We start from the raw sequence: 57,671 nt of genomic DNA, 5'->3' as shown, positions 1-57,671 counted from the left end.
GACTGCCGATGGTGGAGTTCGACGGGACGGTCGAGGTCGTCGGAGCGGACGGCCCGGTCCCGTTCCTCACTCTCTTCCAGGACCGCGACGAACTCGTCGTCTACCAGCACATGTGGTACGACGGCGCCCCGCACCAGGGGCAGTGCGAGGGCTGCACCACCACGGCCTGGCACCTGCAGGACGCCGCCTACCTCAACGCCCGCGGCGCCTCGTTCGCCGTCCTGACCACGGGCCCGTGGGACGAGGTGGCCCCCTACGTCGAGTTCATGGGCTACACCCAGCCCTGGTACTCGGTCCGCGACGTGGACGCACCGGTCGGCGGCGAGATGGGCTACCTCACCTGTTTCCTGCGCGACGGCGACCGCGTCTTCCTCACCTACTCCACGACGGGCCGCGGCAACGAGCGGGTCAACGGCTCCCTCGGCCTGCTCGACATGACGCCCTACGGCCGCGGCGAGGCATGGGAGGACAACCCCGAGGGCTGGCCCGAGGGACGGAACCCGTGCTGGTCCTGGCGCTCGGACGCGGACGGTAACGCTACGTGGGGCCCGACCAGCCGCCCCGTACCCCAGTGGACCCGTCCCGGCGCGACGCCTGTGGAGACCCTTGGCCGGCACGGCCATCACCACTGATGGCTCTAGAGATGCCGAAATCAACCCTTGACCTCAATGGCCCCGGCCACTATTTTGCGGTAGACGTCGACCCATAACCACCGAAAGGAGGCGACCAGCAGATGAACACCAGCTCTGATCTTGGTCGCCTCGCCCAGCGCACGGTCTGGGTTCCGGGTCGGATCGCGCACGGCTGCTGAGTAAGCCGTTCTGATGTGCCCGTCTGTGGCACATTCCGGGTTTCCCGTCACCATTTTCCGGCACGTCGCTGTTGCGTGCCATTTTGCGCCCGCTCCGTTCACGTGGTGCGTCTGAACACAGAAAGCTGCCTGAAATTGGCGAACATCATGAATCGACCGATCACGCACGGAAACGAAGGCCTGTCATGACAGAGGCGCGGATCACGGTCAACGGGAAAGAAACACCGATTTCACCGGCTGCGCCCCACACCACCGTGCTGGACTTTCTGCGCGAGCGTGGCCTCACCGGTACCAAGGAGGGCTGCGCCGAGGGTGAATGCGGTGCCTGTTCGGTCCTGGTGGCACGTCCCGGGGTGAACAAGCCCACCGACTGGGTGGCGGTCAACGCCTGCCTGGTCCCGGCCGCGGCGCTCGACGGTCAGGAGGTCATCACCTCCGAGGGGCTCGCCACCGTCGGCGAACCCGGCACGCCGCCCACCCTGCACCCGGTGCAGGAGGAGATGGCGGTCCGCGGCGGCTCCCAGTGCGGCTACTGCACACCGGGATTCATCTGCAGCATGGCCTCCGAGTACTACCGGCCCGACCGCTGCGCGCATTCGGACTCGGACTCGGACCTGGACTCGCACTCGGACTCCGACGCGGCCGCCAGCACCGACCACGAGCACGGTCCGAACGGTTTCGACCTGCACGCGCTGAGCGGGAACCTGTGTCGCTGTACCGGTTACCGCCCGATTCGCGATGCCGCGTTCGCCGTCGGTGAGCCCACGGACGAGGACCCGCTGGCGCAGCGTCGCGAGCAGGACCCGCCCGCACCGGTCGCCACCGAATACGCCCAGGACGACAGCACGTTCCTGCGGAAGAACACCCTGGCCGAAACGCTGCAGGTGCTGCGCGAGCGGCCCGACGCGGTGGTGGTCGCCGGCTCCACCGACTACGGCGTCGAGGTGAACATCCGCTCCCGCCGCGAGGGTTGTGTGGTCGCCATCGACCGGCTGCCCGAACTGAGGGAGCTGCGCGTCGAGTCCGACCACATCGAGATCGGGGCGGCGCTGACGCTCACCGAGATCGAGCGCCGCCTCGACGGCGATGTCCCGCTCCTCGCCGAGCTGTTCCCGCAGTTCGCCTCCCGGCTCATCCGCAACAGCGGGACCCTCGGCGGCAACCTGGGTACCGGCTCGCCCATCGGTGACAGCCCGCCGGTGCTGCTCGCCCTGGAGGCGTCGCTGGTGCTCGCCGACGCCGACGGTGAGCGCGTGGTCCCGCTGGCGGAGTACTTCACCGGCTACCGGCAGAGCGTGCGCCGTCCCGGCGAGCTGATCCGCGCGGTGCGCATCCCGCTGCCGCTGACGCCGGTCGCGGCCTTCCACAAGATCGCCAAGCGGCGCTTCGACGACATCTCCAGCGTGGCGGTCGCCTTCGCGCTGGACATCGAGGACGGGATCGTCCGCAAGGCGCGCATCGGACTGGGCGGCGTGGCCGCCACCCCGATCCGCGCCCTCGCCACCGAGGCCGCCCTGGAAGGCAGGCCCTGGTCGGCGGAGACTGTAGAGGCCGCGGCCCGCGTGCTGCGCGGTGAGGGCACGCCGATGGACGACCATCGCGCCAGCTCCCTCTACCGTTCCGCGATGCTCGGCCAGAGCCTCAAGAAGCTGCACGCACAGACCACCGAGGCGGTGTCGTCATGAGTCACCTGTCCGAGCGCCCCGAGAAGCCGGTCGTCGGCGTCTCCCTGCCGCACGAGAGTGCCTTCCAGCACGTCACCGGCGCCGCGCTCTACACCGACGACCTGGTCCAGCGCACCAAGGACGTGCTGCACGCCTACCCGGTGCAGGTCATGAAGGCCCATGGCCGGATCACCGCACTGCGCACCGAGCCCGCGCTCGCCGTGCCCGGCGTGGTCCGCGTACTGACCGGCGCCGACGTGCCCGGCGTCAACGACGCCGGCATGAAGCACGACGAGCCGCTCTTCCCCGACGAGGTCATGTTCCACGGCCACGCGGTCGCCTGGGTGCTCGGCGAGACCCTGGAGGCGGCCCGGCTCGGTGCGGCGGCCGTCGAGGTGGAGCTCGATGAGCTGCCCTCCGTGATCACGCTGCAGGACGCGATCGAGGCCGAGAGCTTCCACGGCGCGCGGCCGCTCATGGTGCACGGCGACATCGACGCCGGCTTCGCCGACTCCGCGCACGTGATCACCGGCGAGTTCCAGTTCTCCGGTCAGGAGCACTTCTACCTGGAGACGCACGCGGCCCTCGCCCTGGTCGACGAGAACGGGCAGCTGTTCATCCAGAGCAGCACCCAGCACCCGTCGGAGACCCAGGAAATCGTCTCCCACGTACTCGGCGTGCCCGCCCACGAGGTGACCGTGCAGTGCCTGCGGATGGGTGGCGGCTTCGGCGGCAAGGAGATGCAGCCGCACGGGTTCGCGGCCATCGCCGCGCTCGGGGCCAAGCTGACCGGCCGGCCGGTCAGGTTCCGGTTCAACCGGACCCAGGACCTGACCATGTCCGGCAAGCGGCACGGGTTCAACGCCACCTGGAAGATCGGCTTCGACGCAGAGGGCCGTATCCAGGCCCTGGACGCCACCTTGACCGCGGACGGCGGCTGGAGCCTGGACCTGTCCGAGCCGGTCCTCGCCCGCGCGCTGTGCCACATCGACAACACCTACTGGATCCCCAACGCGCGCGTCGCCGGACGCATCGCCAAGACCAACACGGTCTCCAACACCGCCTTCCGAGGCTTCGGCGGACCGCAGGGCATGCTGGTGATCGAGGACATCCTGGGCCGCTGCGCGCCGCAGCTCGGCCTGGACCCCATGGAGCTGCGGGAGCGCAACTTCTACCAGCCGGGCCAGGGCCAGACGACGCCGTACGGCCAACTGGTCACCCAGGCCGAGCGGATCTCCACCGTCTGGCAGCAGGTGCGGGACGACGCCGGCATCGCCGACCGGGGGCGCGAGATCGCGGCCTTCAACGCCGCGCACCCGCACACCAAGCGGGCGCTCGCGATCACCGGCATCAAGTTCGGTATCTCGTTCAACCTCACCGCCTTCAACCAGGGCGGGGCGCTGGTGCTGATCTACAAGGACGGCTCCGTCCTGATCAACCACGGCGGCACCGAGATGGGCCAGGGCCTGCACACCAAGATGATGCAGGTGGCCGCGACCACGCTGGGCATCCCGCTGCACAAGGTGCGCCTCGCCCCGACGCGGACCGACAAGGTGCCCAACACCTCGGCCACCGCCGCCAGTTCGGGTGCGGACCTCAACGGCGGGGCGATCAAGAACGCCTGTGAACAGCTGCGCGACCGGCTGCTGCAGGTCGCCGGCACCCAGCTCGGGGCGAACGCCTCCGACGTACGCATCGTCGAGGGTGTCGCGCGCGCCCTGGGCAGCGACAAGGAGCTGGCCTGGGACGACCTGGTGCACACCGCGTACTTCCAGCGGGTGCAGCTGTCGGCGGCCGGCTTCTACCGGACCGAGGGGCTGCACTGGGACGTGAAGTCGTTCCGCGGTACCCCGTTCAAGTACTTCGCCTACGGCGCCGCGGCGACCGAGGTGGAGGTCGACGGCTTCACCGGCGCGTACCGGATCCGGCGCGTGGACATCGTGCACGACGTCGGCGAGAGCCTCTCCCCGATGATCGACATCGGTCAGGTCGAGGGCGGTTTCGTGCAGGGCGCGGGCTGGCTGACGCTGGAGGACCTGCGCTGGGACACCAGTGACGGCCCGAACCGAGGCCGGCTCCTGACCCAGGCGGCGAGCACCTACAAGCTGCCGAGCTTCTCGGAGATGCCCGAGGAGTTCAACGTCAGGCTGCTGGAGAACGCCACCGAGGAGGGCGCGGTCTACGGCTCCAAGGCGGTGGGTGAGCCTCCGCTGATGCTGGCGTTCTCGGTGCGCGAGGCGCTGCGGCAGGCCGCCGCCGCGTTCGGGCCGAGCGGGGTCAGCGTCGATCTGGCCTCGCCCGCGACGCCGGAGGCGGTGTACTGGGCGATCCAGGAGGCTCGACAGGGCGGCGACGCCTCGCGGCTCGGGCATGCCGTCAACGAGCACGCTGTGAACGGGAACGCCGTCAACGGGAACGCCGCCAACGGCAAGGTCCGCGCCGACGCAGAAGCGCTGAGCGGTGCCTGACATGACGTGGATCGCCGCGGTCGCACGGTTGCGAGCACGCCGGGAGCCCGGTGTGCTGGTGACCGTCGCGACCGTGCGCGGTCATGCCCCGCGTGACGCCGGTGCGAAGCTGGTCGTGGGGCGGACTGAGACGTGGGGCTCGATCGGCGGTGGCAACGTGGAGGCCGTCGCGATCGATCGGGCCCGCGAGATGATCGCAGCGTCCAAGCCGGAGCCCGAGCTGATGGATTTCGCGCTGAACGACAAGGTGACCAACCAGCACGGCGTGCAGTGCTGTGGCGGCACGGTCCAGGTGCTGCTCGAACCGCTACCGGTGGTACGGGCGGTGGCGATCTTCGGAGTCGGGCACGTCGGTCTCGAACTGGCGCGCATCCTGGCACGTCAGGACCTCGACCTCCATCTGATCGACACCCGCTCCGACATCCTCACCAAGGAGCGGCTCGACGTGTTGGCGGACGCGGTGGCGCAGGTGCACACGCATCACACGCCGCTACTGCCCGAGGAGGTGCTGGAGGAGCTGCCGCGCGGCACCCGCATCCTGATCATGACCCATGATCACGCCGAGGACGCGGCTCTGTGCGACGCCGCCCTGCGCACCACCCATCTCGGCTCCATCGGGCTGATCGGGTCGGCGGCCAAGTGGGTGCGGTTCCGTAAACGCCTCGCCACGGAGGGTGGCTTCGATGACGCCGCCATCGATCGGATCAAGACCCCGATCGGGCTGGCCGACATCACCGGCAAGGAACCCGCGACCATCGCCGTGAGCGTCGCGGCCGATCTGCTGCGCACTTTCGAGAGCGAGGAGCACTGACCCACCCACGGCTCTTCGATCCTGTTTCGGGCGGAAGGCGCTGAGGTTACCGACTCCTGCCCTTCATGCGAATCTACAAGAGGGGCCTGCCGACCAGCCAACTCCTTCATGGTTTCGGTGACTGACCCTCGACGGGGCCCGACGGGTGTACTTGCGCTGTTCCGCACAAACAGCAACGGGGAGTTCCCGCCGTCTGCAAAAAGGAGTAACCGTGACCGCGCACATCCAAGAAGCGAGCATCCAGGACGTCGAGCGCGCCTGGATGGACGAGGCCATCGGCCTTGCCACCAACAGCGTGAAGAACGGCGGCGGTCCGTTCGGCGCACTGATCGCCAAGGATGGCGAGATTGTTGCGATCGGCAACAACAAGGTCACTTCGAACCTGGACCCGACGGCGCATGGCGAGGTGAGCGCGATCCGTGCCGCCTGCCAGAAGCTCGGCACCTTCTCACTTGAGGGCTGTGTCCTGGTCACCTCGTGTGAGCCGTGCCCGATGTGCCTTTCCTCCGCGCTGTGGGCGCGAGTCGACCGGATCATCTTCGCCGCTGATCGCGATGACGCCGCGGTGGCCGGTTTCGATGATCGCAAGTTCTACGACCTGTTCGAGAAGAGGCCCGCGGAGCTGTGGCCGATGGAGATCGAGCGAGTTGACATGCCGAACCGTACGGCACCGTTCGACGCGTGGCTGGCGAAGTCCGACCGTATCGACTACTGAAACCCGGTTCACTGCGAAATTGAACGAGGCCCCTGGGCCGCTGTGTTGAGATATCAGGAATCTCAACACGGCAGCCTGGGGGCCTCGTTCAATTTCTGCCTGTCTGCCTGTCTGCCTGTCTGCCTGTCTGCCTGTCTGCCTTTCTGTCTTTGTGTACTTGGCACTGCCCGCCTGAGCTGCAGTTCCATAGAAACGCACAAACTGCGGATCCCAGGCCGATCAAGGTTTCATGCTTTCAACGCCTGTCTGAAACAGGCCAGTTGGCGATGGACTCCTCGGACAAGCCAAACCAACGAACGGGGAAAGCCTTGTCCGAGAAGCTGCCTGGCCGTCAGATCGAGATCTCCTGGCCCGACCTCGGCATCACGGTCACCGCCGACCTTGACGACCGCAACCCGGCACTCGCCGACGCCCTGTGGGAGTCCTTGCCGTACCGGAGCCTCCAGGGACACGCCCTCATCGCGGGCGAGCACCTCTACCACGTAGCGCCGATTCCCACGCTGCTGCACACCCCCCACGCGACCCGTATCCCCGACCGGCGCGAGGCCCCCGACGGCACCGTGTTCTGCTCGGGCCTGCAGCACCTGGGCATCAAGTACGGCACCCTGACCGAGCCGATGCCCGCCACCCCCGTCGGCCGGATTCGTGAGGCGGACATGCCCGCCCTGCTGGAAGCCGGGGCCGCGATCTGGGACGCCGTCTACTCCACGAAGAAGCAGATCCTCGCCGAAGTCCGCCGCGCGGGCGAGCCGGGCGGCCACCGCATCCCGATGCTCCACGCCACCAACACGGCCGCCAGCCACCTGATCGCCGACATCGTCGCCGAGACCGAGAAGATCTGGCTCGCACCGCCGGCCGAGCTGGACGACCTCCACCAGGGCGTCATCCCCTCCCAGGCGGGCAACTTCGGCACCGTCCTGCCCACCCTGCTGTTCGTCAACGGCGAGACCCGGCCCCTGGGGTACGCCGCCTACGGCGGACTCGTCCGCGCCGCGGTCCAGGGCATGCCCATGGACTCCCTCGTCCACATGACCCGCCTTATGGTCGGCGTCCCCGCCGAGTTCCTGGGCTACTGCGGTCTGGAGAAGCTGTGGGCGTTCACCCAGCGCTTCCTCGGCGTCCTCGACCGCCTCGACCGTGACGACTTCTACGCCGTCACCAGCCAGATGGCCCTCTACATCAACTGCCTCGGCGGCTGGAACCTCCAGCTGTACCCGTGGGAGACCGGGGACCACCTGCGCCAGCAGGCCGCCACGGTCGGCGCGTAGCGATGCCCGGAGCGACCTTGAGCGCCCTGCCTGCCCGCGCTGACGCCGTCGTCATCGGCGGGGGAGTGATCGGAACCTCCGCCGCCTACCACCTCGCCGAAGCCGGCGTGAACACCGTGCTGCTGGAACGCGGAAGCCTCGGGGGCGGGGCATCCGCGCACACGGCGGGCATGATCCGCACCTACTTCCCCGGCGACCCCCACACCGGGCGGATGGCCGTACGCAGCCTGAACGCCTATCAGGACTTCGCCCGCCACACCGAGGCCCCCCTCGCCCTGAAGCGGCTCGGGTTCATGGCGCTGTTCACCGACGAACAGCAGATCGCCGATTTCGAGGCCGGCCATCAGGCCCAGCGGGCCGCCGGCGTCCAAGTCGGCCTGATCAGTGCCCGGGAAGCGGCCGGACTCAACCCGCTGCTCAACGAGCGCGCCGTCCTGGCCGCCGCCTGGTCGCCCGAGGCGTACCACGTGGACGGCCTCGACATCGTCCGCGGCTACGCCGCCGCCGCCCGCAACCACGGCGCCCGCCTGTTCACCCACACCCCCGTCACCCGCATCGACGACGACAACACCGTCCACACCGCGCAGGGCGGCATCAAGGCGGACAGCATCGTGTGTACGGCCGGGCCCTGGTCCGGCGAGGTGGCGTCCATGGCGTCGGTCGACCTGCCGATGCGGCCCCGCACGATGGAGATGCTGTTCACCGACGTACCGCCCTCCCCGCACCCCGATCTGCCCATGACGATGCACGCCGCATCCGGCCTGCGGATCCGCTCATGGAAGGACCGCATCCTCCTCGCCATGGGCGCACCCAAAGCGGGCGAGACACGCGAGGCCTGGCTCGGCCGTATCGCCGGCCATCTCGGCACCCTGTTCCCCGCCCTGGACGGCATCGGCCTGCACCGCGCGTGGAGCGGCGATTTCGACGCGAGCCCCACCAACACCGCCTTCATCGGCGAACACCCCACCCGCCGCTTCCTGTACGCGGCCGGATTCACCGGCGCGGGCCTGTGCCAGGCACCCGCGGCAGGGGAGCAGCTACGCGACCTGTTGATCGCCAAATAGCCGCCAGTAGCCGCCCAGTAGCCGCCAAGCAGCCCTAGACCAGGAAAGATTGCCGTGATTGTTCTCGGATGTAATGGCTTCAGCCGGGTGTCGGAGTTCTTCTCCGAACGCTTCGGCGCGACCGGCATCAACAAGCACTACCTCTTGGGCCACGACGCCGCCGCCGCGCTCCTGATCGACGGCCGCCTGGTTGCCGCGGTGGAGGAAGAACGCCTCAACCGGGAGAAGAAGACCACCGACTTCCCCGTGAACGCGATCGACTGGTGCCTGAAGGAAGCCGGGATCACGTTCGACGACGTAGACCTGTTCGCCTTCCCCTGGAACTGGTCCGCCCAGGTCCTGGACGAGACCCTGGACGCCATCCGCGCCTCGTCGGCGCCGGAGGACACGAAGACCGGCCTCATGGGCAACATGGCCGACCTGTTCGAGCAGGTCGTCAGCCACGAGGCGATCCTCGCGGACTTCGAGGCCCGCACCGGACACCGCCCCGACCCGGCCAAGGTCCGCTTCGTCCCGCACCACTTGGCCCACGCCACGACCGGCTACTACCTCGCCGGCATGCAGGACGCGGCGTTCCTCGTCAGCGACGGCCGCGCCGAACGCTTCTCGACCCTGACGGGCGAGATCCGCGACGGCCGGATCACCGTCTTCGACGACACCGTCACCGGCGCCCAGTACTCCATGGGCACCCTGTTCTCCGCCATCACCCGCTTCCTCGGCTTCGTCCCCAACAACGACGAGTACAAGGTGATGGGCCTGGCCGGATACGCCGACCCCCCAACCCCGAACCCCTTCATCGACAACCTCCTACGGCTGCACGACGACGGCCGCTACACCTTCACCCAGCCCCTTCAGACCGACAACCTGCACAGCCACGACGCCCTGTTCGAGGAGTACTTCGGCCCCTTCGAGGACACCCTCGCGTACACGTCCCGCGTCGCGGCCGCCGCGCAGGAGATGCTGAACGTCGCCACCGCCCACCAGGTCCGCCACCTGGAGAAGCGGACGGACCTCGACCGGCTGCTGTTCGAGGGCGGCGTCGCCCTGAACTGCCTGAACAACACCCCGCTGTTCGAAGGCTCCCGCTTCGAGGACATGCAGGTCAGCTTCGGCGCCTCGGACACCGGCATCACCATCGGAGCGGCAGCCCACGCCTGGCTGAACCACCCCGACACCGCCCCCGCGGACATCCGCGCCGCCACCTCCGCACCGGTCACCCCCTATCTGGGCCCGTCCTACGACGAGTCCGCGATCGAGGAGGCCCTTCAGGCCTTCACCGGCCGCGTCGTCGTCTCACACCTGGACGACGACGAGGTCATCGAGCAGGTGGCGAAGCTGCTGACGAAGAAGGTCGTCATCGGCTGGTTCGAAGGCCGCGTCGAGCACGGGCCACGCGCGCTGGGGCATCGCAGCATCCTCGCCAACCCCGGCTTCACCGACATCAAGGACATCATCAACACCCGGGTCAAGCACCGCGAACCCTTCCGCCCGTTCGCTCCCCTCGTCCTCGAGGAGCAGGCACCGAAGATCTTCGACATGGGCCGCAAGACGAGCTCGCCGTACATGACGTTCGTCTTCCCGGTCCGCGACGAGTACAAGGACCGCATCCCAGGCGCCGTACACGTGGACGGCTCCTCCCGCATCCAGACCCTGACCGACGAGGGAACGCCACGGCTCACGGCGCTGCTGCGGAGGTTCACCGAACTCACCGGCACCCCGTGCCTGATCAACACCTCGTTCAACGTCGCCGGCGAACCCATCGTCTGCACGCCCACCGACGCCCTGAACTGCTTCATGGGCACCGAGATCGACTACCTGATCCTCGGCAACCACGTCATCGCCAAGAAGCACAAGAAATAGAAGAAGGAGCACGCCGTGCCGACGATCCAGCGCAAGCACACCATGTACCACTCCACCATCCTCGACGCCGACCCGGACACCGTGTGGGCGACCGTCCGCGACGCCATGCAGATCCTGGACATCGTGTCCCCGGGCGACCTGGACATCCACCGGGACGTCAGCTGGGTGGAGGGCGGCTCGGTCGACACCGTCCCGGCCCGCTACGACTTCAAGCTCACGCTCAACGGCCGTCTCGTCCAGCAGGAGATCGCCGCCCGCGACGAGATCAACAAGACCCAGTCCTACCGGGCCGTCGCCCCCACCAGCGGTGTCGCCAAGTACGAGGCCACCATCCGCGTATTCCCCATCACCAACGACCCGGCCCGCAGCTTCTTCGACTGGTCGCGGACCCTGGACATCGCCGAGGACGCCGACCTGAACGTGGTCGAGGCCATCATCGACGTCATGGAGAAGCAGACCGACGCCGTACGGGACCACTTCGCGAAGACCGCGAGGTGAGTGACGCGACGACGCTCGTACTGCTGCGGCACGGCGAAACCCTGCTCACCCCGCAGCGGCGGCTCTCCGGCAGCGGAGGATCCAACCCGGGACTCTCACCGGCCGGACGCCGCCAGGCCGAAGCGGCGGCAGAGGCTCTCGCCCACCGCGGCGGCATCGCGGCGGTCGTCACGTCACCGATGCGGCGCTGCCAGGAGACCGCTCAGGCCGTGGCCGCGCGCCTCGGCCTGAGCGTCCAGATCGACCGGGACCTGCGGGAAGCGGACTTCGGCGTCTGGGAAGGCCTCACCTTCACCGAGGTCCGCACACGCTACCCGGACGACCTGAGCGCCTGGTTCGCCTCGCCGGAGAGTCCCCCCACGGGCGCGGGCGAGACCATGCACCAGGTCACGCGCCGGGTCGCCGCCGTACGAGACGGCCTCGTGTCCCAGTACGCCGGCGCCACGGTTCTGGTCGTCTCCCACGTCGGCCCCCTCAGAACCCTGCTCCGCCTCGCTCTCCAAGCCCCACCACACAGTTTGTTCCGCATGGAAGTCGCAGCGGCCTCCCTGTCGACGGTGACGTACGACGAGGACGGCACCGCCATGGTGCGGGCCCTCAATGACACCCACCACTTGAATTGACCCCGCAACGTCGAAGGGCCCCACCGCGAACGGTGGGGCCCTTCGACATCGTGCCCGGTGAGGCACTGGCGGAGGATACGAGATTCGAACTCGTGAGGGGTTGCCCCCAACACGCTTTCCAAGCGTGCGCCCTAGGCCTCTAGGCGAATCCTCCGCCGGAAACATTACATGACGCTGGAGGGTGCTAGCGAACTCGTTCGGGCACCCGGCGATCAGGTAGGCTGGGGCTCAGCCCCTCACGCGGCGCTATCTGACTGAACTCCCCCAGGGCCGGAAGGCAGCAAGGGTAGGTTGGCTCTGGCGGGTGCGTGGGGGGTCTTGCGTTCCCCGGATGCCGCCCCCCGTTCGAAGAGCGGGCGCGCGTTGGGGATCTTGCAGTACGCGGCCAGGTACGAGGCCACGCGCGCGTGCAGCTCCTTTCGCCCCGTGTCGCCCCGTGTCGCCCCGTGGGCATCCCCACATCCGGGCGGTCCGCGTTGTCAGTGGGCGCCTATAACCTCGTATGCGTGTCGTCTCTCGCGCTGTACCGCCGCTATCGCCCGGAGTCGTTCGCCGAGGTCATCGGGCAGGAGCATGTAACCGACCCGCTGCAGCAGGCGCTGCGCAACAACCGGGTCAATCACGCGTACCTGTTCAGCGGTCCGCGCGGATGCGGCAAGACGACCAGCGCGCGGATCCTCGCGCGGTGTCTGAACTGCGAGCAGGGGCCCACGCCGACCCCGTGCGGGGAGTGCCAGTCCTGCCAGGACCTGGCGCGCAACGGGCCCGGTTCCATCGACGTCATCGAGATCGACGCGGCATCTCACGGTGGTGTGGACGACGCCCGTGAGCTGCGCGAGAAGGCCTTCTTCGGCCCCGCCGGCAGCCGGTACAAGATCTACATCATCGACGAGGCCCACATGGTCACGTCGGCCGGCTTCAACGCGCTGCTGAAGGTCGTCGAGGAGCCGCCCGAGCACCTGAAGTTCATCTTCGCCACGACCGAGCCCGAGAAGGTCATCGGGACCATCCGGTCGCGGACCCATCACTACCCCTTCCGGCTCGTCCCGCCGGGCACCTTGCGGGACTACCTCGGCGACGTCTGCGGTCGCGAGAACATCCCCGTCGAGGAGGGCGTCCTGCCGCTCGTCGTGCGCGCGGGCGCGGGATCCGTGCGTGACTCCATGTCCGTCATGGACCAGCTGCTGGCTGGAGCGCGGGAGGAGGGTGTGACGTATGCCATGGCCACCTCCCTGCTGGGGTACACCGACGGCTCGCTGCTCGACTCCGTCGTGGAGGCCTTCGCGACCGGTGACGGAACCGCCGCCTTCGAGGTCGTGGACCGTGTCATCGAGGGCGGCAACGACCCGCGTCGCTTTGTCGCCGACCTGCTGGAGCGGCTGCGGGACCTGGTGATCCTGGCCGCCGTGCCGGACGCGGTCGAGAAGGGGCTCATCGACGCCCCGGCCGACGTCCTGGAACGCATGCAGGCCCAGGCCGGCACCTTCGGCGCCGCCGAGCTGAGCCGCGCCGCCGACCTCGTCAACGAGGGGCTGACCGAGATGCGGGGGGCCACCTCGCCGCGGCTCCAGCTGGAACTGATCTGCGCGCGCGTGCTGCTCCCGGCGGCCTACGGGGACGAGCGTTCCGTAATGGCCCGGCTCGACCGGCTGGAGCGGGGCGTCAACTTCTCCGCGGGCGGCACCGGCATGCCCGCCATGGGATACGTGCCCGGTCCCGACGCCCATGGCGGGATGGCCGCGGCGCCCGTCCCGCCGGGTGGCGGCGCTGCCGCGGCCCGCGCGGCCGTACGGGCTTCGGGGGCACCCGGCGCCGGACCGGGCACCGGTGCGCCGACCGCCGGCATGGGCGGCCCGGGTGGCCCGGGCGGTGACGGTACGACCGCTGCCGCTGCCGCCGGTGCGGCTCCCGCAGGCCAGGGCGCCCCCATGGGCACGCCCCCCTCCGCGCCCCCCGCGCCCCAGAGCGGCCAGCAGCCGCAGCCGCCCCAGGCACCGCCCACCCCGGAGCCCGCTCCCGCCCCCGCACCCCCCTCGGCTCCCCCCGCTTCCGGCTCCGCCCCCGGCGCCTGGCCCACCGCCGCCCCCGCAGGCAGCGGCCGACGCCCCGGCGGCTGGCCCACGGCAACCCCGGCAGGCGGCGGCGCCCAGCCCTCGACGCCCCCCGCGACCGGCGGCCCCGCGCCGACACCGCCGCCCGCGGCACCCACGCCCGCTCCCCCTGCGGGCGCGGCACCCGTCTACGCACCACCCCCCGGCGGCGGCCCCGACCCCCGCACGCTCTGGCCGAACATCCTGGAGGCGGTCAAGAACCGTCGCCGCTTCACCTGGATCCTGCTCAGCCAGAACGCCCATGTGGCCGGCTTCGACGGCACCACCCTTCAGATCGGCTTCGTCAACGCCGGCGCGCGCGACAACTTCGCGAGCAGCGGCAGCGAGGACGTGCTGAAGCAGTCGCTGGCCGAGCAGTTCAACGTCCAGTGGAAGATCGAGGCGGTCATCGACCCGTCGGGCGGAGGCTCGGCGCCTCCTCCGAGCGGCGGCTCCTCCGGCTTCGGCGGGGGCGGAGGCGGCGCCGGAGGTTACGGCGGTGGCGGCAACAGTGGCTACGGCGGTGGCGGCGGTACGACCGCCCAGCGCCCGGCCCCTGCCCAGCCGGCGCCCACGGCACCCACCCCGCCTCCGACGGCCTCGGCGACCCCGGCCCCGACGGCTGCCCGCCCCCCGGCCCCCCAGCCTTCCGCCGCCCCCGAGCCGCCGGTCCATGTCGCCCCCGAGGACGACATCCCGGAGGACGACGACCCCGACCTCAACGAGTCGGCGCTGTCCGGCCACGACCTGATCGTGCGGGAGCTGGGGGCGACGGTGGTGGAGGAGATCATTAACGAGTAGCGGGACCGAGCGAGTAGCGGGACCGAGCGAGCAGTGGGGCCCATCGAGTAGCGGGACCTGCGGCCACCAACTTGGAGGAACGCACAGGTCGCCAACCCCCCACCCCTCATCGTCCCGCACAAAAATCCCGTTAGGCTGACCCCCGTGAAGGTCCTCGTCATCGGTAGCGGCGCCCGCGAACACGCCCTGTGCCACTCCCTGTCCCTCGACCCCGACGTCAGCGCGCTGCACTGCGCCCCCGGCAACGCCGGCATCGCCGAGGTCGCCGAGCTGCACCAGGTCGACGCCCTGGACGGCAAGGCCGTCACCGCGCTGGCCACTCGGCTCGACGCCGACCTCGTGGTCGTAGGGCCGGAGGCACCACTCGTCGCCGGGGTCGCCGACGCCGTGCGCGAGGCGGGTATCCCGGTCTTCGGCCCCTCCGGGGAGGCCGCGCAGATCGAGGGCTCCAAGGCTTTCGCCAAGGACGTGATGGCGGCGGCCGGCGTCCCCACGGCCCGCTCCTACGTCTGCACCACGCCCGCCGAGGTCGACGAGGCCCTCGACGCCTTCGGCGCCCCGTACGTCGTCAAGGACGACGGCCTCGCCGCCGGCAAGGGCGTCGTCGTGACCGCCGACATCGAGGCGGCCAGGGCGCATGCCAACTCCTGCGAGCGCGTCGTCATCGAGGAGTTCCTCGACGGCCCCGAGGTCTCCCTGTTCGCCATCACCGACGGCGAGACGGTCGTCCCGCTGCAGCCCGCCCAGGACTTCAAGCGGGCGCTCGACGGCGACGAGGGCCCGAACACCGGCGGCATGGGCGCGTACTCCCCGCTCCCGTGGGCCGACCCGAAGCTGGTCGCGGAGGTCATGGAGACCGTCCTCCAGCCGACCGTCGACGAGATGCACCGCCGCGGCACGCCCTTCTCCGGCCTTCTCTACGCCGGTCTCGCGATCACCTCCCGCGGCGTACGGGTCATCGAGTTCAACGCCCGTTTCGGTGACCCCGAGACCCAGGTCGTCCTGGCCCGACTGAAGACCCCGCTGGCCGGTGTCCTGCTGGCCGCCGCCAAGGGCGACCTCGCCGACCTGGCGCCGCTGCGCTGGAGCGAGGACGCCGCGGTCACCGTGGTCGTCGCCTCCCACAACTACCCCGGCACCCCGCGCACCGGCGACCCGATCACCGGCCTCGACGAGGTGGCCGCCGAGGACGCCCCGCACGCCTATGTCCTGCACGCGGGCACCAAGTACGACGGCGACGCGGTGGTGAGCGCCGGCGGTCGTGTCCTGTCCGTCACGGCGACCGGCAAGGACCTCGCCAAGGCCCGCGACCGCGCGTACAAGGCCGTGGCCCGCATCAAGCTCGACGGCTCCCAGCACCGTTCGGACATCGCGGCCAAGGCGGCAGGAGCGTAAGTACGCGCCCCCCACGCTCCCTCGAACCCCCCGCGAACCCCCACCTCCGATAAACCCCGCAGGCCCCGAATCCGTCTCAGGATTCGGGGCCTGATCATCGCTGTCCGTCATCCACCTTTCCCCAAAGCCATTCCATCGAGTGACCGATGCCCCATCCGGCTGACGTGGGTCGACGCCCCAACTAGGGTGCGGCGCAAGCGTTCCGGCACTTGGCCCACCGGCATTGCGATGTCAGTGGTGGGTGCCACAGTGGGGGAGTGAGCAAAGCCAGGACAGTTCGGACAGCCAGGGCACCACGGAGGGGGTGAGGTCCGGCCGTGACCGGTATCGGTGTGGAGATGGGTGCGCAGGCAGCTCGTGCTCGTGCCCTCGCCGTGCTGCGCATCCGCAGCCGCGCGCTCGCCGTGGCCCTGTTGCCCGCGGCGTTCGCCGTGGTGCTGTTCGCCGGCGCCTCCACCAACCACCTCGTCGGCCCGGGCTGGCACGTCGCCCGGTGGGTCGTGACCCCCGTCGCCGTCCTCGTCCTGCTCGCCGCCGCCGTCATCGCCCTGGTCGTCGCCCGCTCCCGCCCCGCCGTCAGCCCGACGGTCGCGATAGCCGAGGAGCAGGCCCCGGACCTGTACCGGATGGTGCGCGACCTCGCCGACCGCCTCGACGTCCCGGCCCCGTCCGCGATAGCGCTCACCCCGGACTGCGACAGCTGGCTGGAGGACCGCACCCACCCGTCCCACGGCCCGCCACCGACCGAGGACCGTGACGAGAGCGGGCTCAACGGCCTGCGCGGCGGCGCGTCGCGCGGCGCCCACCGCCGTACGCCCGTCGCCCCTGTCCTCGTCATCGGCTCCCCGTTCCTGTGGTGGATGCGCGTCGGTGAACTGCGCGCGGTCCTCGCCCCGGTCGTTGCCGGTACGGGACCTTCGGCCCACCCGGACATAGCCCAGGCACGGCGCTTCGTCCGCGGCCTGGACGCCGCCGTGGCCGTCGCCTCGACGCGCGGCCGCTGCCCGGGATCCCGGGCGGTGTGCGCGGGCCTCGGCTGGGTCGCGCGGCTGCTGCTGCGCAGTTGCCGGGACCACGCCACCGAGATGGAGCGGGGTGTGGCCGCCGCAGCCGCCGAGCGTGCACAGGCTGTGGATTACGGACTGCGGATCGTCGCCCAGGAACAGGTCGGGCTGGCGTACGCGGGCTGGGACCGGCTGCTCACCCGGGTCGCGCTGCCCGCCTGGCGGATGGGCCGCTGGCCGTCCCGGCTGGACGCGGGCGTCGTCGCCGCGCTCACCGAGCTGTCCCGCCGGGACCGACTGGCCGAGGGCTTCGCCTCCCGGCTGGGCGAGCGCCCCGCCTGTGACCTGCTGGAAGAGCCCGGCGCGGTCGACGAGGCCGCCTCACTCCTCGCTGCCCGCCTCTTCCACGGCGGACCCGCCGAGCCCGGCCCGGACTGGTCTCCGGTGGACTGGCAGGAGTACCCGGAGGAGGTCGTCGACCGCAAATGGCGTACGGACGCGGCCCGCCTCCACCGCGTCCTCGACGCCCTCGGCGTCCGCCGCACCACCGACGGCACACCCCCGTCGACGGACGGCCCGACCCTGGCCCGCGTCCTGGACCACCTCTCGTCCCCACCGGCCCCCACAGCCGCCGCCGAGGGCATCCACGCCATCCACGGCACCGAGGACACCCCCGTCCAGTCCTCAGAAACCGCAGAGGCCCCGGACGCCGCCAATACCCCCAGCGCCCCCAGGCCCCCCTACGAGTCCATGGCCGAGGACGTCTCCCTCGACGACGACCTTCACTACGGCGATGACGCTCACGACGACGAAGACCAGGAAACCGAACGAAGCTCCGCCCTCGCCGCAAGCCTGACCGCCGAACTGGCCCGCGAGGAGGCCGCAGCCCCCGCCGAGCAGCAGGCATCCCCCGCCCCCGACACCACCTTCCTGGACCTGGGCGCGCTCCCCCTCTTCCCGCTCCAACCACCGCGCACCGCCCGCGAGTTGCTCACCGACCACGTGACGGCGATGGTGTGCTGCGCCGCGATGGACACCGCCGGTGCGACCCCCGGCCTGGACTGGCTCGACGGCCCCACCCTCCTCATCGACGGCGAGCGAACGGCCGATCTCACCCCGAGGGTCCTCAGCCTCATCAAGGACGGCGACCCGGCACCCCTGCGCGCCTGGCTGGTGGACTCGGGGATACGCCCGGAGAAGCCGGTACGCCTCGTCTGACAGCCCTCCGACCGTCGTCCGACAGCCGAAGCGGGTCGGAGCCCCCGGTTCCACTTTCGGCCAATTCGCAACGAATAGTGACAGGATGCGTGCGCAATGTGATGTGCTGGGATCGATAGCGCATATGGCAAGGGCTTACGACATACGACAGACACACCAACGCCCACGCCACGCGGCAGAAACCGCAAGCGCACGCACCACCCGCACCACACACGCAACGCTCAAGGCAGCACCACGGGGGCACGAGGGAGGGGTACGGCCATGGGATCCGAGCAGATCCGCCGCTGGGAGTCGGGAGCACTCGCGCACGCCGTGACGGACCCCTTCGGTCAGGGCCCCGTCCCCTGGCTGCGCGGCAACGTGACGTACTTCGACGACACCGGCCAGGTCGTCCCCTGGTACGTCGACGGCCAGGCCCACCCTCCGACCTCGGGCACCCCCAGGGTCCCGGCCCCCCGAAGCGCCGGCCCGCGCTCCGCCGACGACGTCCACCGCCAGATCAAGGGCTTCACCTCGACCGGCGCGGTAGCCCCCGGCGAGGCCGTCGACTTCCACATCACCGTCGACCCGCCCCAGGAATTCGCCGTCGACATCTACCGCATCGGCCACTACGGCGGTGACGGCGCCGCCAAGATCACCACCAGCCCCCGCCTCTCCGGCATCGTCCAGCCCCCGCCGCTCACCGCGGACCGCACGGTCTCCTGCCACCACTGGTGGCTGTCCTGGCGCCTGCAGGTCCCGAGCTACTGGAGCATCGGCGCGTACGTGGCCGTCCTCACCACCGCCGACGGCTACCGCTCCCACATCCCCTTCACCGTCCGCGACAAGCACCCCGCGGATCTGCTGCTGCTCCTCCCCGACGTCACCTGGCAGGCCTACAACCTCTACCCGGAGGACGGCCACACCGGCGCCAGCCTCTACCACGCCTGGGACGAGGACGGTCGTCTGCTGGGCGAGGCCGACGCCGCCACCACCGTCTCCTTCGACCGCCCGTACGCGGGCGCGGGCCTCCCCCTGCACGTCGGCCACGCCTACGACTTCATCCGCTGGGCCGAGCGCTACGGCTACGACATCGCCTACGCCGACGCCCGTGACCTGCACGGCGGCCACGTCGACCCCACTCGCTACCGCGGACTGGTCTTCCCGGGCCACGACGAGTACTGGTCGACGAACATGCGCCGCACCGTCGAGCTGGCCCGCGAGAACGGCACGTCCCTCGTCTTCCTCTCCGCCAACTCCATGTACTGGCAGGTCGAGTTGGGTCCCTCCCCGTCCGGCGTCCCCGACCGCCTGCTCACCTGCCGCAAGCGCAGGGGCCCCGGCCGCCCGGTGCTCTGGCGGGAGATCGACCGCCCCGAGCAGGAGGTGATCGGTATCCAGTACGCCGGCCAGGTTCCCGAGCCCCACCCCCTGATCGTCCGCAACGCCGACCACTGGCTGTGGGAGGCGACCGGCGCCCACGAGGGCGACGAGATCGCCGACCTGGTCGCGGGCGAGGCCGACCGCTACTTCCCGCGCACCCCGCTGCCCGAGCACGAGGAGCGCATCCTGCTCGCCCACTCCCCGTACACCGACCGCGAAGGCGCCCTCCGACACCAGGAGACGTCCCTCTACCGTGCCCCCTCCGGCGCCCTGGTCTTCGCGTCCGGAACCTTCGCCTGGTCTCCGGCGCTGGACCGCCCGGGCCACGTCGACACCCGAGTCCAGCGCGCCACCGCGAACCTCCTGGACCGCATCTGCAAACGTGACTGAGCTCCGCTGAGACGTTCGCCGGCAGACCCCCACCCAAGGGTGATCCCCGGCCATACGGGAGAATCGAGCCACTTGGACAGAACCACGGGGAGGAACCGTGTCCGGATTCGTAGAAAAGCCCGAGCCGATCCAGGTTCCGGGCTTGGTGCACCTGCACACCGGCAAGGTGCGCGAGCTGTACCAGAACGAGGCGGGCGACCTCGTGATGGTCGCCAGTGACCGTATGTCCGCCTATGACTGGGTGCTGCCGACCGAGATCCCCGACAAGGGCCGCATCCTCACCCAGCTCTCCCTGTGGTGGTTCGACCAGCTCGCCGACCTGGTCCCCAACCACGTGCTGGGCACCGACGTGCCCGCCGGCGCCCCCGCCGACTGGGCGGGCCGCACCCTCGTCTGCAAGTCGCTGAAGATGGTCCCGGTCGAGGCCGTGGCCCGCGGCTACCTCACCGGCTCCGGCCTGCTGGAGTACAACGACTCCCGCACCGTCTGCGGCCTCGCCCTCCCCGAGGGCCTGGTCGACGGCAGCGAACTGCCCGCCCCGATCTTCACCCCGGCCACCAAGGCCGCGGTCGGCGAGCACGACGAGAACGTCTCGTACGAGGAGGTCGCCCGCCAGGTCGGCGCCGACACCGCCGCGCGGCTGCGCCAGGCCACCCTCGCCGTCTACTCCCGCGGCCGGGACATCGCCCGCGACCGCGGCATCATCCTCGCGGACACCAAGTTCGAGTTCGGCTTCGACGGGGAGACGCTGGTCATCGCCGACGAGGTCCTCACCCCGGACTCCTCCCGCTTCTGGCCGGCCGACACCTGGCAGCCGGGCCGCGCGCAGCCGTCGTACGACAAGCAGTTCGTCCGCGACTGGCTGACCTCGCCGGCGTCCGGCTGGGACAGGAAGAGCGAGCAGCCCCCGCCGCCGCTGCCGCAGGAGGTCGTGGACGCGACCCGGGCGAAGTACGTGGAGGCCTACGAGCGCCTCACGGGCACCAGCTGGAGCTGACCGCATGCCACCGCCCCCGGCGAAATCCGGGGGCAACGCGAAAGCCCCCGGTGAGAACCGGGGGCTTCGACGTGGAGCGAACGACGAGGTTCGAACTCGCGACCTCAACCTTGGCAAGGTTGCGCTCTACCAACTGAGCTACGTTCGCATGCGCCGTGGCGCGAGAACCACTATACCCAACCCCGCTCCCGTGCGAGACGCACCGCCGCGTGCCGGTTCTCCACCCCGAGCTTCGACACCGCGGACGACAGATAGTTCCGTACGGTCCCCTGCGACAGTGCGGCCCGCTCCGCGATCTCCGCGACGGGCGCCCCGTCGGCGGCGAGTTCCAGTACCTCGGCCTCCCGCGCGGTCAGCGGCGAGTCCCCGGCGGCGATGGCGTCGGCGGCCAACTCCGGGTCGACGTAGCGGTTTCCGGCGTGCACGGTACGAATGATCTCCGCGAGCCGCTGAGCGCTGACGGTCTTCGGGACGAACCCGCGCACACCCGCCGCAAGGGCCCGCTTCAGATGTCCGGGCCGCCCGTGACTGGTCACGATCATCACCCGGCAGCCGGGCAGTTCGGCCCGCAGAGATGTGGCGACCCTCACACCGTCGGCCCCCGGCATCTGAAGATCCAGTACGGCGACGTCCGGCTCGTGCGCCCGCGCCATCGCCAGCGCCTCCGGCCCGCTCGCCGCCTCGGCGACGATCACGAGGTCGTCCTCCAGTGAGAGCAGCGTGGCGAGCGCACCCCGGATCAGATGCTCGTCGTCGGCGAGCAGCAGCCGTACGGGCCCGGTCGCGCGGTCGGGCATACGGTCGCTCTTGAGGTCGGTCATACGGTGACCTCCCGCACGCCCGCCCCGGCCTCCGCCAACGGCACCTCCGCCACCAGCCGGAACAGCCCCTCCCCGGCGGGACCGGCCGCCAAGGTGCCGTCCACCGCGGCCAGCCGCTCCCGCAGCCCCGCGAGCCCGGAGCCCCCACCCCCGTCGGAGGCTCCGGCAACCCCGTCGTTCTCCACCGTCAGCATCACGCGCCCCTCCCTCACCCGTACTCCCACCGCACACCGCACGGCATCCCCGTGCCGCAGCACATTCGTGGTCGCCTCCCGCACGACCCACGCCAGCGCCGACTGCACCTCGACCGGCAGCCCGGCCGCCTCGCCGGTCACCACGCACTCGATCCCGGCCGCCGTCAAAACGCCCTGCGCACCCGCGAGTTCAACCCCCAGGTCGGCCTCCCGATACCCCCGTACGACGTCCCTCACCTCACGCTGCGACTCCCGCGCGATCCGCTGCACCTCGATCATCTGCTCCACGGCCTCGGGCCGCCCGCGCCGCGCCAACTGCACGGCGAGCTCGCTCTTCAGCGCGATGACCGCCAGATTCCGCCCCATCACGTCATGCAGATCCCGCCCGAACCGCAGCCGCTCCTCGGCGACGGCGAGCCGGGCGCGGGTCTCGCGGGCCTCGTCGAGTTCGTAGACGGACTTGAGCAGCCAGACGGAGAAGACGGCGGTGAAGGCGAGGAACGCACCGCCGAACAGCACCGACACCATGCTGACCAGCGCGACGGGAGCGGGCTGGCCCAGCAGGAACGCGACCAGCCCCGCACCGGCCGCGAACCCCACGACGAGGGCGTACACGTGCCGTCGGCTGCGCAGGCCGAGCGCGATGGTCCCCGCCCCGAAGATCAGCACGACGCCGAAGACCCCGCCCGCCGCGGTGTCGACGCCGTCACCGTCCGGACCGTACTCGGCGACGGCGAGAGCCGTGGCGGCGAGCACCGCGGTGGCGGCGCCGAGCGTCCACAACAGCCACACCGGCTGCTCGCACCGGCCGCGCACCCAGTCCAGCGCCCGCGACACGGTCAGGGCGCAGAGCGCCCCGTGCACGCACACCATGAGCATCAGCCAGAGGCCGAGCCCGGCCCCGATCTCGCCGACGACCGGCAGCCCGACCGCCACGACCTCGATCACCGCGAAGAAGTGGAACGACCACCTCGTGTACGTCTCCACCTTCTCCGGCGTGCTCTTCCCCCGCCACCACGTGCCCGGCCCGCGCATACCCCGTCCCCCTGCCTCAGTGCCGCGGCTCCCATCGGAACCACCGTCGCACAGCCAACACGCCCAGGACCGCCCAGGCCAGCCCGGTCAGCACGGGACCGATCACCTCGTACGCCGACAGCTCACCGGTCCAGCCACCCCGCAGCAGGGTGATCACCGGGGTGAGCGGCAGCAGTTCGCACACCGAGGCCATCCGGTCCGGCAGCATCTCCAGGGGGATGAACATCCCGGAGAAAATCATGGAGAGAAGCGTCACGGGCAGGGTCGTGACCTGCGCACTCTCGACGGTGCGGGTGAGCGCCGCGGTCACGGCGGCCAGAGACGCGCACAGCACCAGCCCCAACAGCAGGCCCAGCACGGCGAGATGGGGAGCACGGGGCGCGCCCACGTCCAACAGGACGGTGCAGCCGACCGTCAGCACCAGGCACTGCGCGAGGCCCGTGGCCACGGCGGGCAGTGCTGCCCCGGCCAGGATCTCGGTGTCCTTCAGCTCGCCGGTGCGCAGCCGTTTGAGGACGAGTTCCTCACGTCGGGCGGTGTAGACGGCGACGAGTGTCGTGTAGACCGCGTAGAGCAGCGAGAAGCCGATCGAGGCGGGCAGGATGACCGTGCCGAGGGTGAGACCGGCCTCCGCCAGGTCCATCCCCTTCGCCGCCTCCCGCACGCTGACGGGAAGCACCAGCGGCACGAACAACGCCGCGAACAGCGTGCCCTTGCTGCGCCCGAGCAACGTCAGCTCGGCCCTGGCCAACGCCGTCATACGCCCCACCGGGGTGGTCACCGCCGTACTCATGCCGCGTACTCCTTCTTCTCGGCGGCGCCGGCCGCCTCCCGGGCGATCCCCAGGAACGCCTCCTCCAGCGACGCCGGCCGCACGTCCAGCCGCCGCAGCTCCACCCCTGCCGTGTCGGCCCACACCAGCAGCCGGGTCGCGGTCCGCTGCAACGCGTGGGTCCGCAGCCGTACGATGCGCCCGTCGACCTCGTGCTCGCTCACTCCCATGTCGGCGAGGGGCGGCAGGTCTCCCACGAAGTAGCCCTGGGGCAGCTCGAAGGAGATCCGCGAGGGCTGGGCCGCCGTCACCTCGGCCGGGGTCCCGGCCGCCGCTATGCGTCCCTCGTGCAGGATCGCCAGCCGGTCGGCGAGGTTCTCGGCCTCTTCGAGGTAGTGCGTGGTCAGCAGCACGGTCGTACCGGCGTCGCGCAGCTCCTTCACCAACTCCCAGGTGTCCCGGCGCCCTTCGGCGTCGAGGCCGGTCGTCGGCTCGTCCAGGAACAGCACCTCGGGCTTGCCGAGCAACGCGAGCGCCAGGTCCAGCCGCCGCCGTTCACCTCCGGACAGCTGCTTCACCCGCACCCCGGCCCGCCGCCCGAGCCCGACCAGGTCCAGCGCCTCCGCCTCGGGCATGGCCCCGCTCACGCACGCCGCCCACATCCGCGCGGTCTCGGCGACGGTCAGCTCGGACGGAAAGCCGCCCTCCTGCAACATCACCCCGGTCCGCGGCCGTACGACGTCCCGCTCGGCGTAGGGATCGTGCCCGAGTACCCGGACCCGCCCCTCGGCGGGTCGCGCCAGCCCTTCCAGCAGCTCTACGGTCGACGTCTTGCCCGCGCCGTTGGTGCCGAGCAGCGCGAAGACCTCTCCGCGGTTCACGGAGAACGAGATTCCGCGCACCGCCTCGAACCCGCCCCCGTAAACACGACGCAGGTCGGTGACCTCAATCACGTGTTCGTGTTCGTTGATGTTCATGACACCAGCGTCCCGGCGATCCGAGGCCGGCAGCAGTGCGCGCTGTCACCACTCCGCATGACAAATGTCAGAGGCCCAGAGGGAAGGCACACGAAAAGACCCCGGTCCATCAGGACCGGGGTCTCATTCCCGAGCGGACGACGAGGCTCGAACTCGCGACCTCAACCTTGGCAAGGTTGCGCTCTACCAACTGAGCTACGTCCGCATTGCCTCCGAACGGCTCTCACCGATCGGCGCGAGCACCAGCCTACCTGATCCACATCAGTGGTTCGGACGGCGGTGCGGAGCGGGTGACAGGAATTGCACACTGCGCCTTCCCCCTGGAAGGGGGATGTTCTACTACTGAACTACACCCGCAAGCCCCGCGAGCTGGACTTTTTCGGCCCGCCCGGCGGCGTGTCCCAGACATTAGCTGATCGGCAGGGGGGTAGCGCAAGTCGGTTGTCGCACCGGTCCAAGTGGGCCGTCCTCAGGGCCCGCTGACGGACCCTGAGGCAACCTCGGCAGACCTCAGGCCGGCGTCACTGCGCCGCGCTGAACGCCTCGTAGACCTTCTTGGGGATCCGGCCGCGGGCCGGCACCTCCATCTTGTTGGCCTGGGCCCAGGCCCGGACGGCCGCCGGGTCAGGGGCGACCTCGGTCTGCTTGTACGCCTTGCCTGACTTCGACCGCTTGCGGCCCGCGTCCACGTAGGGCGCGAGCGCCTTACGCAGTTTCTTGGCATTGGTTTCATTCAGGTCGATCTCGTACGACTTGCCGTCGAGTCCGAAGGCGATCGTTTCCGCCGCTTCTGAGCCGTCGATGTCGTCAAAGAGCGTGACCACGACCTTCTGCGCCACGAATATCGGTCCCTTCGTACCGGCACGCTGACAATTCATTTGTACAGTGCCCGACAATGCGATGTGAAGCCCGACTAAATCCTCCCGCGTGTCCGAGCGCAATAGGTATCGGGTGTCGATCCGGGATCTTTTCCGGAACTTTTCGCCGTCACTCGCTGTTCCTCCCCGCCGTGACAGCCGTCACGTAGATTCCTACAAGTCGACGCGCGTAGAAATTTTGTGCAGGTAGTCTGAAACCACCTGCAGGAACCTGCTCAGCACCACACCACCGGGAGTGCACGTGGCACGCGTCGTAGTCGACGTCATGCTCAAGCCGGAGATCCTCGACCCCCAGGGCCAGGCGGTGCAGCGCGCACTGCCGCGGCTGGGTTTCGAAGGCATCTCGGACGTACGTCAGGGAAAGCGATTCGAACTGGAAGTTGACGGGCCGGTTGACGAGGCCGCGCTCGCCCGCATCCATGATCTTGCGGAATCCTTCCTCGCCAACACCGTGATCGAGGACTTCACCGTCAAGGTGGAGGAAGTCGCGGAGGCCGCGAAGTGACCGCTCGTATTGGCGTCGTCACTTTCCCGGGGAGTCTCGACGACCGGGACACCCAGCGCGCGATCCGCCTCGCGGGTGCCGAACCGGTCGCTCTCTGGCACAAGGACAAGGACCTCAAGCAGGTCGACGCCGTGGTGCTGCCCGGCGGTTTCTCCTACGGCGACTATCTGCGGGCCGGCGCCATCTCCCGCTTCTCGCCCGTGATGGAGACGGTCATCGAGCAGGCGAAGGCCGGCCTCCCGGTCCTCGGTATCTGCAACGGCTTCCAGGTCCTGACCGAGGCCCACCTGCTGCCCGGCGGGATGCTCGGCAACGACCACCTGCACTTCATCTGCCGCGACCAGAAGCTGCGGGTGGAGAACGCGGACACGGCCTGGACCGCCGACTACGCGTCCGGCCAGGAGATCCACATCCCGCTGAAGAACATGGACGGCCGCTACGTCGCCGACCAGTACACGCTGGACAAGCTGGAGGCCGAGGGGCGGGTCGCCTTCCGTTACCTCGACTTCAACCCGAACGGCTCGCTCAACGACATCGCCGGCATCACCAACGAGGCCGGGAACGTCGTGGGCCTCATGCCGCACCCGGAGCACGCCGTCGAGCCCCTCATCGGGTCCGGCCGCACCGACGGTCTCCCCTTCTTCACCTCGATCCTCAAGAAGCTGGTCAACGCATGAGCCGGACGCCTCTGGACACGGTCGAGCACGCGGCCGCGACCCCCGACGTCGAGCTGCCCTGGGCCGAACTCGGTCTGAAGAAGGACGAGTACGAGAAGGTCGTGGAGATCCTCGGCCGCCGGCCCACCGGTGCCGAGCTCGCCATGTACTCCGTCATGTGGTCCGAGCACTGCTCCTACAAGTCGTCGAAGGTGCATCTGCGCCAGTTCGGCGAGAAGGCCCCTCAGTCCGACGCGCTGCTCGTGGGTATCGGCGAGAACGCCGGTGTCGTCGACGTCGGCCAGGGCTACGCGGTCACCTTCAAGGTCGAGTCGCACAACCACCCGTCGTACGTCGAGCCCTACCAGGGCGCGGCCACCGGTGTCGGCGGCATCGTCCGCGACATCATCGCCATGGGTGCGCGGCCCGTCGCCGTCGTCGACCCGCTGCGGTTCGGTGCGGCCGACCACCCCGACACCAAGCGGGTGCTGCCGGGTGTCGTCGCCGGCATCGGCGGCTACGGCAACTGCCTGGGCCTGCCCAACATCGGCGGCGAGGTCGTCTTCGACTCCTGCTACCAGGGCAACCCGCTGGTCAACGCCGGTGCCATCGGTGTGATGCGGCACGAGGACATCCACCTCGCGAAGGCGTCCGGCGCGGGCAACAAGGTCATCCTGTACGGGGCCCGTACGGGTGGTGACGGCATCGGCGGCGCCTCGATCCTCGCCTCGGAGACCTTCGACGACGCCAAGCCGTCGAAGCGTCCGGCCGTCCAGGTCGGCGACCCCTTCCAGGAGAAGCTGCTCATCGAGTGCACCCTGGAGGCGTTCGCCGAGAAGCTGGTCGTCGGTATCCAGGACCTGGGCGCGGCGGGTCTGTCCTGCGCGACGTCCGAGCTGGCCTCCAACGGCTCCGGCGGCATGCGCGTCACCCTGGACGACGTACCCCTGCGTGATTCGACGCTCTCGCCCGAGGAAATCCTCATGAGCGAGTCGCAGGAACGCATGTGCGCGGTCGTCGAGCCGGAGAAGGTCGACCGGTTCCTGGAGATCTGCGAGAAGTGGGACGTCATCGCCACCGTCATCGGTGAGGTGACCGACGGCGACCGCCTGGAGATCTACTGGCACGGCGGCAAGATCGTCGACGTCGACCCGCGCACCGTGGCGCACGAGGGCCCGGTCTACGAGCGCCCGTACGCCCGCCCCTCCTGGCAGGACGAGCTCCAGGCCGACGACGCGAACAAGCTGCCGCGGCCGGAGACGAGCGAGGAGCTGAAGGACCAGGTCCTGAAGCTGGTGGCCTCTCCCAACCAGGCATCCAAGAAGTGGATCACTTCGCAGTACGACCACTTCGTGCAGGGCAACACCGTCCTCGCCCAGCCCGAGGACTCCGGCATGATCCGCATCGACGAGGAGACCGGCCTCGGCGTCGCCATCGCGACGGACGGCAACGGCCGGTACGCCAAGCTGGACCCGTACCACGGCGCCCAGCTGGCGCTGGCGGAGGCGTACCGCAACGTCGCCACGACCGGCGCCAAGCCGCTCGCGGTGTCCGACTGCCTGAACTTCGGCTCGCCGGAGGACCCGGCGGTGATGTGGCAGTTCGCGGAGGCGGTGCGCGGACTCGCCGACGCCTGTCAGCAGCTGGGCACGCCGGTCACGGGCGGCAATGTCTCGCTCTACAACCAGACGGGCGAGGTGGCCATCCACCCGACCCCGGTCGTCGCGGTCCTCGGCGTCATCGACGACGTGGCCCGGCGCACGCCGGTCGCCTTCCAGGAGGAGGGCCAGCTGCTGTACCTCCTCGGCGACACGCGGGAGGAGTTCAGCGGTTCGGCCTGGTCGCAGGTCGTGCACGACCACCTCGGTGGTCTGCCGCCCAAGGTCGACCTGGAGCGCGAGCGCCTGCTCGCCGAGATCCTGATCTCCGCCTCCCGCGACGGCATGATCGACTCCGCGCACGACCTGTCCGACGGCGGCCTGATCCAGGCGGTCGTGGAGTCGGCGCTGCTCGGCGGCAAGGGCGCGCGTCTGGTCGTACCGGACGGGCTCGACGCCTTCACCCTCCTGTTCTCCGAGTCGGCGGGGCGCGCGGTCGTCGCCGTGCCGCGCTCCGAGGAGGTCCGCTTCAACGACATGTGCGGTGCGCGGGGCCTGCCGGTCACCCGCATCGGTGTCGTCGACGGCGACACCGTGGACGTTCAGGGCGAGTTCGCGCTCACCCTGGAGGAGCTGCGCGTGGCGCACGAGGAGACGATCCCGGCACTGCTCAAGTAGGCAGCGGCTCTACGGCTCCGAAGCCCCCGTCCGGTTCGCCGGGCGGGGGCTTCGTCGTGCTGCCGGCGCTCGTGCCGCCGGTCGTCGGTGGGGGGGGCGATTGGCGGTTGCACGTAATTACGTAGTTCCGTAATATCGAGGCGTGGAACTCGAACACCGCGTCGCCGACCTGGAGCGACGGCTGGCCGCGCTGGAGAACGCGCAGCACACCGCACCCCGCCTCGGCGAGGGCGACTTCTGGGCCCTGCAGGGGTTCAAGGACCAGTTGGCCGAGCTGAAGGCGGCCGACGGGGGAGTGCTCTTCACCGGCGCCGTGCGGCTGCCGACCGGGGAGCAGTACGAGTGGCAGCACGGCGCGTTGACCGACGGCCTGCTCGACGACGACTGGACCGAGGCCGCCGAGTCGTTCGCCGCGCTCGGCCATCCGGTCCGGCTGCGGCTGCTCCGCGAGATCCTCGGCGGCCGGCGCACGGCTGCCGAACTCGCCGAGCTGGACGAGGTGGGCACGACCGGCCAGATCTACCACCACCTGCGCCAACTGACCGGCGCGGGCTGGCTCCACACGACCGGGCGGGGCCGGTACGAGGTGCCGGCGGGGCGGGTCGTACCGCTGCTGGTGGCGCTGTCGGCGGCACGGCCCTGACGCGAAGTCACGAACAAGCAAGCTGGAACAAGGGGGAACCATGTCCGGACGCAAACTCGCCATGATCGCCTTCCGCGGTCTGCAACTGACCGGCATCGGCCTGATCATCGCCCACTTCTCGCTGGATCTCGGATATCCGTGGTGGTGGAACTTCCTGCCGTTCGTCCTGGCCTACGCGATCGTCATCGTGGCCCACAGGATCGGCGGCGGCGCCCCGGACAGCCCTCGCGTCGCCCGGGAACCGGTCGAGGTCGATCCGCCCGTCACCGGTCGCTGGTCCGCGCTGAACAGCCCGGCCGACCGCACTCCGAGCCATGGCACGCACGCGTACGGGCAGACCTACGCCATCGACGTCGTCGCCGAGCCGGAGCCGGGCGCCCGCCCGGGTTTCCGCTGGCTGTGGCCGATCGCCCGCCGCAACGGTGACTTTCCCGCCTTCGGCGCACCGCTGCTCTCCGTGGCCGACGGCACCGTCGTACGGGTCGTCGACGACCAGCGCGACCACCTCAGCCGCACCTCACTGCTCGCGCTGCTGTACCTGATGATCCTGGAGGCATCGGTGCGCGACCTGGCCGGCGTCAAGCGGATCGTCGGCAACCACGTCGTCCTCGACCTCGGCGACGGCACCTACGCGCTCTACGCCCACCTGCGGCGCGGCTCGCTGACCGTCCGCGAGGGCGACCGGGTGACCGCCGGACAGCAGCTCGCCCGCTGCGGCAACTCGGGCAACTCCACCGAGCCGCACCTCCACTTCCAGCTGATGGACGGCCCCGACCCGGACACGGCCCGCGGTATCCCCTTCACCTGGCGCGGCATCGGCGTCCCCGGCAACCGCGAGCTCTTCGAGGTGCCCGCTCCTTCAGTTTCCATGCCGTCGCAGCCCGCGTAGGCAGGCGGCCGTACAGGTCCCGTCTACTGCGCCGTACCTCAGGTGACCTACCATCAGTCCGTCATCGCACCGGCCCGCCGCGGCAACTCACCGCACAGCGGGTGGCCTTGACACCATGACGGGACGCACACGGGGGAGGGCGCGATGAGCGCTGGGCAGGTCGGTACCGGGTACCAAATACAGGCCGGAGAGCTGGACTCGGAGGCCGACAAGCTGGACGCCGCCGGGGACGACACCGCCGGGATACGTACGGCGATCACCGCCACCCAGTGCTACACGCCCGAGGCGCTCGGCGGGTCCGACATGGGCCCCGCCTTCAGCGACTACGCCTCGGCCTGGGAGGCCGAGGCGAAGACCCTGTCCGACGCGCTGCACGAGCTCGCCGACCGGGTGCGTATCTCCAACCGTGCCTATGGCGGGGCGGAAGGGGAGGCCATCGGCGGGCTGCGCGCCGCCCAGTCCGGCGACGGCATCGTCGCCCCCATCGCGTACGGCGAACGGCCCTTTCCCGGGGGCATCACGACACAGCCCGCTCAGGCCGACCCGCGGACCACGCCGTCCGTCTTCGGCTGAGCCCCCGCTTTCCGACGCCCCTTCCCGCCACGCCGCACCGCTCAGGGACCGCTGTGACCGAATCCACGACTGACCGCCGCGAACGCCTCACTCAACTGTGTTCCACCATCGCCGGCGCCGAGAGCAAGAACGACCTCATCGAGGCCATCGACGCCGCCCTGGCCGTTCCCGCTCCGCTCGGCGACCCGGACACCCTCAAGACCCTCGCGAAGCAGTACCGCTCGCAGGCCGACGACGCCGACGACGTGCGCGACCGCGTCGACAAGGTAGCCCGGGAGGGCCTGCCGAACGCCTGGGTCGGCACGACCGGGGCCCGGGCCGGGGAAGTCGTCGCCGCCGCGTCCCGCTCGGCGGACCAGATGGCCTGCGCCTTCCGTGACGGCGCCCAGGCCCTGCTGACCCTGGCCGACGTGCTCGTCGACGCCCGGAAGCGTGACAGCACGGGCCGCGATCAGCTGAACGAGGCCCGCGGACAGCTCGGCGGGGAGGACGGCTGGTTCGACGGCCTGCACGAGGACGACGGCGAGGAGCAGGCCCGGGTGCGCGCCCGGTCCATCGGCACGGCCGGCGTCGACGAACGGCTCGCGGCCGCCGTGGCCGCCGACGACGCGGCCCGGGCCGCCGCCCGCGACCTGAACAAGTTCGCCGCCGAAGCCCGCGCGGGGCAGATGCGCACGGACAACCTCTCCGCCGCCGACCGCCTGGTGCTGGCCGACACCTCCAACATCGACGGCGACCGCGAGCTGAACGAGATCCTCACCGCCAACGACCTCGAACGCGCCGGCACCCGCATGGAGAAGCTGTCCGCCGCCGACCAGGACCGCATGGAACGCCTGCTGGCGGACGCGAAGACCCCGCAGGAACGCGCGTACATCATGAAGTCCCTCGCCGCCGGCTACGACGTCGACCAGGTCGAGGACTTCGCCGGGAAGATCCACGGCAAGGACCCCCGGTGGCTGCAGGAGCACCTCGCCCCCGTCACCACCAACGGCTGGGGTCAGGAGCGGCAGACGTACGGCCAGGAGAACTGGTCCCAGGACGGCTCCACCTGTGTCCCGTCCTCGACCGTCACCGCGCGCGCCATGGTGGACCCGGTGTACGCCCTGGGGCTCACCGGCGGCCCGGACGGCACCGACGACTCGCCCGAGGCGTTCCGCGAGCGGCTCACCGACGAGCAGATGCGGCTGCACGAGGAGGGCGACGGCGCCAACTCCGGCTGGCTGTGGGACCGGCAGCCCGCCGGCATGGACTCCGAGGGGCAGGAGAAGATCTCCGACTCGCAGCTGTCACCGCACACCGGGGACCGCTACGACGTGCAGGAGATGGGGTCCGACGACGACCGGCGCGATGTCCTGACCGACATCGAGAAGTCCGTCGCCGAGGGCAAACCCGTGCCGATCAACGTCGAGGGGAAGGACGAGAACGGCGACTGGGTGGGCCACGGCATGATGATCGTCGGCCAGGAAGGCAACATGCTCCAGGTCTACAACCCGTGGGGTACGACGACCTGGGTCAGCGAGGAGGACTTCGTCAAGGGAGACCTCAGCGCGGCCAGCGACGACCGGTTCGACAACGTCAACAACGTCTACATCGAGCAGGGATGACACCGTGCGCATACGCACCGCCCTCGCGGCCCTCCCCCTTGTGGCTCTCGCCGGCTGCGGGCTGACCGGGCCGGACTCGTACGGCACCGACGAGCGGAAGGTGACCGTCGAGGCCGGCGACGAGTTCACCCTGGAGGTGCCCGCCAGCCCTTCGCTCGGCGAGAACTGGTACCTCGCCGAACCGCGGCCGGACTCGGCCGTGCTGCGCTACGAGAGCAAGGGCGAGGACATCGAGGGCGGCGACAAGGGTGTCACCGGCAGCGGTGGTGGTACCCAGCACTTCGAGTTCACCGCGGTGGCGCCCGGCAAGACCACGGTGAAGCTGCTGTACTGCCCGCACGGGCTGTGCCACAGCGCGGCCGAGGTCACGGCGAGCCCGTCCCCCGGGAGCAGCGCATCGCCGCTATCGGTCACGACGGCAGCCGAGACGGACACCCCGGACGACACGGACAACCCCACCTACTACCTCTACACGATCACCGTCAGCTGATCGCCACGTAGCCGAGGACCATCGCCATGCCGCCCACCCCCGCCACCCGTACCGACGACGAGCTGATCGCAGCCACCGACGTCGGCACCCTGCTGCTCTATGGGCTCACCCGGGACGCCTTCCACACCGCCCTGTTCGGCGACGGAGCCGTCGCGGCCGCCGTCACGCTGGACCGGCTCGGGGTGCTGCCGCGCTCGGTGGCGTTCCTCGCCGACACGGTGCGGGCCGGGGGCGTGCAATACGTCGCCGAGCTGCCCGAACCACTGCCCTCGGCCGACGCCTCGGAGGTGCTGCGCGGCTGGCTGCGGACCGCCTCGGACGTGGCGGCCGGCCCGGACGCCGAGGCCCGTGCCGCCCGCTGGCTGGACACCGTCGCCGAACTCATCGGGGCGCGCCGCGATTCCCGTACGCCCCACCAGTAGGTACGGGTTCCACGACGCGTGAGGGCCCCGCCTGTCTCCACAGGCGGGGCCCTCACCCATGTACTCAGACCTCGATACGGACCTGTGCCCGGGTGCCGAGCCCGGACACCCGCAGGGCGTCCGTGACGATCTCCAGCACCCAGATCGCGGCATCGAGGGACCATTCACGCAGCCGGCACAGCAGCCGCGTGCCGTCGTGGTCGAAACGTGCGGCCTCCCCGGCACGTGCCCGGCACGCCTCCACGACCGTGGCGGCCGGCGCCGGGTCGGCGATCGTGTCCACGCTCACCGTGCACTCCGCGCGCCCGGCCGGGTCGGCAAGATCGGCCCAGGTCGCGGCGTACGCCAGATCACGCCGGGCGTCGACCGCCTCGTGCACCGGAACGCTCACCTCGACGGCGTGGACGTCGAACGTGCCGACGCGGGAGAGGCACTCGGCGACGACGCGGCCCAGCGGCGTGAGCGGCACGCGCTGACCGGCCGGCGCCTCGGCGCAGTCGACCTGGATCCAGGCGATCTCCCGGACCTCGCCGTCCTGCGTCCAGTCGCCGCCGGCGTCGTTGTGGCCCCATCGTGTCCCGGCGAGCCCGTGGCCGAAGTCCGCCCAGCCGTAGGCGGTGGTGCGGGCGACGGCCAGGGAGAACAGGTCCTCCTCCAGCCGCCCCGCGCGGTGGGCGGCGGCGAGCCACGTGTGCAGGGTCAGCCGACCGTGCACACGCATCACCAGGGGTGCGGGGAAGCCGTCGCTCATGCCGGTACTCCAGCGGGAAGACCTTCACTCATGGCAGTACTCCATCAGAAGCCGCACCACAGGGTGGCGGCCTTGGTGCTGACCTTCTCCGGCGAGTCCGCGACGCCGACGATGTCGACGTCGATGACGCTGCGCCACTCGGTCTTCTGGATCAGGTTGGTGCAGGTCTTGCGGGCGGTGGCGCGCTTGCCGGCGCCGCCGCCGGACTTGACGGTCTTCGAGCCCGTGGCGACGTCCTTCCAGCCCGAGGCCCCGAAGGGGCGGGCCTGGAGCGTCACCGTGACCTTGGCCTTGGTGCCGGGGCCGCTGATCTTCTTCCACCAGCCGTGGCCGGAGGCGGTGGGCGGCGGGGTGGAGGAGACGTGGACGCGGTCGCCGTCGGTGATGAACACCCCGGCCGACGGTGCGCGGTGCTGCCGCAGGCCCTGCGCCTGGTCGCCGGTACGGCTCTCGGCGGGCGCGGCGACGAGCCGGTCCGTGGACGCGTCGGCGGGCGCGGAGGTGTCGGCCGCGTGGGCGGCGGGGACGGCGGCGAGCAGGAGGGCGGCCGTCGAGAGGCCGGCGGCGACGGCACGGTTGCGTAGGAACAAGGTTTTCCCCCATGTGAGGACGCGGGGGAAGAGCATGCGGGCGCGTCCGACGCGCCACAGCGTTCCCCCGCTGGTCATCAAGTGGCCCCGGCAAGAAGCGGATTGGTCGGATCCGCCCGGCCTGGGCGCGGTCACTGTAGGCGGGGGCTCGGCGCGGGCGCCATGGCATTCGATCACCGGACTGGCCGAAAATGATCTACCCGACTCAGGGGGGAGGCGCCGGGAGAAGGCCGATCGTTTTCGTCAACGTGTTCGAGTTGGCCGGAAAGATTCGGTCCGGGCGGCAGGGAGTCGGCAGCGGCCGGAGAGCCCGTTGTCAGTCCCCGCTGATAGCTTCGGGTGAGCTGATCAACGGGGGAACGGGGAACAGTGGAAGTCCCTAGCGGGGTGCGCAAGTTCGTCAACGTGGTGCTGTGTCTGACGGCGGTGGCCGGGACCGTCTGGAGCGGCACGCAGATCTGGCAGGTCCTCAGCGGCCGGCACCAGATCAACGAGGCCTGCGCGGGCCTCGTCCCGGCCGGCCGCGTGCTGTCGCTCTCCCCGGCGGGCGGCACCATCTCGCACCGGGTGGCCGACGAGGGCACGATCGAACTCGACGCCGGCCTGCCGCAGGACTGCGAGATCTTCAGCACCGAGGCGGGCGAGAAGTACGGCACGGACAGCGGTGAGCGCTGGTTCTTCACGGCCGCGGTGGGCACCCTCCCGGACGACGACCCCGTGATCCCCGAGGACCCGGTCGACTCCCTCCTCAACGAGTGGGGCGACCACACCTACCCCGACCAGCCGCTCGGCGGCGGCATCGCGGGCGTGGTCACGGACACGGGCGTCACCGTCGAGCTCCCCTGCCCCGAAGGCGAGGCCTACGGTCCCGTCAAGACGCTGTGGTCGAGAGCCTCGCTGATGGACCCCGGCCCGCCCTTCACCGAGGACGGCCAGCCCACCGCGCACGACCGGAACACGCTCGCGCGGATCGCCGTCACCACCGCCAACAACCTCGCCGGACGGCTGGGCTGCGCCGACCGCCTGCCCGACCCGCCGCAGGACATACCCGCCCTGACGGAGGGCCCCCTCCCGGTCTCCCGTGCGGACGGCACCTGTGCCTGGTACCGCGAGGCAGGCTTCGCCCGGCAGCCGCGCCTCGCCGACCAGGTGCTCGAAAGCCGCCCGGACGAACTGCTGTGGGACGAGACCTGCGGCCTCGCCCTCAGCGACGAGCGCGCGGCCGAGGTCGCGTACTCCGACGCGGCACGGCGGGCGGACGTCGACCACCCCTCCCGCCCGGGCACCTGGTTCGCCTCCTTCCACACCTACTCCGGGGAAGGCGCGAAGAACGTGCAGCTGAGGCGCACCATCCCGCGCGAATCCCCGACACTCGCCGAACCCGGCAAGGCGGGCCGTGGCGGCGACGACTCGGTCTGGTGGGCCTCCTCCGTCTGCGACGGCCGGCCCCAGATCCACACCATGACCATCGCCTGGCAGTACGACGAGCTCACGACACCGGCGTACGAGAAGGTCTTCCGCGCCTACGTCGACGACGTCACCCACCGCCGCGGCTGCACGGACCTGAAGTTCCCCGCCCATGCCACCTTCACGGAACAGGCGTCGTCATGAACTGGCGGACCCCGGACCGCGGCAGCCGCCTGCGCAACGCCTTCAACCAACTGGTCGCCGTCACCGCCGTCCTGGGCATCGGGGCGAGCGGCTGGGGACTGTGGCTGGAGGCCCAGGAGTACCGGGACCGCCAGGCCAGTCGGGAGCGCATCACCGAGGCCTGCGCGGGACTCGTCGACCCCGACCGGGTGCTCGGTCTGGGCGGCGGTACGGCACGGGCGCGGGCGGGCAGCGCCACCGACGACTCGTTCACGCTCGGCTCGCTGCCGGGCGGGGGCGGCTGCACGATCTACCGGGTGGGGCGGCCGGGGACGTCGTACGGCCACTTCGGTCTGAAGGTCCATACGAAGCCCAGTGACAGGTACGCCAACCTCGTCGGCGACGAGGACCCGTTCTCCGACCAGCGCGAAGAGCGCCCCGACGACGTGACCCGAGTGGCCGACGAGTCGCCCGACTATCCCCTCGGACTCTCGCAGGAGGACGACGGCGGGCTCGGCAGCTACGACCAGGACAGCGCCACGGTCAAGGTCACCTGCCGGACCGGCACGGCCGACAAGACCGTCAAGACCGGAAAGACCGGGATCACCTCGGTGAACGTGACGGCGGGCGCGACCTACGACGACGACGTCACCTTCCAGGACCGCCGGACCCTCATCCAGCTGGCCGTCGACGCCGCGTACAAGGCCGCGAAGCACCTCCACTGCACCCCCGAGGCCAAGTCTCCGGCGTTCTTCGACCGGCTCTACATACCGGACGCCGAGCTGGTGAAGGCCCCGTCCGCGAAGGGCACCTGCGGCTGGTACGCCCGTTTCCTCGGCCGCGAGGAGACGGGCCGCCTTCCCGACCGAGCCCTCCCGGCCCCGATCGGCGCGCACAGCACCGAGGAGAGTTGCCTGCTCGCCGCGAGTCCGGCGCAGGTCAGACGCGTCTGGCCGGAGCTGCCGAGGGACGACGACAAGCGGCTCTCCCACGTGCTGAGCTTCTCTCCGTGGTCGCTGGAGACCCAATCCTTCATCGGCGACGAGGCCCACGCGGTCGTGGCGGAGTACTTCGGCGGCGACCAGACCCCCTTGCGCCCCGGTACGGCAGGGTCCCGCGCAGGCGTCTGGTGGGCCGCCTCCACCTGCGCCGGCCGGCCCGCCGTGCACACCCTCAGCGTCCCCTACTCCTACGAGGACGTGATCAAGCCCCGCCTCCGCGCCCTCTTCAAGGCCTACGTCGACGACATCGCCGCCCGCCGCCACTGCGCGGACATCAAGTTCCCGGCCGCCTCCACGTTCACCGCCGACTAGGCTCGCCGCCATGCCTCCGGCCAAGAAGCGCGCCCGCACCTACGACCCGGCCAGGATCCGCACCGCGATCCTCACCCAGTTCGGGCACGTACGACAGGCCGTCCACACCCTCACCCCCGACCAACTCGCCCTCCCCACCCGCCTGGGGGGCTGGACCGTACGGGACCTGGCCGCGCACGTGACCATGGCCGTGGAGACGGTCAGCCTCGCCCTCGAGCGCGACGAGCCGGCGAAGCAGGGACTGACCCTCCTGGAGTGGCCCTTCGCCACCGCCGTCCGCGCCGAGGGCATCTCCGACGACACCCAGGCCCTCGCCAAGGCCAACCCCGACCTCGACGCCCTCTACGCACGCACCGAGGAACGCATCACGCACCGGCTCGCGGCGACCCCCGGCGACCGCCTCCTCGGCAGCCGCACCGGCGCCATGACCCTCGCCGACTTCCTGGTCACCCGTACCGTCGAACTCGTCGTCCACACCGACGACCTCAACGCCGCCGTCCCCGGCCTCGACATCCCCTACGACCGCCAGGCCCTCGCCGCCTGCACCCGCCTCCTCGCCGACGCCCTCGCCGCCAGGGCGCCCGGCGGCTCGACCGAGGTGCGGATCCCGCCGTACGCCGTCGTGCAGTGCGTCGAGGGACCGAGGCACACCCGGGGCACCCCGCCCAACGTCGTCGAGACCGACCCGCTGACCTGGATCAGGCTCGCCACCGGGCGCGTGGCCTGGAAGGACGCCGTCGCGGAGGCCAGGGTGAGCGCGAGCGGGGAGCGGGCCGACCTGGGGAGACTGCTGCCCCTCATGGGGTGACGGGCGCCAAGCGGAACCGAGCGGAACCAGTCCCGCGTCCCTCCCGTCCCACCGGCATGGACACACTCGGCATGGACAAACCGCAGCGACTGGCCGCTCTCGCCGTCCTCACCCTCCTCCCGTTCGCCATGGCCTGCGGCAACGAAAAGGCGGGCAGTGACACCGTCGGTTCCGGGGCGGCGGCCTCCGTCACCGGCGTCCACTGGGCCGTCGACGATCTCACCGTCGACGGGAAGAAGAGCGCCGCTCCGAGCAGCGCCTGGCTGAGCATCGCCGACGGCGGCGAGGTCAAGGGCAACCTGGGCTGCAACAAGTTCGGCGCCGACGCCGCCTTCGCCGACAGCCACGTCACCTTCGACAAGGTGCAGGCGACCGAGATGGCCTGCGAAGGTGTGCCCACGAACTTCGAGACGACCCTCGCCCGCACCCTCGCCGACGGAGACCTCTCCACCGAGGTCGACGGCGACAAGCTGACGCTCACCACGGCGGACGGCGACCGCGTCGCCCTCACCAAGCAGGAGGCCGCCCCGCTCAAGGGCACGAAGTGGACCATCACCAGCCCCGACACCGGCGGCAAGGCCCACCTCACCTTCGACGAGAAGGCCGGACAGGTCAGCGGCAGCCTCGGCTGCAACAAGGTGAAGGCCACGGCGACGGTCAGCGACGGCCGTATCACGCTCGGCACCGCGTCCACCACACGAATGCTGTGCGACACCTCACTCATGAATACGGAGAAGACCCTCCTGGCGCTCTTCGACGGCACGGTCACCTACGAAGTCGATCACCGCAACCTCACTCTGACCAGCGAAAACGGCGAGCGGGTGAACGCAGCCGCCGCTGAGTGATCCTTTACGGCAGCGCTGATCAGGCATTCCCCAATTCGGACCAGTGGTCGATCTCGCCTACACTCGGTGCCGTGCCACGTGGTGACGGTCGACTCAATCACGATCTGCTCCCCGGCGAGAAAGGCCCCCAGGACGCGTGTGGCGTCTTCGGTGTCTGGGCTCCGGGCGAAGAGGTCGCAAAGCTCACGTACTTCGGGCTCTACGCCCTCCAGCATCGGGGCCAGGAATCCGCGGGAATCGCGGTCAGCAACGGCTCCCAGATCCTCGTCTTCAAGGACATGGGCCTCGTTTCCCAGGTCTTCGACGAGACCTCGCTCGGTTCGCTCCAGGGTCACATCGCGGTCGGTCACGCCCGCTACTCGACCACCGGCGCCTCCGTGTGGGAGAACGCCCAGCCGACGTTCCGCGCCACCGCGCACGGCTCCATCGCGCTCGGCCACAACGGCAACCTGGTCAACACGGCCCAGCTCGCGGAGATGGTCGCCGACCTGCCCAAGCAGGAGGGCGGCCGCGCTCCGCGGGTGGCGGCCACCAACGACACCGACCTGCTCACCGCGCTGCTCGCGGCCCAGGTCGACGAGGACGGCAAGCCGCTGACCATCGAGGAGGCCGCTCACACGGTCCTTCCGCAGGTCAAGGGCGCCTTCAGCCTCGTCTTCATGGACGAGAACACCCTGTACGCCGCCCGTGACCCGCAGGGCATCCGCCCGCTGGTCCTCGGCCGCCTGGAGCGCGGCTGGGTCGCCGCGTCCGAGTCCGCCGCCCTCGACATCTGCGGCGCCAGCTTCGTCCGCGAGATCGAGCCGGGCGAGTTCGTCGCCATCGACGAGAACGGCCTGCGCACCTCGCGATTCGCGGAAGCGAAGCCCAAGGGCTGTGTCTTCGAGTACGTGTACCTGGCCCGCCCGGACACCGACATCGCCGGTCGGAACGTCTACCTCTCCCGAGTGGAGATGGGCCGCCGGCTGGCCAAGGAAGCCCCTGTCGAGGCCGACCTGGTCATAGCGACCCCGGAATCCGGCACCCCGGCCGCCATCGGCTACGCGGAGGCGAGCGGCATCCCGTTCGGTGCGGGTCTGGTGAAGAACGCGTACGTCGGCCGTACGTTCATCCAGCCCTCACAGACCATCCGCCAGCTCGGCATCCGGCTGAAGCTGAACCCGCTGAAGGAAGTCATCAAGGGCAAGCGTCTGGTCGTCGTCGACGACTCGATCGTGCGCGGCAACACCCAGCGCGCCCTGGTCCGCATGCTCCGCGAGGCGGGCGCCGCCGAGGTCCACATCCGGATCTCCTCGCCGCCCGTGAAGTGGCCCTGCTTCTTCGGCATCGACTTCGCGACCCGCGCCGAGCTCATCGCCAACGGCATGTCCATCGACGAGATCGGCACCTCGCTGGGCGCCGACTCCCTGTCGTACATCTCCATCGACGGCATGATCGAGGCGACCACCATCGCCAAGCCGAACCTGTGCCGCGCCTGCTTCGACGGCGAGTACCCGATGGACCTCCCGGACCCCGAGCTGCTCGGCAAGCAGCTCCTGGAGACGGAGCTGGCCGCCGGCCCGGCCGCCACGGCCGCCGCCGACGCGATCCGCCGCCCGTAGGCATCCCGTAACACCTGCCGTACGACACGAAGGTTCTCTACTGCCATGTCTGAGACAACTGGTGCCAGCTACGCAGCCGCGGGCGTCGACATCGAAGCGGGCGACCGCGCGGTCGAGCTGATGAAGGAGTGGGTGAAGAAGACCCAGCGCCCCGAGGTCCTCGGCGGCCTCGGCGGTTTCGCCGGCCTCTTCGACGCCTCCGCCCTCAAGCGCTACGAGCGTCCGCTGCTCGCCTCCGCCACGGACGGCGTCGGCACCAAGGTCGATGTCGCGCGCCAGATGGGCGTCTACGACACGATCGGGCACGACCTGGTCGCGATGGTCATGGACGACATCGTGGTGTGCGGCGCCGAGCCGCTGTTCATGACCGACTACATCTGCGTCGGCAAGGTCCACCCCGAGCGGGTCGCCGCCATCGTCAAGGGCATCGCCGAGGGCTGTGTGCTCGCCGGCTGCGCCCTGGTGGGCGGCGAGACGGCCGAGCACCCGGGTCTGCTGGGCGAGGACGACTTCGACGTCGCCGGCGCCGGCACGGGCGTCGTGGAGGCCGACCGGCTGCTGGGCCCCGATCGCATCCGTACGGGTGACGCGGTGATCGCCATGGCCGCGTCCGGGCTTCACTCGAACGGGTACTCGCTGGTCCGGCACGTTCTGCTGAACCAGGCCGGCCTGGCCCTGGACGCGCAGATCGACGAGCTCGGCCGCACCCTCGGCGAGGAGCTGCTGGAGCCGACCAAGATCTACTCGCTGGACTGCCTGGCCCTCACCCGCACCACCGACGTGCACGCCTTCAGCCACATCACCGGTGGCGGTCTGGCCGCCAACCTGGCCCGGGTGATCCCGGACGGCCTGCACGCGGTCGTCGACCGCTCCACCTGGACCCCGGCCCCGATCTTCGACCTCGTCGGCAGGACCGGTCAGGTCGAGGGCCTGGAGCTGGAGAAGACCCTGAACATGGGCGTCGGCATGATCGCCATCGTGCCGCAGGAGTCCACGGAGGCGGCGCTGGCCACGTTGGCCGACCGCGGGGTCGAGTCCTGGGTCGCCGGCGAGATCACGGACAGGGGTGACCACGAGACGGGCGCCGCGCTGGTGGGCACCTACTCGAACTAGGTCCGCCGCCCGAGTGAGAGCACGAAACCCGGTCCAGTGCTGAGGCCCGGACCGGGTGAAGTGCAGTTGTGACGGGAACTGCGAAGCGCGCTACGTCAAGCGCCGCGACGCTGCGACGCGGGACCGGACTCGTCGTCCTCTTCGTCCTCGTCGTCGTCGTTGTACAGATCCGCGTACTGCGCGTACGGGTCGTCGTCGTCTTCGTCGTCCTCGAACGGCTCGCCGTTCGGCGGTTGGTTCGAAGTCGAAGCGCCCAGCTCGTTGGCCAGACGCGACAGGTCAGTCCCGCCGCTGTTGTACTTCAGCTGGCGGGCGACCTTCGTCTGCTTGGCCTTGGCCCGGCCGCGCCCCATGGCTCGACCCCCTCGGTGACGGGGCTCGACGGCCCCAGAGTCTCGACACGCGTTCATGATCTGGAACGGACTCTCCGTGGAGAGGCCGGTCCGTAGGGCTTCCACGGTACCTGAGCCCGCGCCCATACGGTACGTCGCCCGCAGCACGCGCGTGTGCCCAAGACCTTCGAGGCGCCCTGTCCTCGCTGGTCAACCGCGATTTTAACCACTTCTTGGCGGTCGACCCGCCGGTAGAAGTGAGAGTTCTCTCCAACTGCCCACCGGCGGGTACCGGCCAAACCCGTGTGAGAGGGGGTATCGCCGGGATCGACTCCTCGGATCAGAGCGCCGTGCGCGCCTCCGCCATCCGCTGCTCGGCGATCCGGTCGGCCGCGGCGGCCGGCGGAATCCCATCCGTCTTCGCACGTGCGAATATGGCGAGCGTGGTGTCGTAGATCTTCGCGGCCTTGGCCTTGCACCGGTCGAAGTCGAAGCCGTGCAGCTCGTCGGCGACCTGGATGACACCGCCGGCGTTCACCACGTAGTCGGGCGCGTAGAGGATCCCGCGGTCGGCGAGGTCCTTCTCGACGCCCGGGTGGGCGAGCTGGTTGTTGGCCGCGCCGCACACCACCGTGGCGGTCAGCGCCGGCACGGTGTCGTCGTTCAGGGCCCCGCCGAGCGCGCAGGGGGCGTAGATGTCGAGGTTCTCGACGCGGATCAGGGTCGCGGTGTCGGCGACGGCCGTCACGCCGTCCGGGTGCGCCGCGAGGATCCGGCCCACGGCCTCCTCGCGCACGTCCGTGATGACGACCTCGGCGCCCTCCGCGCGCAGGTGCTCCACCAGGTGGTGGCCGACCTTGCCGACGCCCGCGATGCCGACCTTGCGGCCGCGCAGCGACGGGTCGCCCCACAGGTGCTGGGCGGAGGCCCGCATGCCCTGGTAGACGCCGAAGGCGGTGAGCACGGAGGAGTCGCCCGCGCCGCCGTTCTCCGGGGAGCGTCCGGTCGTCCAGCGGCACTCGCGGGCGACGACGTCCATGTCGGCGACGTACGTACCGACGTCGCAGGCGGTGACGTACCGGCCACCGAGCGAGGCCACGAACCGGCCATAGGCGAGCAGCAGCTCCTCGCTCTTGATCCGGTCCGGGTCGCCGATGATCACGGCTTTGCCGCCGCCGTGGTCGAGACCGGCCATGGCGTTCTTGTACGACATCCCGCGCGCGAGGTTCAGCGCGTCGGCGACGGCCTCTTCCTCGTTCGCATACGGGTAGAAGCGCGTACCGCCGAGGGCGGGGCCCAGAGCGGTGGAGTGGATGGCGATGACGGCCTTGAGGCCGCTGGCGCGGTCCTGACAGAGCACGACTTGCTCATGACCCCCCTGGTCCGAGTGGAACAGGGTGTGCAGGACGCCGTGTGTTACGTCGGTCACTGTGGTGACTCCTGAGTACTTTGCGGCGGTTTGGAGCGAGCTCCCGTACAGGTGGCGGGGGCTGTGAGCATGAGATTAGACCCGTTGGCGCCCGTCCAACCCGCAGTGCTCAGGATCACCTACTCGCGGAGTAAGGCCGTGCGACGATTTGCATAGTTTTCCCGCATGTTTGTCGGCGGGTTTCGCAGGTTTTCCTGGCAGAGGGCGGGGGAGGGAGCAGGCGTGCCCAAGGTGTCCTCGGTGATCGTCCCGTACGCGACCTATCTGCGTGTGTACGAGCCGCTGGCCGCCTTCCCGGAACCGGAGCGCGGCCACTGGGCCCGCTACGCCCGCCGCCCCGACCACCCGTCGTACCAGGACGAACTGCGCCGCTCCCTGGCCGACTTGCTGCCCACGCCGCCCATCCCGGTGCCGGTGCACGAGAGCGGCGACGCCTTCGTGCTGGAGGTCGACGGGGTGCTGTGCGTGTGCCCGTGGCGCACCCGGCTGCGCGGCTGGCAGGCGCTCGGCGAGCTCCCCGAGGAGTTGCCGAAGCCGGTGCTGGAGGCGGTGCTGCCGGAGGTCGTACGGCGCCAGGCGGCCCAGGACTACGAGCGCTGGCTGGCCCGCAACCCGGACGCCCGGCCGTGGATCCGCACCTCGACCTGGCAGGTGCCGCTGCACTGGTTCGTGCTGGTGTCGGACGAGGAGCGGCGCTTCGAGAAGGGCTCGGGCGAGATCCCGCCGACGCTGCGCTACCGGACGCCGATGGTGCAGGCCCGGCGGCGGGTGGCGCGGGCCCTGCGGACGCTGAAGGACGCCATCGACGAAGGGCCGCTCATCGACGGCCTGGTGGACGTCGGGCGCTGGCTGGAGGAGTTCCATCCGCGCTCGCTGGTCGAGCTGGACTACGGCGGCCTGGTGCACACCCTGCCGGCCGGGGACCTGGAGGACGACCACTCGGCGGCCGATGTGGCCGCCGGTATCGAGGCGCTGCGGCAGGGCGACGGGGCGGCCGCCGGGGAGGCCTACGCGCGGCTCGTGGAGCGGTGGCGGGCGGTGCGGGACCGGCGGTCGGCGAACTGAGCCGACGGGTGTGACCCAACGCACTGTGTGATGTAGCGAACTGGCGTTTGACGGCGCGCCCGTTTTGGGGTTTCGTGCTCGCTCTGAGGTTCTTGATGTCTCGTCAACATGGGACGTAGGGGCCGATCCGGGCGTATGCGTCAAGGCTGCGTCAACGCGCGTAAGCGTGACGGACCGCACGTACACGGCTCTTGCGCCCCTAACCCCTCCTCGTGCCAAAATAGGACAAGGAGTCCGGGGAGGACTCCATCTCGACATTGCACGCTATGGGGGGTCTTGAGACTCCTGCATGCCACTGTGACTGATCGTCACAGTGGCGTGACTGTCCGCTATGGCATGGTCCATCGGCTTCCGTCGCTGATGAACACCTGGGAGGGCAATTCCATCGGTTTGGCCGACGCGGCTGGACAGATGGTGTAGTTGTAGTGCCGAGGACAAGCCGTTCGTCCTATAACCGACTCGACTCGCGTCCGCCATTTCGGGCAACGCGGGTCAAGGTGCAGAATTTAGAGGAAAGAACCGAGAAGGTTCGGTTCTCCCGAGGAGGCCGCTCATGACCGCTCGCACCCCTGATGCCGAGCCGCTGCTGACCCCGGCTGAGGTCGCCACCATGTTCCGCGTCGACCCCAAGACGGTCACGCGGTGGGCGAAGGCCGGGAAGCTTACTTCCATCCGTACGCTCGGCGGACACCGCCGCTACCGCGAGGCTGAGGTCCGCGCACTGCTCGCGGGCATCCCGCAGCAGCGCAGCGAGGCCTGAACAACTCCATAACCGGGCAAAACGGCAGTTCCCCCAACTCGCCGCGGCGCCCGAACTCTAGCTCCAAGCGACGCGGGTTCTGCCCCAACAGAGCCCACGCCCGAGCCGATCAGAGCTCTTCAGGCACGCAACAAGGGTGCGTCGTAGATCGCGCTGGACTCCGCCGAGTCCAGCGCGATCTTTTTTGTGCGCGGGATGTGTGCCGGCCGGTGTTCTGTGGGCAGCCTTGTCGGAGGCTGGGGAGGGCTGTCGGATCTCCTGTGGAGTGGCCCTGGGAGGGTCCTGGGCGGGCCCTGGGTGGTTGCTGAGCGTGTGCGGGTCGATCCCTGACGGTTGGTGCAATTGCACATATTAAATTGACCAGTTGTAGGCGGGGTGTAAGTCCCGAACTTCCACAAACTCATGCGGTGACTCCCGTCACACACCCTGGTGCTTGTTGCCGCTGGCCCATGTGCGCTATTGGGCGGCGCGGCTTCCAGCAGCCCCTGCCTGTGCGGGAGTTGACCTCCCGTGAGGGTCACGCGGTGGAAGCGGTTTCGTCCTCGCTGACCTCGTCCGGAGCCGTCTGTGCGGCGTAGGGGGCGGAGTCCATCGCCAGCCGCAGTAGGTGGTGGCAGATCGGGCAGTGGCGGGTCAGATGGCGATAGGGGATGGCGGCCGACAGGTGTGCGCGGAGCAACGCCCGCGTCTCGTGCCTGGTCGATGCCGCCATACGCCACCTCCGGGAAGCCACGCCGGGAAGAGCTCTGATTTCTGGGTACCGAGCGAATGTGACGCCGTCAAGGTGGCAGGCACTATGCGGAGGCGGCGCAAGCTGCCCCGCGGGCACATGAGTGAGGCCCACACCCCTTGCGGGATGCGGGCCTCAACTTCACTGCGGTCCTGACGGGATTTGAACCCGCGGCCTCCACCTTGACAGGGTGGCGAGCACTCCAAACTGCTCCACAGGACCAGGTTTCGCTGCGCCATTCGTGCGTTGCGCTGCGAGAAGAGACTGTACAGGAGGGTGAGCCCCACGGTCGAACTCACCCAGCGTGCGCGTCTGATTACGGTACCAGCGCGTCGATCGCCTTCACGATCCGCTTGTCGGAGATCGGGTACGCCGTGCCCAGCGCGTGGGCGAAATAGCTGACCCGGAGCTCCTCCAGCATCCAGCGCACGTCCAGGACCTGCTGCGGCACCGGGCGCCCCTGCGGCATCTGCTCCAGGAGCCAGGCGTACTCGTCCCGCATCTCGTGGACCTTCTCCATACGCGTCGTGTCGCGCTGGACGTTCGTCGGCATCGCCTGGAGGCGACGGTCCACAGCGATCAGGTAGCGCATGAGATCGGGCAGGCGCCGCAGCCCCGCCTCCGTCACGAAACCGGGCCTCACAAGGGCGTCCAGTTGCCCCCGTACGTCCGTGAGGTTCGCCAGCAGGGCGGCGCTGCGTGTGGCCTTCAGACGGCGCTCAGCGGCCTGCCAGGCGGCGAGGACCTGCTGCACGTGATCGACCGTACGGACCGTCGTGTCGACGATCTCGGCGCGCACCTTGTCGAACAGCTTGCGGTACGACTCCTCGTCCCACGCGGGCCCGCCGAAGTCGCCGATCAGCTTGTCCGCCGCCGCCATCGCGCAGTCGTCGAAGAGGGCCTGGATGGAGCCGTGGGGGTTCGCGGACAGGGCCAGCTTCTGGGCGTTGGTCAGCTTCTCGGACGCGAACTTCGCCGGGTTCACCGGGATGTTCCGCAGGATCAGGCGCCGGGTGCCCTTCCACATCGCCTGCTGCTGCTCCGCCTCCGTGTCGAAGAGGCGGACCGACACCGTGTCGCCGTTGTCCACCAGCGCCGGGTACGCCTTGACCGGCTGGCCGGCCCGGCGGGTCTCGAAGACGCGGGTGAGGGCGCCGATGGTCCAGTCGGTCAGGCCCGTGCGCTCCAGGGACTCGCCGCCCTCGCGCGAGGCGGTGGCCGCCGCGGCCTGGGAGAGCGCCTGTCTCGCCTTTGGCTTCAGGCGTAGCTTCAGCGTCTCCAGATCCTTGTCCTCGGCCAGCTTGCGACGGCGCTCGTCGATGATCCGGAAGGTGATGCGGAGGTGGTCGGGGACCCTCGGCCAGTCGAAGTCGTCGGCGGTGAAGGGCACTCCCACCATGCGCTTCAGCTCGCGCGCCATGGTCACCGTCAGCGGCTCCTGCAAGGGCACCGCCGCGTCCAGGAACCGCTTCGCGAAGTTCGGCGCCGGCACGTAGTTGCGCCGGATCGGCTTGGGGAGGGAACGGATGAGTTCCGTCACCAACTCCTCGCGCAGACCCGGGATCTGCCAGTCGAAGCCCTCGTCCGTGACCTGGTTGAGCACCTGGAGCGGGATGTGGACCGTCACACCGTCGGCGTCCGCGCCCGGCTCGAACTGGTAGGTGACCCGGAACTTCAGCTGCCCCTGCCGCCACGAGTCGGGATAGTCGGCCTTGGTGACCGCCTCCGCCGACTCCCGGATGAGCATCTCGCGCTCGAAGTCCAGGAACTCCGGCTGCTCGTGCCGCTTGCGCTTCCACCAGGAGTCGAAGTGGGCGCCCGACACGACGTGGTCGGGGACCTTCTGGTCGTAGAAGTCGAACAGCGTCTCGTCGTCGACGACGATGTCCCGGCGCCGGGCCCGGTGCTCCAGCTCCTCGACCTCGCTGAGGAGCCGGCGGTTGTCGGCGAAGAACTTGTGGTGCGTGCGCCAGTCGCCCTCGACCAGGGCGTTGCGGATGAACAGCTCGCGGCTGGCCTCCGGGTCGATACGGCCGTAGTTCACCTTGCGCTGGGCGATGATCGGGACGCCGTACAGCGTGACCTTCTCGTACGCCATCACCGCCGCCTGGTCCTTCTCCCAGTGCGGTTCGGAGTAGGTGCGCTTGAGGAGGTGCTCGGCGAGCGGTTCGACCCACTCGGGCTCGATCTTGGCGTTGACGCGGGCCCAGAGACGGGAGGTCTCCACGAGTTCCGCCGACATCACGAAGCGCGGGGGCTTCTTGAAGAGGGCCGAGCCGGGGAAGATCGCGAACTTGGCGCTGCGGGCACCCAGGTAGTCGTTCTTCGCGCCTTCCTTCACGTCCTTCATCCCGATGTGGGAGAGGAGGCCGGCGAGGAGGGAGACATGCACGCGGTCGGCGGGAGCGTCGTCCTCATTCAGATGGATGCCCATCTGCTTGGCGACGGTGCGCAGCTGGGTGTAGATGTCCTGCCATTCGCGGATGCGCAGGAAGTTCAGGTACTCCTGCTTGCACATCCGGCGGAAGGACGACGAGCCGCGTTCCTTCTGCTGCTCGCGGACGTAGCGCCAGAGGTTGAGGTAGGCGAGGAAGTCGCTGGTCTCGTCCTTGAAGCGGGCGTGCTGCTGGTCGGCCTGGGCCTGCTTGTCGGCGGGGCGCTCGCGCGGGTCCTGGATGGAGAGCGCGGCCGCTATGACCATGACCTCGCGGACACAGCCGTTGCGGTCGGCCTCCAGGACCATGCGGGCCAGCCGCGGGTCGACGGGGAGCTGAGCGAGCTTGCGGCCGGTGTCCGTGAGCCGCTTGCGTACGTCCTTCTGCGCCGGGTCCAGCGCGCCGAGCTCCTGGAGGAGCTGGACGCCGTCGCGGATGTTGCGGTGGTCCGGCGGGTCGATGAACGGGAACTTCTCGATGTCGCCGAGGCCGGCCGCGGTCATCTGCAGGATGACGGAGGCGAGGTTCGTCCGCAGGATCTCCGCGTCCGTGAACTCCGGGCGGGCGAGGAAGTCGTCCTCGGAGTACAGGCGGATGCAGACGCCGTCCGACGTACGGCCGCAGCGGCCCTTGCGCTGGTTGGCGCTGGCCTGCGAGATCGCCTCGATGGGGAGCCGCTGCACCTTCGTGCGGTGGCTGTACCGGCTGATCCGGGCGAAGCCGGGGTCGATGACGTACTTGATGCCGGGGACGGTGAGGGAGGTCTCGGCGACGTTGGTCGCCAGAACGATCCTGCGCCCGGTGTGGGGCTGGAAGACACGATGCTGCTCGGCGTGCGAGAGACGGGCGTAGAGGGGGAGGACTTCCGTGAACCGGTAGTTCTTCTTCACCAGCGCGTCGGCGGTGTCCCGGATCTCCCGCTCACCCGAGAGGAAGACGAGGATGTCGCCCTTGCCTTCGCTCTGGAGCTCCTCGACGGCATCGCAGATCGCGGTGATCTGGTCGCGGTCGGCGTCGTCGGAGTCCTCTTCGAGGAGCGGGCGGTAGCGGACCTCCACGGGATACGTCCGCCCGCTGACCTCGACGATCGGGGCGTCGCCGAAGTGGCGGGAGAAGCGCTCGGGGTCGATGGTCGCGGAGGTGATCACGACCTTGAGGTCCGGCCGCTTGGGCAGCAGCTGGGCCAGATACCCGAGCAGGAAGTCGATGTTGAGGGACCGCTCGTGCGCCTCGTCGATGATGATCGTGTCGTAGGCGCGCAGCTCGCGGTCGGTCTGGATCTCGGCGAGCAGGATGCCGTCGGTCATCAGCTTGACGAAGGTGGCGTCCGGGTTCACCTGGTCGGTGAAGCGGACCTTCCAGCCGACGGACTCGCCCAGCGGCGTGTCGAGCTCCTCCGCCACCCGCTCGGCGACCGTGCGCGCGGCGATACGGCGGGGCTGGGTGTGGCCGATCATGCCGCGTACCCCGCGGCCGAGTTCCAGGCAGATCTTCGGGATCTGCGTGGTCTTGCCGGACCCGGTCTCACCGGCGACGATCACGACCTGGTGGTCGCGGATGGCGGCCGCGATCGCGTCCTTCTTCTGACTGACGGGCAGCTGCTCGGGGTAGCTGACCGCGGGTACGAGGGTGCGGCGGGTGGCGATCCGCTCCTCGCCCTTGGCGATGTCCGCCTCGATCTCGGCGAGCACGGCGGCGCGCGCCTCCGGCTTGCGGATCTTGCGCGCACCTTCGAGCCGCCGACCGAGTCGATGCGCATCGCGCAGGGAGAGCTCGGTCAGACGGGGGGCCAGTGGGCCGAGGGCGGGGGCAGGGTGCGTAGACATACGCGGTCCAGGATCTCATCCCGGGGAAAGAAGGGGCGAACCCTTTTGGGCCCGCCCCCGCTCACGTCACTCGACCCGCGTCACCGCACGTCGACGTAGTCCTCCCGGCCGTCGCCCACGAAGTGCTTGCTGTCGGGATACAGATGGACGGGCACCCAGGTGCCGTCCTGCTGGGCCTTGAAGCCCTTGCTGAAGGATCCGTTCGTCTTCGTGGTGACGGTGGCCATCAGATACCAGGTGTTCTTGCCCTTGGGCCGGAAGAGGATCTGCACCTTCTTCCCGCCGTACGCCTTCCAGGTCGTCGTGCCGACCTTGCGCTCCTGGAGCACGCCCTTCACGGTGATCGTCCGGCCCTTGGACACCGGCTCGGGAGACGCGTTGGCGTCCTTGATCCGGGTGAGGGCACGGTTCTTGCGCAGGCTCTTGCTGACGGTGCCCAGGATGTCCTTGGTGGTGGAGCCGGCGTAGCGCAGTCGCCAGTAGCCGTCCGTGTAGCCCGGCAGCCGCTCCACGATGAACTGCGAGCCGAAGCTGGTCTTCACGGTCTTCTTCGTGGTCCAGCCGCTGGTGCCGTTGGCCGAGTACTGGATGTCCACGCTGACCTGGTCACTGCTGTCGCGCCCGATAGCGTCGAGGCTGCCGGTGATCTCGAGCTGCGCGTACTTGTCCTGGCGCGCCGTGAACTCGGTGAACTTCGTCGTGGCCGTGACCGCGACGGTGACGTCGGCGGTCGCGGTGCGCTGGATGAAGGCGTTGTACGGGTACGGCGGGAAGCCCACCTCGTACACGGACTTGCTGCCGTACGGGTACCTCGCGAAGGAGAAACGGCCGTTCGCGTCGGTGGTCGACTCGACGGGGCTGCAGGTGGTGCAGTCCTTGTAGTCCATCTCCAGCGGGATGCCGGCCAGCGGCTTCCACTCGGTGCCGTACTGGTACTGGAGCGTGCCGGTGACATTGATCTTGTCGCCGGCGGTGACGTGATAGCTGCTCTTGTCCAGGACGAACCGGGTCGGCGCGGCCTTCGGCCTGACGTCGATCCAGGGGCTGGTGGCGAAGCCGAGGTCGCCGTTGTACTGGGCGAAGGTCCAGCCGCCCTCCACCGCCTCGTGGGTGGCCGAGAAGTGGCCGGCGTCGTCCGTGACGGCCGTCTTGTCCTCGTTCTGGTCGAACGTGAGGTCCACGGTGGCACCGGGCAGCGGCACCGTCTCGCGGGTGCTGGGGTCACGGAGGACCATGTCGCCGGTGGCGGTGACCGTCTTGTGCTCGATGTCCGGCTCGCTCGGCGTGACGGCGAAACCGCTGATGACGGGCTGCTTCGCGTAGTGCAGCGTGCCCGCGTTCTTCTGGACGGTGGTCTCGCCCGCGGTGTTCGTGGCCTCGACGTCGATCGTGTAGTCGCCGAGGGTGTCCAGGTGGACGGGCTGCGAGGCCCAGATCCCCTCCCACGAGCTGACCCAGTACTTCTGCGTGAAGTCGGTGACCGTGGCGACCGGCGCCTCCGACTCCCCGCTGCCGACGGGCCGAAGCGCCGCGCTGACCTTGGCGATCTCACCGCTGTAGTTGAGCCGGACCCGGATGACCGACCAGTCGGCCTGGTCACTGGACGCCGACTGGACGGTCGGCCCCGCGGCGTGGGCCGAGCCGGGTATGGCGAGTGTGGAGAACAGGACGGCGACAGCTGTCACCAGTCCTTGGGCGATGCGTCTCAAGAACCCCCCTCAGGCTCCCTGTGAGCGACGAAAACCCCCACCGGGATCCGGTGGGGGTTTTCGTACTGAGTGGCTGGGGCCGGGGTCGAACCGGCGACCTTCCGCTTTTCAGGCGGACGCTCGTACCAACTGAGCTACCCAGCCACGAGGCCTTCGAGAAAGCCTCAGCGGTCCTGACGGGATTTGAACCCGCGGCCTCCACCTTGACAGGGTGGCGAGCACTCCAAACTGCTCCACAGGACCAAGCTGTTGCGTACGACAGTGTCGCACACGGTGTTGCGTGCCCCCAACGGGATTCGAACCCGTGCTACCGCCTTGAAAGGGCGGCGTCCTAGGCCGCTAGACGATGAGGGCTATCGGCCCGCCTGGGCGCTTCTCAGCGCGTCGGGGACGTGAGAAGCATATGGGATGGCGGGAGGTATCGCCAAAACGGTTTACGGGGTGGGGGTGAGCGAGGTGGGAGAGGTGGGGGACGGGGTCGAGTCGGCCGGCTGGTTCTCCTCCACCAGGTGGCGGCTCACCTCCGCCGTCGTCAGGCCCAGGCCGCCCAGTTCGATCTCGTCCCAGGCCTGGAGGCGGCGGGTGTCGCGGTCGAAGTAGAGGATCGACGTCTGGATGGGGTCGGGGTGTTCGCCCTCGATCGCGCGCAGTCCGCTGCCGCCCGTGGAGCCCTCGATGCGCAGGCGGGTGCCGTACGGCAGGACCTCCATCTCCTGGTGATGGAGGTGGCCGGCGAGGGCGAGCGGGACCTCGCCGTCGGTCTGGCGGGCGGCCACCGGCTCGTGGGCGACGGCCACGTCCACGGGGGTGCCGGCGGTTTTCTGGTCGCGCAGGGACGTGGCCAGGCGGGCGCCCGCCAGTTCGTTGGCCGCGTCGCCGCCGGGGACCGTGGAGCGGTCGGGGGTGAACTGGGGGTCGCCGATGCCCGCGAAGCGCAGGCCCGCGACGGTCTTCGCCTTGCCGGCGTCCAGGACGTGGACGTTCTTCAGGCCTTCGAGATAGCGCTGGGTGAGGCGGGAGTCGTGGTTGCCGCGGACCCAGACGTAGGGGGCGCCGAGGTCCTCGACGGGGTCCAGGAAGCCGTTCTCGGCGGCCGTGCCGTGGTCCATGGTGTCGCCGGAGTCGACGATCACATCGACCTTGTACTGGTCGACGAGCGAGGCGATGATCTTCCAGCTCGCCGGGTTGAGGTGGATGTCGGAGACGTGCAGGACGCGGATGGTGCTCGGGTCCGGGGCGTACGCGGGGAGCGTGGACGTGGCGTCGTAGAGCTTGGTCACGTTGGTGACCAGGCGGGCCAACTCCTTCTGGTAGACGTCGAATTCGGTGACGATGCTGCGCGCGTTGCCGACCAGGGACGGGGCGGAGGAGAGCAGGCCCGAGAACTTCGGCTCCAGGACCGATTCGGGGTTCCAGGTGGCGAACGCCGTGCCGCCGGAGGCGGCCAGGAGGGTGAGGGCGAGGCCGCCGGCCGCGAGGGCCCGGCGGGGGCGGCGGTAGACGGCGAGGCCCAGTGCGGTGGCGCCGGTGACGACGGCCACGCAGCTGCGCAGGGCCAGGTCACCGGTGCCGTGGGTGACGTCCTGGGCGACCTCGTCCTGGAGGCCGGAGAGGCGTTCGGGGTGGTCGACGAGGGCCTGGGAACGGGCGGGGTCGAGCTGGTCGACGTTGACGTCCAGGCGGACGGGGGCGATGTGGCTGTCCAGCTGGAGGGCGCCGAGCGGGGAGACGTTGATCTTCGTGCCGCCGGTGAGGGAGGGGCGCAGGGTCATCGTCGTGTTCATGGGGCCGACCGGGACCCGTACGTTGCCGACGACCAGCAGGCCCAGCCAGGTGCCGATGAGGACGACCGCGACCAGGCCGAGGGCGCGTGTCCAGGGGTGGGGCTGGGTGACCAGTTCCGGGGTGGGGCTCGGGCGGCGGATGGCGTAGCGGCGGGCCAGGGCGCGCGGTGCCCTCGGTAGGTGTCCGAGGGCCTTCGTGACTGCGGCGGGGACGCGGGCCATTGGTCCCGTATGCCCAAGCGTGGGGATGGATATGCGGGGCCGTTGGCGGCTCCTTCCCGGCGGCGTGGTGGGCGTCGTACCCGACAATGGGCGTGTGCTGGAGATGACGCGCGAGGAGTTCGAGGAACTGGTCGCCGAGGCGCTGGACCGGATTCCGCCGGAGTTGACGCGGCTGATGGACAACGTCGCGGTGTTCGTCGAGGACGAACCGCCCGCCGACGATCCCGAGCTGCTCGGGTTGTACGAGGGGACTCCGCTGACCGAGCGCGGGGAGTGGTACGCCGGGGTGCTGCCGGACCGGATCACGATCTACCGGGGGCCGACGCTGCGGATGTGCGAGTCGCGGGAGGAGGTCGTCGAGGAGACCGAGGTGACCGTGGTGCACGAGATCGCGCATCACTTCGGGATCGACGACGCGCGGCTGCATGCGCTCGGGTACGGGTGAGCGGGCGCCGGTCGCGCGGGTGTGAGGCTCTGTCGCGGAGCGCGTGTCCTCTTGTGGGCGGCGGGAGTTGGGCAGGTTGACTTCTACGCCCGCCCTTGGAGGTGGCTCGCGTGCGCCCCTTGTACGTACCCGTCCGTCTGGTCGCCACGGTGATGGCCGTCGCCGCAGCCGCCGGCTGTATGAGCGTGGGTGACGACGGCGGAGGCGGGAGCGCGAAGCCGTCGCGGTCGGCCGGGCAGCGGGGCGGTGAGGCGCCCGACGGGGGGTCGGCCGTGTCCGGTGGCGGGGTCGGCGTCGGGGGGCGCTCGGATGCCGGTGAGCGGGGGAAGAAGAAGGGCGAAGGCGACAAGAAGAAGGGGGCGGCGAAGTCGGCCGCTCCCTCGGCTTCGCCGTCCGCGGGCGTGAGCGCGTCCGCTCCCGCGGGGGGCCAGCCGGTGAAGCCGGGGCAGAGCGAGAAGCCGGGGCCCACGCCCACCGCTGAGCCGACGCCCACCCGGACGCCGGATCCGGAGCCGACGCCGACCGAGCAGCCGACGACCGCCGAGCCGACGCCCACGCAGGCCGAGCCGTCCTCGTCGGCGCACGAGGAGACGGGGCCGCAGCTGGCCCAGCGGGAGCCTGCACCGGCCGCGGGGGCGCCGGCGTGACGTGAGGTCGGGCGGCGAGTCGCCGAGCCGTGAGGGGGTGGTGGCGAGTGACGTTGCCTACACCGGTGGACGTCGGTTTGCCTTGGGGGGCAGGGGGTGCGTATGGTGGTAGATCGTTTGATCCCATTTGCCCGGCGCCACTGCAGAGCGCGCCGTGTGGCGCGTACTCTCCCTTGCCGTGGCTGACCGCATTGAGGCGGTCGTATTGCGAATCACGGAGTTGACGGGCGCGTGCCGACGAGACTCCGGAAGGTTTCGCATACGCATGTCCATTTCCAGTACTGATCACGTCGTCGTGCCCGAGAACGGCGAGAACGACACCGTCGAAGAGACGACGGCGGAGACGACCCCCGAGGTCACCTTCGCGGACCTCGGTCTCCCCGAGGGCGTCGTGCGCAAGCTCGCGCAGAACGGCGTGACCACCCCCTTCCCGATCCAGGCCGCGACCATCCCGGACGCCCTGGCCGGCAAGGACATCCTGGGCCGCGGTCGCACCGGCTCCGGCAAGACGCTGTCGTTCGGCCTGCCGACGCTGGCCCGCCTCTCCGGCGGCCGCACCGAGAAGCACAAGCCGCGCGCCATCATCCTCACCCCGACCCGTGAGCTCGCGATGCAGGTCGCGGACGCCCTCCAGCCCTACGGCGACCAGCTCGGCCTGAAGATGAAGGTCGTCTGCGGCGGTACGTCCATGGGCAACCAGATCTACGCCCTCGAGCGGGGTGTGGATGTGCTGGTGGCCACTCCCGGCCGCCTCCGCGACATCATCAACCGCGGCGCCTGCTCGCTCGAGGACGTCGAGGTCGCGGTTCTCGACGAGGCCGACCAGATGTCCGACCTGGGCTTCCTGCCCGAGGTCACCGAGCTGCTGGACCAGGTTCCGGCGGGCGGTCAGCGGATGCTGTTCTCCGCGACCATGGAGAACGAGATCAAGACCCTCGTCGACCGGTACCTGAAGGACCCGGTCCTGCACGAGGTCGACGCCGCACAGGGTGCCGTGACGACCATGTCGCACCACATCCTGATCGTGAAGCCCAAGGACAAGGCGCCGGTCACCGCCGCGATCGCCTCCCGCAAGGGCCGCACCATCATCTTCGTCCGCACCCAGCTGGGCGCCGACCGTGTCGCCGAGCAGCTGCGCGACGCCGGTGCGAAGGCCGACGCGCTGCACGGCGGCATGACCCAGGGCGCCCGGACCCGGACGCTGGCCGACTTCAAGGACGGGTACGTCAACGTGCTCGTCGCGACCGATGTCGCCGCGCGCGGTATCCACGTCGACGGCATCGACCTCGTCCTGAACGTGGACCCGGCCGGTGACCACAAGGACTACCTGCACCGCGCGGGCCGTACGGCGCGTGCGGGGCGGACCGGTACGGTCGTCTCCCTCTCCCTGCCGCACCAGCGGCGCCAGATCTTCCGGCTGATGGAGGACGCGGGCGTCGACGCCTCGCGCCACATCATCCAGGGCGGCAACGCCTTCGACCCGGAGGTCGCCGAGATCACCGGCGCCCGTTCGATGACCGAGGTGCAGGCGGAGTCGGCGGGCAACGCCGCTCAGCAGGCCGAGCGTGACGTGGCTCAGCTCACCAAGCAGCTGGAGCGGGCGCAGCGGCGTGCCGTCGAGCTGCGTGAGGAGTCCGACCGGCTTGTGGCCCGCGCGGCGCGTGAGCGTGGCGAGGACCCGGAGGCCGCGGTGGCCGAGGCGCAGGCTGCGGTGGCCGAGGCCGCCGAGGCCGTCGAGGTGGCCGTGCCCGAGCAGCCGGCGGTGCAGGATGTCGACCGGGCGGAGGCTCCGGCGTACGAGCGTCGTGAGCGTCGGGACAACGACCGTGGCGGCTTCCGCCGGGACGACCGTCGGGATGACCGGGGTGGGCGTTCCTTCGAGCGTCGGGACAACGACCGCGG

Annotated in this window: 48 protein-coding genes, 8 tRNA genes and 1 other RNA gene (1 of these 57 cut by a window edge); 36 read left to right on the top strand and 21 right to left on the bottom strand. The window is 70.0% G+C overall.

Annotation, left to right across the window (positions count from 1 at the left end; all coding sequences use genetic code 11):
* The 10 genes from BLU79_RS41240 to BLU79_RS41195 form a co-directional block, all read left to right on the top strand.
* Positions 1 to 632: the 3' portion of a DUF899 family protein gene (locus BLU79_RS41240; protein WP_093911167.1), read on the top strand. Its footprint begins 151 nt before the window's first position; the window shows 632 of its 783 coding nt (coding positions 152-783); its start codon lies off the left edge, out of view; its stop codon occupies positions 630 to 632.
* A 364-nt stretch (positions 633 to 996) separates the two neighbouring features.
* Positions 997 to 2,496 (top strand): xanthine dehydrogenase small subunit, encoded by a 1,500-nt coding sequence (locus BLU79_RS41235; RefSeq protein WP_093911166.1) that lies wholly within the window; start codon positions 997 to 999, stop codon positions 2,494 to 2,496.
* On the top strand, positions 2,493 to 4,943 hold the full coding sequence (gene xdhB, locus BLU79_RS41230) for a xanthine dehydrogenase molybdopterin binding subunit (protein WP_093911165.1): 2,451 nt from the start codon (positions 2,493 to 2,495) through the stop codon (positions 4,941 to 4,943). The genes BLU79_RS41235 and xdhB overlap by 4 nt, the downstream gene beginning before the upstream one ends.
* A gap of 1 nt (position 4,944) precedes the next feature.
* Positions 4,945 to 5,754 (top strand): xanthine dehydrogenase accessory protein XdhC, encoded by an 810-nt coding sequence (xdhC, locus tag BLU79_RS41225; RefSeq protein WP_093911164.1) that lies wholly within the window; start codon positions 4,945 to 4,947, stop codon positions 5,752 to 5,754.
* 262 nt (positions 5,755 to 6,016) lie between these two features.
* Positions 6,017 to 6,469, top strand: a complete 453-nt coding sequence (locus BLU79_RS41220) for a nucleoside deaminase (protein ID WP_093911183.1) — start codon at positions 6,017 to 6,019, stop codon at positions 6,467 to 6,469.
* 308 nt (positions 6,470 to 6,777) lie between these two features.
* Positions 6,778 to 7,737 (top strand): cucumopine synthase-related protein, encoded by a 960-nt coding sequence (locus tag BLU79_RS41215; RefSeq protein ID WP_093911163.1) that lies wholly within the window; start codon positions 6,778 to 6,780, stop codon positions 7,735 to 7,737.
* A 17-nt stretch (positions 7,738 to 7,754) separates the two neighbouring features.
* The gene (locus BLU79_RS41210) at positions 7,755 to 8,801 is read left to right on the top strand and encodes an NAD(P)/FAD-dependent oxidoreductase (RefSeq protein ID WP_177001373.1); all 1,047 of its coding nucleotides are present in this window, start codon (positions 7,755 to 7,757) and stop codon (positions 8,799 to 8,801) included.
* Between the two features lie 54 nt (positions 8,802 to 8,855).
* Positions 8,856 to 10,661, top strand: a complete 1,806-nt coding sequence (locus BLU79_RS41205; RefSeq protein WP_093911161.1) for a carbamoyltransferase family protein — start codon at positions 8,856 to 8,858, stop codon at positions 10,659 to 10,661.
* Positions 10,662 to 10,676: 15 nt separating this feature from the next.
* Positions 10,677 to 11,159, top strand: a complete 483-nt coding sequence (locus BLU79_RS49495; RefSeq protein WP_093911160.1) for an SRPBCC family protein — start codon at positions 10,677 to 10,679, stop codon at positions 11,157 to 11,159.
* On the top strand, positions 11,156 to 11,782 hold the full coding sequence (locus BLU79_RS41195; protein WP_371132037.1) for a histidine phosphatase family protein: 627 nt from the start codon (positions 11,156 to 11,158) through the stop codon (positions 11,780 to 11,782). Before BLU79_RS49495 ends, BLU79_RS41195 begins: the two co-directional genes overlap by 4 nt.
* 66 nt (positions 11,783 to 11,848) lie before the next feature.
* On the opposite strand, the gene BLU79_RS41190 is transcribed toward BLU79_RS41195, so the two are convergent.
* Positions 11,849 to 11,936, bottom strand: a tRNA-Ser gene (locus tag BLU79_RS41190).
* A gap of 73 nt (positions 11,937 to 12,009) precedes the next feature.
* On the opposite strand from BLU79_RS41190, the gene ffs reads away from it, so the two are divergent.
* From ffs to BLU79_RS41160, 6 genes are all read left to right on the top strand, one after another.
* Positions 12,010 to 12,106, top strand: an RNA gene (ffs, locus tag BLU79_RS41185) — signal recognition particle sRNA small type.
* A gap of 182 nt (positions 12,107 to 12,288) precedes the next feature.
* Positions 12,289 to 14,673 carry a DNA polymerase III subunit gamma and tau gene (locus BLU79_RS41180; RefSeq protein ID WP_093911159.1) on the top strand — a complete coding sequence of 795 codons (2,385 nt, stop codon included), beginning with the start codon at positions 12,289 to 12,291 and terminating at the stop codon, positions 14,671 to 14,673.
* Between the two features lie 144 nt (positions 14,674 to 14,817).
* Positions 14,818 to 16,068 carry a phosphoribosylamine--glycine ligase gene (gene purD / locus BLU79_RS41175; RefSeq protein WP_093911158.1) on the top strand — a complete coding sequence of 417 codons (1,251 nt, stop codon included), beginning with the start codon at positions 14,818 to 14,820 and terminating at the stop codon, positions 16,066 to 16,068.
* A 317-nt stretch (positions 16,069 to 16,385) separates the two neighbouring features.
* Complete coding sequence (locus BLU79_RS41170; protein ID WP_093911157.1) at positions 16,386 to 18,290, top strand: hypothetical protein; 1,905 nt, start codon at positions 16,386 to 16,388, stop codon at positions 18,288 to 18,290.
* 261 nt (positions 18,291 to 18,551) lie between these two features.
* On the top strand, positions 18,552 to 20,042 hold the full coding sequence (locus BLU79_RS41165) for a N,N-dimethylformamidase beta subunit family domain-containing protein (protein ID WP_093911156.1): 1,491 nt from the start codon (positions 18,552 to 18,554) through the stop codon (positions 20,040 to 20,042).
* Positions 20,043 to 20,139: 97 nt separating this feature from the next.
* Positions 20,140 to 21,039: a phosphoribosylaminoimidazolesuccinocarboxamide synthase gene (locus tag BLU79_RS41160; protein WP_093911155.1), complete on the top strand. Its 900-nt coding sequence runs from the start codon at positions 20,140 to 20,142 to the stop codon at positions 21,037 to 21,039.
* Positions 21,040 to 21,111: 72 nt separating this feature from the next.
* On the opposite strand, the gene BLU79_RS41155 is transcribed toward BLU79_RS41160, so the two are convergent.
* The 8 genes from BLU79_RS41155 to BLU79_RS41120 form a co-directional block, all read right to left on the bottom strand.
* Positions 21,112 to 21,187, bottom strand: a tRNA-Gly gene (locus BLU79_RS41155).
* Between the two features lie 22 nt (positions 21,188 to 21,209).
* Positions 21,210 to 21,860, bottom strand: a complete 651-nt coding sequence (locus BLU79_RS41150) for a response regulator transcription factor (RefSeq protein WP_256333648.1) — start codon at positions 21,858 to 21,860, stop codon at positions 21,210 to 21,212.
* A complete protein-coding gene (locus tag BLU79_RS41145) occupies positions 21,857 to 23,089 on the bottom strand; it encodes a sensor histidine kinase (RefSeq protein WP_093911154.1) in 1,233 nt (410 codons plus the stop codon). Before BLU79_RS41145 ends, BLU79_RS41150 begins: the two co-directional genes overlap by 4 nt.
* A gap of 16 nt (positions 23,090 to 23,105) precedes the next feature.
* Positions 23,106 to 23,882 carry an ABC transporter permease gene (locus BLU79_RS41140; protein WP_093911153.1) on the bottom strand — a complete coding sequence of 259 codons (777 nt, stop codon included), beginning with the start codon at positions 23,880 to 23,882 and terminating at the stop codon, positions 23,106 to 23,108.
* On the bottom strand, positions 23,879 to 24,838 hold the full coding sequence (locus BLU79_RS41135; RefSeq protein ID WP_093911152.1) for an ABC transporter ATP-binding protein: 960 nt from the start codon (positions 24,836 to 24,838) through the stop codon (positions 23,879 to 23,881). The genes BLU79_RS41140 and BLU79_RS41135 overlap by 4 nt, the downstream gene beginning before the upstream one ends.
* 132 nt (positions 24,839 to 24,970) lie before the next feature.
* Positions 24,971 to 25,043 (bottom strand) — tRNA-Gly (locus BLU79_RS41130).
* An 80-nt stretch (positions 25,044 to 25,123) separates the two neighbouring features.
* Positions 25,124 to 25,195, bottom strand: a tRNA-Gly gene (locus BLU79_RS41125).
* Between the two features lie 164 nt (positions 25,196 to 25,359).
* Positions 25,360 to 25,677 (bottom strand): histone-like nucleoid-structuring protein Lsr2, encoded by a 318-nt coding sequence (locus tag BLU79_RS41120; protein ID WP_093911151.1) that lies wholly within the window; start codon positions 25,675 to 25,677, stop codon positions 25,360 to 25,362.
* Between the two features lie 280 nt (positions 25,678 to 25,957).
* On the opposite strand from BLU79_RS41120, the gene purS reads away from it, so the two are divergent.
* From purS to BLU79_RS41075, 9 genes are all read left to right on the top strand, one after another.
* Complete coding sequence (gene purS / locus BLU79_RS41115) at positions 25,958 to 26,221, top strand: phosphoribosylformylglycinamidine synthase subunit PurS (protein WP_015659417.1); 264 nt, start codon at positions 25,958 to 25,960, stop codon at positions 26,219 to 26,221.
* Positions 26,218 to 26,898, top strand: a complete 681-nt coding sequence (purQ, locus tag BLU79_RS41110; RefSeq protein WP_093911150.1) for a phosphoribosylformylglycinamidine synthase subunit PurQ — start codon at positions 26,218 to 26,220, stop codon at positions 26,896 to 26,898. The genes purS and purQ overlap by 4 nt, the downstream gene beginning before the upstream one ends.
* Entirely contained in the window at positions 26,895 to 29,153 is a 2,259-nt protein-coding gene (gene purL, locus BLU79_RS41105; protein ID WP_093911149.1) for a phosphoribosylformylglycinamidine synthase subunit PurL, read from the top strand. Before purQ ends, purL begins: the two co-directional genes overlap by 4 nt.
* Positions 29,154 to 29,295: 142 nt before the next feature.
* Positions 29,296 to 29,796 (top strand): ArsR/SmtB family transcription factor, encoded by a 501-nt coding sequence (locus tag BLU79_RS41100; RefSeq protein WP_093911148.1) that lies wholly within the window; start codon positions 29,296 to 29,298, stop codon positions 29,794 to 29,796.
* Between the two features lie 40 nt (positions 29,797 to 29,836).
* Positions 29,837 to 30,685, top strand: coding sequence for a M23 family metallopeptidase (locus tag BLU79_RS41095; RefSeq protein ID WP_093911147.1), 849 nt, complete (start codon positions 29,837 to 29,839; stop codon positions 30,683 to 30,685).
* A 144-nt stretch (positions 30,686 to 30,829) separates the two neighbouring features.
* A complete protein-coding gene (locus BLU79_RS41090) occupies positions 30,830 to 31,258 on the top strand; it encodes a hypothetical protein (RefSeq protein ID WP_093911146.1) in 429 nt (142 codons plus the stop codon).
* 53 nt (positions 31,259 to 31,311) lie between these two features.
* Positions 31,312 to 32,862, top strand: a complete 1,551-nt coding sequence (locus BLU79_RS41085; protein WP_093911145.1) for a peptidoglycan-binding protein — start codon at positions 31,312 to 31,314, stop codon at positions 32,860 to 32,862.
* 4 nt (positions 32,863 to 32,866) lie between these two features.
* Positions 32,867 to 33,352: a protease inhibitor I42 family protein gene (locus BLU79_RS41080; RefSeq protein WP_093911144.1), complete on the top strand. Its 486-nt coding sequence runs from the start codon at positions 32,867 to 32,869 to the stop codon at positions 33,350 to 33,352.
* Between the two features lie 26 nt (positions 33,353 to 33,378).
* Entirely contained in the window at positions 33,379 to 33,774 is a 396-nt protein-coding gene (locus BLU79_RS41075) for a hypothetical protein (RefSeq protein WP_093911143.1), read from the top strand.
* Positions 33,775 to 33,838: 64 nt separating this feature from the next.
* Here the strand turns inward: BLU79_RS41075 and BLU79_RS41070 are convergent, their stop codons facing one another.
* The gene (locus BLU79_RS41070; protein ID WP_093911142.1) at positions 33,839 to 34,525 is read right to left on the bottom strand and encodes a hypothetical protein; all 687 of its coding nucleotides are present in this window, start codon (positions 34,523 to 34,525) and stop codon (positions 33,839 to 33,841) included.
* A 44-nt stretch (positions 34,526 to 34,569) separates the two neighbouring features.
* Positions 34,570 to 35,115: a hypothetical protein gene (locus BLU79_RS41065; RefSeq protein ID WP_143052563.1), complete on the bottom strand. Its 546-nt coding sequence runs from the start codon at positions 35,113 to 35,115 to the stop codon at positions 34,570 to 34,572.
* A 387-nt stretch (positions 35,116 to 35,502) separates the two neighbouring features.
* On the opposite strand from BLU79_RS41065, the gene BLU79_RS41060 reads away from it, so the two are divergent.
* The 6 genes from BLU79_RS41060 (at position 35,503) to purM (ending at position 42,385) form a co-directional block, all read left to right on the top strand.
* Positions 35,503 to 36,726, top strand: coding sequence for a hypothetical protein (locus tag BLU79_RS41060; RefSeq protein ID WP_093911140.1), 1,224 nt, complete (start codon positions 35,503 to 35,505; stop codon positions 36,724 to 36,726).
* A complete protein-coding gene (locus BLU79_RS41055) occupies positions 36,723 to 38,018 on the top strand; it encodes a hypothetical protein (protein WP_093911139.1) in 1,296 nt (431 codons plus the stop codon). Before BLU79_RS41060 ends, BLU79_RS41055 begins: the two co-directional genes overlap by 4 nt.
* Before the next feature lie 10 nt (positions 38,019 to 38,028).
* The gene (locus BLU79_RS41050) at positions 38,029 to 38,826 is read left to right on the top strand and encodes a maleylpyruvate isomerase family mycothiol-dependent enzyme (protein ID WP_093911138.1); all 798 of its coding nucleotides are present in this window, start codon (positions 38,029 to 38,031) and stop codon (positions 38,824 to 38,826) included.
* 71 nt (positions 38,827 to 38,897) lie between these two features.
* Positions 38,898 to 39,671, top strand: a complete 774-nt coding sequence (locus BLU79_RS41045) for an META domain-containing protein (protein ID WP_093911180.1) — start codon at positions 38,898 to 38,900, stop codon at positions 39,669 to 39,671.
* A 71-nt stretch (positions 39,672 to 39,742) separates the two neighbouring features.
* Positions 39,743 to 41,272, top strand: coding sequence for an amidophosphoribosyltransferase (gene purF, locus BLU79_RS41040; protein ID WP_093911137.1), 1,530 nt, complete (start codon positions 39,743 to 39,745; stop codon positions 41,270 to 41,272).
* A gap of 45 nt (positions 41,273 to 41,317) precedes the next feature.
* Positions 41,318 to 42,385 carry a phosphoribosylformylglycinamidine cyclo-ligase gene (purM, locus tag BLU79_RS41035; protein WP_093911136.1) on the top strand — a complete coding sequence of 356 codons (1,068 nt, stop codon included), beginning with the start codon at positions 41,318 to 41,320 and terminating at the stop codon, positions 42,383 to 42,385.
* 95 nt (positions 42,386 to 42,480) lie between these two features.
* Here the strand turns inward: purM and BLU79_RS41030 are convergent, their stop codons facing one another.
* Together BLU79_RS41030 and BLU79_RS41025 are read right to left on the bottom strand one after the other, a co-directional pair.
* Complete coding sequence (locus BLU79_RS41030; RefSeq protein ID WP_093911135.1) at positions 42,481 to 42,738, bottom strand: DUF3073 domain-containing protein; 258 nt, start codon at positions 42,736 to 42,738, stop codon at positions 42,481 to 42,483.
* Between the two features lie 319 nt (positions 42,739 to 43,057).
* Entirely contained in the window at positions 43,058 to 44,146 is a 1,089-nt protein-coding gene (locus BLU79_RS41025) for a Leu/Phe/Val dehydrogenase (RefSeq protein WP_093911134.1), read from the bottom strand.
* Between the two features lie 222 nt (positions 44,147 to 44,368).
* Between BLU79_RS41025 and BLU79_RS41020 the strand changes: the two genes are divergently transcribed.
* Together BLU79_RS41020 and bldC are read left to right on the top strand one after the other, a co-directional pair.
* Positions 44,369 to 45,211: a DUF8083 family protein gene (locus BLU79_RS41020; protein ID WP_093911133.1), complete on the top strand. Its 843-nt coding sequence runs from the start codon at positions 44,369 to 44,371 to the stop codon at positions 45,209 to 45,211.
* 553 nt (positions 45,212 to 45,764) lie between these two features.
* Entirely contained in the window at positions 45,765 to 45,971 is a 207-nt protein-coding gene (gene bldC / locus BLU79_RS41015; RefSeq protein ID WP_003949541.1) for a developmental transcriptional regulator BldC, read from the top strand.
* A gap of 517 nt (positions 45,972 to 46,488) precedes the next feature.
* Here bldC and BLU79_RS41010 read toward each other — a convergent pair.
* The 8 genes from BLU79_RS41010 to BLU79_RS40975 form a co-directional block, all read right to left on the bottom strand.
* A complete protein-coding gene (locus tag BLU79_RS41010; RefSeq protein ID WP_093911132.1) occupies positions 46,489 to 46,683 on the bottom strand; it encodes a DUF6274 family protein in 195 nt (64 codons plus the stop codon).
* 165 nt (positions 46,684 to 46,848) lie between these two features.
* Positions 46,849 to 46,923, bottom strand: a tRNA-Asp gene (locus BLU79_RS41005).
* A 94-nt stretch (positions 46,924 to 47,017) separates the two neighbouring features.
* Positions 47,018 to 50,962, bottom strand: coding sequence for an ATP-dependent RNA helicase HrpA (hrpA, locus tag BLU79_RS41000; RefSeq protein ID WP_093911131.1), 3,945 nt, complete (start codon positions 50,960 to 50,962; stop codon positions 47,018 to 47,020).
* A gap of 80 nt (positions 50,963 to 51,042) precedes the next feature.
* Positions 51,043 to 52,647 (bottom strand): hypothetical protein, encoded by a 1,605-nt coding sequence (locus BLU79_RS40995; protein WP_093911130.1) that lies wholly within the window; start codon positions 52,645 to 52,647, stop codon positions 51,043 to 51,045.
* Positions 52,648 to 52,741: 94 nt separating this feature from the next.
* Positions 52,742 to 52,815: transfer RNA gene (locus BLU79_RS40990), tRNA-Phe, on the bottom strand.
* A 24-nt stretch (positions 52,816 to 52,839) separates the two neighbouring features.
* Positions 52,840 to 52,914, bottom strand: a tRNA-Asp gene (locus BLU79_RS40985).
* A 38-nt stretch (positions 52,915 to 52,952) separates the two neighbouring features.
* Positions 52,953 to 53,025 (bottom strand) — tRNA-Glu (locus tag BLU79_RS40980).
* A gap of 80 nt (positions 53,026 to 53,105) precedes the next feature.
* Positions 53,106 to 54,677 carry a metallophosphoesterase family protein gene (locus tag BLU79_RS40975; protein WP_093911129.1) on the bottom strand — a complete coding sequence of 524 codons (1,572 nt, stop codon included), beginning with the start codon at positions 54,675 to 54,677 and terminating at the stop codon, positions 53,106 to 53,108.
* A gap of 94 nt (positions 54,678 to 54,771) precedes the next feature.
* Between BLU79_RS40975 and BLU79_RS40970 the strand changes: the two genes are divergently transcribed.
* The 3 genes from BLU79_RS40970 to BLU79_RS40960 form a co-directional block, all read left to right on the top strand.
* Positions 54,772 to 55,122 (top strand): metallopeptidase family protein, encoded by a 351-nt coding sequence (locus tag BLU79_RS40970; RefSeq protein WP_093911179.1) that lies wholly within the window; start codon positions 54,772 to 54,774, stop codon positions 55,120 to 55,122.
* A 110-nt stretch (positions 55,123 to 55,232) separates the two neighbouring features.
* A complete protein-coding gene (locus BLU79_RS40965) occupies positions 55,233 to 55,769 on the top strand; it encodes a hypothetical protein (protein ID WP_093911128.1) in 537 nt (178 codons plus the stop codon).
* Positions 55,770 to 56,034: 265 nt separating this feature from the next.
* A partial coding sequence (locus BLU79_RS40960; protein ID WP_093911178.1) for a DEAD/DEAH box helicase occupies positions 56,035 to 57,671 on the top strand: 1,637 nt, incomplete at its 3' end.

The organism is Streptomyces sp. cf386 (genome assembly GCF_900103585.1).
GTDB lineage: Bacteria > Actinomycetota > Actinomycetes > Streptomycetales > Streptomycetaceae > Streptomyces.
Note: the sequence above shows the minus strand (reverse complement) of the source record. Positions and strands in the feature narration are given on the sequence as shown.

Bases quoted from the DNA above. Each gene is read 5' to 3' on its own strand.
- BLU79_RS41235 (WP_093911166.1), top strand. From the start codon at position 997: ATGACAGAGGCGCGGATCACGGTCAACGGGAAAGAAACACCGATTTCA.
- xdhB (WP_093911165.1), top strand. From the start codon at position 2,493: ATGAGTCACCTGTCCGAGCGCCCCGAGAAGCCGGTCGTCGGCGTCTCC.
- xdhC (WP_093911164.1), top strand. From the start codon at position 4,945: ATGACGTGGATCGCCGCGGTCGCACGGTTGCGAGCACGCCGGGAGCCC.
- BLU79_RS41220 (WP_093911183.1), top strand. From the start codon at position 6,017: ATGGACGAGGCCATCGGCCTTGCCACCAACAGCGTGAAGAACGGCGGC.
- BLU79_RS41165 (WP_093911156.1), top strand. From the start codon at position 18,552: ATGGGATCCGAGCAGATCCGCCGCTGGGAGTCGGGAGCACTCGCGCAC.
- BLU79_RS41150 (WP_256333648.1), bottom strand. From the start codon at position 21,860: ATGACCGACCTCAAGAGCGACCGTATGCCCGACCGCGCGACCGGGCCC.
- BLU79_RS41145 (WP_093911154.1), bottom strand. From the start codon at position 23,089: ATGCGCGGGCCGGGCACGTGGTGGCGGGGGAAGAGCACGCCGGAGAAG.
- BLU79_RS41140 (WP_093911153.1), bottom strand. From the start codon at position 23,882: ATGAGTACGGCGGTGACCACCCCGGTGGGGCGTATGACGGCGTTGGCC.
- BLU79_RS41135 (WP_093911152.1), bottom strand. From the start codon at position 24,838: ATGAACATCAACGAACACGAACACGTGATTGAGGTCACCGACCTGCGT.
- purL (WP_093911149.1), top strand. From the start codon at position 26,895: ATGAGCCGGACGCCTCTGGACACGGTCGAGCACGCGGCCGCGACCCCC.
- BLU79_RS41095 (WP_093911147.1), top strand. From the start codon at position 29,837: ATGTCCGGACGCAAACTCGCCATGATCGCCTTCCGCGGTCTGCAACTG.
- BLU79_RS41090 (WP_093911146.1), top strand. From the start codon at position 30,830: ATGAGCGCTGGGCAGGTCGGTACCGGGTACCAAATACAGGCCGGAGAG.
- BLU79_RS41075 (WP_093911143.1), top strand. From the start codon at position 33,379: ATGCCGCCCACCCCCGCCACCCGTACCGACGACGAGCTGATCGCAGCC.
- BLU79_RS41070 (WP_093911142.1), bottom strand. From the start codon at position 34,525: ATGAGCGACGGCTTCCCCGCACCCCTGGTGATGCGTGTGCACGGTCGG.
- BLU79_RS41055 (WP_093911139.1), top strand. From the start codon at position 36,723: ATGAACTGGCGGACCCCGGACCGCGGCAGCCGCCTGCGCAACGCCTTC.
- BLU79_RS41050 (WP_093911138.1), top strand. From the start codon at position 38,029: ATGCCTCCGGCCAAGAAGCGCGCCCGCACCTACGACCCGGCCAGGATC.
- BLU79_RS41045 (WP_093911180.1), top strand. From the start codon at position 38,898: ATGGACAAACCGCAGCGACTGGCCGCTCTCGCCGTCCTCACCCTCCTC.
- purM (WP_093911136.1), top strand. From the start codon at position 41,318: ATGTCTGAGACAACTGGTGCCAGCTACGCAGCCGCGGGCGTCGACATC.
- BLU79_RS41030 (WP_093911135.1), bottom strand. From the start codon at position 42,738: ATGGGGCGCGGCCGGGCCAAGGCCAAGCAGACGAAGGTCGCCCGCCAG.
- bldC (WP_003949541.1), top strand. From the start codon at position 45,765: ATGACCGCTCGCACCCCTGATGCCGAGCCGCTGCTGACCCCGGCTGAG.
- BLU79_RS41010 (WP_093911132.1), bottom strand. From the start codon at position 46,683: ATGGCGGCATCGACCAGGCACGAGACGCGGGCGTTGCTCCGCGCACAC.
- hrpA (WP_093911131.1), bottom strand. From the start codon at position 50,962: ATGTCTACGCACCCTGCCCCCGCCCTCGGCCCACTGGCCCCCCGTCTG.
- BLU79_RS40975 (WP_093911129.1), bottom strand. From the start codon at position 54,677: ATGGCCCGCGTCCCCGCCGCAGTCACGAAGGCCCTCGGACACCTACCG.